52 protein-coding genes are annotated in these 51365 nt (G+C 61.8%); 37 read left to right on the top strand and 15 right to left on the bottom strand.

Annotated elements, in window-relative coordinates; genetic code table 11:
- The 4 genes from V7116_RS10750 to V7116_RS10735 form a co-directional block, all read right to left on the bottom strand.
- A partial coding sequence (locus tag V7116_RS10750) for an alanine racemase (RefSeq protein WP_324391924.1) occupies nucleotides 1-228 on the bottom strand: 228 nt, incomplete at its 3' end.
- A 303-nt stretch (nucleotides 229-531) separates the two neighbouring features.
- Nucleotides 532-2091, bottom strand: coding sequence for a WD40 repeat domain-containing protein (locus tag V7116_RS10745; protein ID WP_324391923.1), 1560 nt, complete (start codon nucleotides 2089-2091; stop codon nucleotides 532-534).
- 84 nt (nucleotides 2092-2175) lie between these two features.
- The gene (locus V7116_RS10740) at nucleotides 2176-2952 is read right to left on the bottom strand and encodes an SH3 domain-containing protein (protein WP_324391922.1); all 777 of its coding nucleotides are present in this window, start codon (nucleotides 2950-2952) and stop codon (nucleotides 2176-2178) included.
- Nucleotides 2953-3134: 182 nt separating this feature from the next.
- Nucleotides 3135-4094 (bottom strand): tyrosine-type recombinase/integrase, encoded by a 960-nt coding sequence (locus V7116_RS10735; protein WP_324391921.1) that lies wholly within the window; start codon nucleotides 4092-4094, stop codon nucleotides 3135-3137.
- Between the two features lie 287 nt (nucleotides 4095-4381).
- On the opposite strand from V7116_RS10735, the gene V7116_RS10730 reads away from it, so the two are divergent.
- From V7116_RS10730 to V7116_RS25770, 15 genes are all read left to right on the top strand, one after another.
- On the top strand, nucleotides 4382-4960 hold the full coding sequence (locus tag V7116_RS10730; RefSeq protein WP_324391920.1) for a GIY-YIG nuclease family protein: 579 nt from the start codon (nucleotides 4382-4384) through the stop codon (nucleotides 4958-4960).
- Complete coding sequence (locus V7116_RS10725) at nucleotides 4957-6288, top strand: DnaA N-terminal domain-containing protein (RefSeq protein WP_324391919.1); 1332 nt, start codon at nucleotides 4957-4959, stop codon at nucleotides 6286-6288. Before V7116_RS10730 ends, V7116_RS10725 begins: the two co-directional genes overlap by 4 nt.
- Nucleotides 6285-6518 (top strand): LexA family protein, encoded by a 234-nt coding sequence (locus tag V7116_RS10720; protein ID WP_324391918.1) that lies wholly within the window; start codon nucleotides 6285-6287, stop codon nucleotides 6516-6518. Before V7116_RS10725 ends, V7116_RS10720 begins: the two co-directional genes overlap by 4 nt.
- Nucleotides 6515-6940 carry a hypothetical protein gene (locus V7116_RS10715; protein WP_324391917.1) on the top strand — a complete coding sequence of 142 codons (426 nt, stop codon included), beginning with the start codon at nucleotides 6515-6517 and terminating at the stop codon, nucleotides 6938-6940. Before V7116_RS10720 ends, V7116_RS10715 begins: the two co-directional genes overlap by 4 nt.
- Entirely contained in the window at nucleotides 6933-7745 is an 813-nt protein-coding gene (locus V7116_RS10710; RefSeq protein WP_324391916.1) for a ParA family protein, read from the top strand. The genes V7116_RS10715 and V7116_RS10710 overlap by 8 nt, the downstream gene beginning before the upstream one ends.
- Complete coding sequence (locus V7116_RS10705; protein WP_324391915.1) at nucleotides 7742-9958, top strand: hypothetical protein; 2217 nt, start codon at nucleotides 7742-7744, stop codon at nucleotides 9956-9958. Before V7116_RS10710 ends, V7116_RS10705 begins: the two co-directional genes overlap by 4 nt.
- Before the next feature lie 55 nt (nucleotides 9959-10013).
- Nucleotides 10014-10466: a hypothetical protein gene (locus tag V7116_RS10700; RefSeq protein ID WP_324391914.1), complete on the top strand. Its 453-nt coding sequence runs from the start codon at nucleotides 10014-10016 to the stop codon at nucleotides 10464-10466.
- 61 nt (nucleotides 10467-10527) lie between these two features.
- On the top strand, nucleotides 10528-11340 hold the full coding sequence (locus V7116_RS10695) for a hypothetical protein (RefSeq protein ID WP_324391913.1): 813 nt from the start codon (nucleotides 10528-10530) through the stop codon (nucleotides 11338-11340).
- Nucleotides 11327-11545 (top strand): hypothetical protein, encoded by a 219-nt coding sequence (locus V7116_RS10690; RefSeq protein WP_324391912.1) that lies wholly within the window; start codon nucleotides 11327-11329, stop codon nucleotides 11543-11545. Before V7116_RS10695 ends, V7116_RS10690 begins: the two co-directional genes overlap by 14 nt.
- 8 nt (nucleotides 11546-11553) lie before the next feature.
- Nucleotides 11554-11985, top strand: a complete 432-nt coding sequence (locus tag V7116_RS10685) for a hypothetical protein (protein ID WP_324391911.1) — start codon at nucleotides 11554-11556, stop codon at nucleotides 11983-11985.
- Nucleotides 11982-12419, top strand: coding sequence for a hypothetical protein (locus V7116_RS10680; protein WP_324391910.1), 438 nt, complete (start codon nucleotides 11982-11984; stop codon nucleotides 12417-12419). The genes V7116_RS10685 and V7116_RS10680 overlap by 4 nt, the downstream gene beginning before the upstream one ends.
- Nucleotides 12420-12531: 112 nt before the next feature.
- Nucleotides 12532-12792: a hypothetical protein gene (locus V7116_RS10675; RefSeq protein WP_324391909.1), complete on the top strand. Its 261-nt coding sequence runs from the start codon at nucleotides 12532-12534 to the stop codon at nucleotides 12790-12792.
- Between the two features lie 183 nt (nucleotides 12793-12975).
- Nucleotides 12976-13440, top strand: coding sequence for a hypothetical protein (locus V7116_RS10670; protein WP_324391908.1), 465 nt, complete (start codon nucleotides 12976-12978; stop codon nucleotides 13438-13440).
- A 171-nt stretch (nucleotides 13441-13611) separates the two neighbouring features.
- Nucleotides 13612-14079 carry a hypothetical protein gene (locus tag V7116_RS10665; RefSeq protein ID WP_324391907.1) on the top strand — a complete coding sequence of 156 codons (468 nt, stop codon included), beginning with the start codon at nucleotides 13612-13614 and terminating at the stop codon, nucleotides 14077-14079.
- Nucleotides 14001-14477 (top strand): LexA family protein, encoded by a 477-nt coding sequence (locus V7116_RS25770; protein ID WP_442891823.1) that lies wholly within the window; start codon nucleotides 14001-14003, stop codon nucleotides 14475-14477. Before V7116_RS10665 ends, V7116_RS25770 begins: the two co-directional genes overlap by 79 nt.
- 247 nt (nucleotides 14478-14724) lie before the next feature.
- Here V7116_RS25770 and V7116_RS10660 read toward each other — a convergent pair whose 3' ends face one another.
- On the bottom strand, nucleotides 14725-14850 hold the full coding sequence (locus V7116_RS10660; RefSeq protein WP_324391906.1) for a hypothetical protein: 126 nt from the start codon (nucleotides 14848-14850) through the stop codon (nucleotides 14725-14727).
- A gap of 99 nt (nucleotides 14851-14949) precedes the next feature.
- On the opposite strand from V7116_RS10660, the gene V7116_RS10655 reads away from it, so the two are divergent.
- The 22 genes from V7116_RS10655 (at nucleotide 14950) to V7116_RS10550 (ending at nucleotide 41598) form a co-directional block, all read left to right on the top strand.
- Nucleotides 14950-16317, top strand: a complete 1368-nt coding sequence (locus V7116_RS10655; RefSeq protein WP_324391905.1) for a DNA modification methylase — start codon at nucleotides 14950-14952, stop codon at nucleotides 16315-16317.
- A 5-nt stretch (nucleotides 16318-16322) separates the two neighbouring features.
- Entirely contained in the window at nucleotides 16323-17033 is a 711-nt protein-coding gene (locus V7116_RS10650; protein ID WP_324391904.1) for a hypothetical protein, read from the top strand.
- Complete coding sequence (locus tag V7116_RS10645) at nucleotides 16966-18348, top strand: phage terminase large subunit (RefSeq protein ID WP_324391903.1); 1383 nt, start codon at nucleotides 16966-16968, stop codon at nucleotides 18346-18348. The genes V7116_RS10650 and V7116_RS10645 overlap by 68 nt, the downstream gene beginning before the upstream one ends.
- Before the next feature lie 9 nt (nucleotides 18349-18357).
- A complete protein-coding gene (locus V7116_RS10640; protein WP_324391902.1) occupies nucleotides 18358-21618 on the top strand; it encodes a phage portal protein in 3261 nt (1086 codons plus the stop codon).
- The gene (locus tag V7116_RS10635) at nucleotides 21611-22180 is read left to right on the top strand and encodes a hypothetical protein (RefSeq protein WP_324391901.1); all 570 of its coding nucleotides are present in this window, start codon (nucleotides 21611-21613) and stop codon (nucleotides 22178-22180) included. The genes V7116_RS10640 and V7116_RS10635 overlap by 8 nt, the downstream gene beginning before the upstream one ends.
- 147 nt (nucleotides 22181-22327) lie before the next feature.
- Nucleotides 22328-24556 carry a phage major capsid protein gene (locus tag V7116_RS10630; protein WP_324391900.1) on the top strand — a complete coding sequence of 743 codons (2229 nt, stop codon included), beginning with the start codon at nucleotides 22328-22330 and terminating at the stop codon, nucleotides 24554-24556.
- A 70-nt stretch (nucleotides 24557-24626) separates the two neighbouring features.
- A complete protein-coding gene (locus V7116_RS10625) occupies nucleotides 24627-25055 on the top strand; it encodes a hypothetical protein (RefSeq protein WP_324391899.1) in 429 nt (142 codons plus the stop codon).
- Between the two features lie 47 nt (nucleotides 25056-25102).
- Nucleotides 25103-25519, top strand: coding sequence for a hypothetical protein (locus tag V7116_RS10620; protein WP_324391898.1), 417 nt, complete (start codon nucleotides 25103-25105; stop codon nucleotides 25517-25519).
- 89 nt (nucleotides 25520-25608) lie between these two features.
- Nucleotides 25609-26061 (top strand): hypothetical protein, encoded by a 453-nt coding sequence (locus V7116_RS10615; protein ID WP_324391897.1) that lies wholly within the window; start codon nucleotides 25609-25611, stop codon nucleotides 26059-26061.
- 2 nt (nucleotides 26062-26063) lie between these two features.
- Nucleotides 26064-26951: a hypothetical protein gene (locus tag V7116_RS10610; protein ID WP_324391896.1), complete on the top strand. Its 888-nt coding sequence runs from the start codon at nucleotides 26064-26066 to the stop codon at nucleotides 26949-26951.
- Between the two features lie 8 nt (nucleotides 26952-26959).
- On the top strand, nucleotides 26960-27436 hold the full coding sequence (locus V7116_RS10605; protein WP_324391895.1) for a hypothetical protein: 477 nt from the start codon (nucleotides 26960-26962) through the stop codon (nucleotides 27434-27436).
- 2 nt (nucleotides 27437-27438) lie between these two features.
- Complete coding sequence (locus tag V7116_RS10600; RefSeq protein WP_324391894.1) at nucleotides 27439-28302, top strand: hypothetical protein; 864 nt, start codon at nucleotides 27439-27441, stop codon at nucleotides 28300-28302.
- Complete coding sequence (locus V7116_RS10595) at nucleotides 28302-28730, top strand: hypothetical protein (protein WP_324391893.1); 429 nt, start codon at nucleotides 28302-28304, stop codon at nucleotides 28728-28730. The genes V7116_RS10600 and V7116_RS10595 overlap by 1 nt, the downstream gene beginning before the upstream one ends.
- Before the next feature lie 5 nt (nucleotides 28731-28735).
- Complete coding sequence (locus V7116_RS10590; protein ID WP_324391892.1) at nucleotides 28736-29035, top strand: hypothetical protein; 300 nt, start codon at nucleotides 28736-28738, stop codon at nucleotides 29033-29035.
- Nucleotides 29028-31832, top strand: a complete 2805-nt coding sequence (locus tag V7116_RS10585; RefSeq protein WP_324391891.1) for a hypothetical protein — start codon at nucleotides 29028-29030, stop codon at nucleotides 31830-31832. Before V7116_RS10590 ends, V7116_RS10585 begins: the two co-directional genes overlap by 8 nt.
- Nucleotides 31825-32247 carry a hypothetical protein gene (locus tag V7116_RS10580; RefSeq protein ID WP_324391890.1) on the top strand — a complete coding sequence of 141 codons (423 nt, stop codon included), beginning with the start codon at nucleotides 31825-31827 and terminating at the stop codon, nucleotides 32245-32247. Before V7116_RS10585 ends, V7116_RS10580 begins: the two co-directional genes overlap by 8 nt.
- Nucleotides 32247-35663 carry a hypothetical protein gene (locus V7116_RS10575; RefSeq protein ID WP_324391889.1) on the top strand — a complete coding sequence of 1139 codons (3417 nt, stop codon included), beginning with the start codon at nucleotides 32247-32249 and terminating at the stop codon, nucleotides 35661-35663. The genes V7116_RS10580 and V7116_RS10575 overlap by 1 nt, the downstream gene beginning before the upstream one ends.
- On the top strand, nucleotides 35656-37491 hold the full coding sequence (locus tag V7116_RS10570) for a hypothetical protein (protein WP_324391888.1): 1836 nt from the start codon (nucleotides 35656-35658) through the stop codon (nucleotides 37489-37491). Before V7116_RS10575 ends, V7116_RS10570 begins: the two co-directional genes overlap by 8 nt.
- 15 nt (nucleotides 37492-37506) lie before the next feature.
- The gene (locus V7116_RS10565; protein ID WP_324391887.1) at nucleotides 37507-38469 is read left to right on the top strand and encodes a hypothetical protein; all 963 of its coding nucleotides are present in this window, start codon (nucleotides 37507-37509) and stop codon (nucleotides 38467-38469) included.
- Nucleotides 38470-38509: 40 nt separating this feature from the next.
- Nucleotides 38510-39202, top strand: coding sequence for a hypothetical protein (locus V7116_RS10560; RefSeq protein WP_324391886.1), 693 nt, complete (start codon nucleotides 38510-38512; stop codon nucleotides 39200-39202).
- On the top strand, nucleotides 39195-39647 hold the full coding sequence (locus tag V7116_RS10555) for a hypothetical protein (RefSeq protein WP_324391885.1): 453 nt from the start codon (nucleotides 39195-39197) through the stop codon (nucleotides 39645-39647). The genes V7116_RS10560 and V7116_RS10555 overlap by 8 nt, the downstream gene beginning before the upstream one ends.
- 1 nt (nucleotide 39648) lies before the next feature.
- Nucleotides 39649-41598: a hypothetical protein gene (locus V7116_RS10550; RefSeq protein ID WP_324391884.1), complete on the top strand. Its 1950-nt coding sequence runs from the start codon at nucleotides 39649-39651 to the stop codon at nucleotides 41596-41598.
- A 39-nt stretch (nucleotides 41599-41637) separates the two neighbouring features.
- Here the strand turns inward: V7116_RS10550 and V7116_RS10545 are convergent, their stop codons facing one another.
- The 10 genes from V7116_RS10545 to V7116_RS10500 form a co-directional block, all read right to left on the bottom strand.
- Nucleotides 41638-43308 carry an HsdM family class I SAM-dependent methyltransferase gene (locus V7116_RS10545; protein WP_324391883.1) on the bottom strand — a complete coding sequence of 557 codons (1671 nt, stop codon included), beginning with the start codon at nucleotides 43306-43308 and terminating at the stop codon, nucleotides 41638-41640.
- A gap of 3 nt (nucleotides 43309-43311) precedes the next feature.
- Nucleotides 43312-44070, bottom strand: coding sequence for a hypothetical protein (locus tag V7116_RS10540; RefSeq protein ID WP_324391882.1), 759 nt, complete (start codon nucleotides 44068-44070; stop codon nucleotides 43312-43314).
- Entirely contained in the window at nucleotides 44067-45194 is a 1128-nt protein-coding gene (locus V7116_RS10535; protein ID WP_324391881.1) for a hypothetical protein, read from the bottom strand. The genes V7116_RS10540 and V7116_RS10535 overlap by 4 nt, the downstream gene beginning before the upstream one ends.
- A 5-nt stretch (nucleotides 45195-45199) precedes the next feature.
- Nucleotides 45200-47401, bottom strand: coding sequence for an ATP-binding protein (locus V7116_RS10530; protein WP_324391880.1), 2202 nt, complete (start codon nucleotides 47399-47401; stop codon nucleotides 45200-45202).
- A gap of 449 nt (nucleotides 47402-47850) precedes the next feature.
- Nucleotides 47851-48531 (bottom strand): hypothetical protein, encoded by a 681-nt coding sequence (locus V7116_RS10525; protein ID WP_324391879.1) that lies wholly within the window; start codon nucleotides 48529-48531, stop codon nucleotides 47851-47853.
- A gap of 62 nt (nucleotides 48532-48593) precedes the next feature.
- Nucleotides 48594-49427, bottom strand: coding sequence for a hypothetical protein (locus V7116_RS10520; protein ID WP_324391878.1), 834 nt, complete (start codon nucleotides 49425-49427; stop codon nucleotides 48594-48596).
- A 275-nt stretch (nucleotides 49428-49702) separates the two neighbouring features.
- Nucleotides 49703-50056, bottom strand: a complete 354-nt coding sequence (locus V7116_RS10515) for a hypothetical protein (protein WP_324391877.1) — start codon at nucleotides 50054-50056, stop codon at nucleotides 49703-49705.
- Nucleotides 50056-50460: a hypothetical protein gene (locus V7116_RS10510; protein WP_324391876.1), complete on the bottom strand. Its 405-nt coding sequence runs from the start codon at nucleotides 50458-50460 to the stop codon at nucleotides 50056-50058. Before V7116_RS10510 ends, V7116_RS10515 begins: the two co-directional genes overlap by 1 nt.
- Nucleotides 50461-50523: 63 nt before the next feature.
- Nucleotides 50524-51120: a hypothetical protein gene (locus tag V7116_RS10505; protein WP_324391875.1), complete on the bottom strand. Its 597-nt coding sequence runs from the start codon at nucleotides 51118-51120 to the stop codon at nucleotides 50524-50526.
- A partial coding sequence (locus V7116_RS10500; protein ID WP_324391874.1) for a hypothetical protein occupies nucleotides 51107-51365 on the bottom strand: 259 nt, incomplete at its 5' end. The genes V7116_RS10505 and V7116_RS10500, both read right to left, overlap by 14 nt.

Here is a 51365-nt window from a genome sequence, read left to right as displayed (position 1 = left end):
ACGCCGCAGCTCGACGCCTTCCGCGACGCGGGCCACCGCGAGACGGCTCGCGCCCGCGTCCAGCGCCGCCCGGCCCACCGGGACCGCGCCGTGCCCGTAGGCGTTGGCCTTCACCACCGCGACGAACTCGGTTGACGGAGCCAGCCGCGTTTTGATAGCCCGCACGTTGTGCGCGATGGCGTCCAGATCAATTTCGGCAAAGGTGGGAAAAACAGGGGATGCAGACATGAGATTCAGGCGCTCCCGCCGCGTGACAGCCTGTGCTGCGTGACACTGCGCGGTGATTGTAGAAACGTGGCGAGGCATCCGCAACCGCGTTTATTGGCGAGAGCGCACAATTGATCGATCGAACGGTGTAGGGGCGTATTGCGATACGCCCCAGATCGTGATCTTGTAGGGGCAATTGCCACCCCACCACACCATGTTTGGCGGGGACCCCGGTTCACGAATTGCCCCTACGCATCACCGTTTTCTCCCCTCTCCAACTTGATTGGAGAGGGGCCGGGGGTGAGGTCGCCTTAAAAACGCCCGCTACCCCACCGCGCCGTCGGCGGTGGTGACTTCGCCGCTCTCGGCGGTCACGGCCAGATCTGGCTGCTCGGTCGTAGCGGCGTCCGGCGCAGCGCTGGCAGTCGGCACGGGCACGTTCGATTCCATCGTGCCTTCACCGACCGGCACGCCCCACAGGCGCAGCGCGCCGTCGTTGCCCGCCGTCAGCAGGAACAGCCCGTCCGGCGAAAACGCGACGCTGTTCACCGCCGCGTCACTGTCCAGCGTCGCGGCAACAGATCCCGACTCCGGCGCGACCGCGTTCCACAGTTGGACCGTGCCCCCGGCGTCATCGCCGCCCGACGAAGCGAGCAGGCTGCCGTCCGCGTTGAACGCCACGCCCGTCACCACGGCCTGATCGGACTGCAGCGTCCCGGCGGCCTTGCCCATCGCGTCCCCGGTCCAGCCGGTGTACCACAGGCGGACCGTGCCGTCCTCGCTGGCCGACGCCAGCAGCGTGCCGTCCGCGCGGAACGCCAGATCCCGGACGGCGGCGGTGTGCCCGGTGGCCGTCAGCAGGTGATCCCAGGCCGCGTCGACGCGCTTCTCGGTGGCGGTCACCTGGATCGCGTACAGGTCGATCGAGCCGCTCTCGTAGCCGATCGCCAGCAGCCAGCGGCCTTGCTCGTCACCGACCGGGCCAAACGCGAGGCTGGTGATCGGCACGTTGTTGTCGATCGTCGTCAGCAGCGTGCCCGTGCGCCCGCTCCACAGGTTGACCGTGCCCGCGCTCTCCGCCGATTCCGGCATGGTCGCGGCGGAAGCCACGATCAGCAGGTCGGGGCTGACGGCCACCGCGTTCACCGGCTGCTCGTCCTGAATCGCCATCACCAGCGCGTCGCCCCCGGCGGGCATCGCCTGGAAGAAGCGCACATCACCCAGGTCGCCGCCCACGGCCAGGACCGTCAGGCCACCGCTGGACGCAAAGTCGAGCGCCGTCACCGGCTCGTCACTGGTCGAAAGCCACTGCGGTTCGGCGCCCGGTGTGCCGGGCGCGACGAGCAGCACGCCGCCCGCATCGCCCGCCGAGCCAACCGCGATCGCGTCACCGCCCGGCGACCAGATCGCGGGCCCGACTGCGCCGCCGTCGCCCGTGTTGATCTGGGCCAGCTCCGCCACCTGCTGCGCCGTTTCGACGCTGATCGGGCTGCTGGCCGCCACGACATCACCGGACGGCGTATCGGGGCCCGCCTCGGTCGGGTAGCTGCTGCACAGCACCACCTGTGAGCCGTCCGACGCGACGCGGTAATCGTAGGTCACGCCGTCATAGCTCAGCACGACCACGTACCCCGGCGTCACCACCTGGCTGTACATCTGGCCTTCTTGCGGGCAGCCGAGACTGGTATCGCCAAAGTCCGTCGCGGTCCAACTGTACGAATCCAGCGCGTCCAGCGCGACGCTTTCCCCAAGCTGCTCGTTCAAATCAGACAGCGCCTGCTCGACGGCCTGTTGTTCGTCACCCTGGGCCAACACCTGCGCCACGGGCAGCGACACGACGAGCGCCAGCAGCAGCGCGATGCGCGCCAATAGACCTTTTATCATTCCGTACTCCTCTCGAATTCAACCGGCAAAACATCTGAAAACCAATACATGTGGGGGAGGCTGCCAGCACAGACCCGCACACCATTACCCAACCGGCTGGACGGTGGAAAACCGCTGCAAGACGGGCCGCAGCGTCACCTCATCCAGCTCGATCGCGGCGCGGCTGTTTCCGGTCACGCGCACCTGCACCAGATGCGTCCCGAACGGGACGATAATGAACGGGGCGCTGTCGTAGCCGACGATGGTGTTATAGCCCGGCGCGGTCCCCATCCGCACGATCGCGCGGCTGACCACCGTGCCGTCGATGCTCACTTCGACCGTCTGCGTGCCGTAGCCGCGATTGAGGAAATAGACCTCGACGCGATAGATGCCGCCCGCGTAGAGTCTCTTGCTGCGGCTCTGGCCCGTCACCATGCGCACGGTGAGATCGTCGATGGCCTGCCGCCGCAGTCGCAGAGTGCCATCCCCGCCCATGTTTTCCGCCTGCATGCGGATCGCGTACGGCGGCGTGACCAGCCGGAACATCACCGGCAGATCGTCCGGCGCGCCCAGCACCGTCACCCGCCACGCCGGAACCCATACCTCCTGATGGTTCCGCCACGTGCGCACCCAGGCATCGCTGCCGCGCGACGAGCGCCCGTCAATGGCGATCAGGCTGCCCGCCGTCAGGTACCCCACGACAGGGTAAAAGTTCGACGGTCCCGTGCGCACAAAAACCCCGCCCTGCCCTTCGATCACCGCCATCAGGCCGGGCAGCGGGCCGCTCTGCGCAGACGCCGCGCGGCGTTCGCCAAACAGGCCCACACCCAGCACGATGACAAGCAGAGCTGCCAGAATCGGGTTGAGTTTACGTACGTGCACGGCGATCTCTCCTCGTCGGCGGCTGCCGTTCTCGACCTCCCACATAGTTAAAGTTTAGCAACATCGCGCGATTTGATTTCGATGATCGCTCTACGCGTGCTGCATGACCGCCGGAAGCGACTTAGGAGCTATACGCGCGTTTGCTCAGGTTTGCTATACTCCTAAGATACCGCACAGGTGTTCTACACTATACTCTTACGCCTGAAGGGGATGATCTTCGGTTTCTGCGGTTCCTCCGGCGCGGGTGGCAGATGCTGCTCCAGCGCACGCGTAACACGATCCAGGTCCTGATTGACATAAAACCGCATCGTCGTTTCGACGTCACTGTGGCCCAATATGTGCTGGATCACGGCTGGCGCAATGCCATCATCCGCAAGTGACCGGCCACGCCAGTGGCGGATCGAGTGCGGGCGATACTCCACACCGCAAACCTCTTTGCTGAGCCGTACCACAAGCATCTGTATCGCAGCGGTTGTTAACGGTGGGTACCGCTCATCGCCGCGGCGCTGGGTCGAAACGAACAACCGGTCGTGGGTGGGTGCGGGCGTCAGACTGGCGCGCATGTCCCACCAGACGCGTAGCACGCGGTCAACTTCCGGCAGCAATGGCAATTCCACATCTTTACCTCCTTTCACGCGAAACACCAGTATGTGCCGGTCCCATCGAACACGATCGAGCGTCAGCCTAGTCACATCGCCAACACGCGCGCCATAGGTGGCGAGCAGCGCCAAGATCGCCGTGTTCCGCACGGCGAGAAACTGATAGGGGTGCCGCCTGGCGGCCAGAAGAATATCCGCCAGAACCTCCTCCGGCATGGCCCGATTGGTGAGCCCCTGGTGAGGCTCGTGAATTTCGACGAAGCGCGCCGGTGATCGTTCGATCCACTCACGTTTTACACACCAGTTGAAAAACGACTTCACGTGACGTCTCCGCGTGGCGAGCGTCGAGGCTGCGTATTCGCAAGCCACGAGCCGATCGTTCCAGCGATCCAGGTCATCGGTCGTAATTTCGTCGAGCGGGGTAGATGCGCCCAGTTCGTCCAGCACAGATCGCATGATGTAGGCGACGTGCGTGCGCGTCGCTGGGTTGGAGAAGTGATTCAGGTGACGATGAATTGCGGCTTCCAGCGTGGGTGCTGACATGAAACCTCCCGTTTTGATGTGAGTCAGCGCCGCACTAGGCCGAGAGAGTATGGAGAAGTATGCAGCGTTTCGGCACTACGTGCGAATCCGCTGGCTAGTGTAGCACCGGTGACCTAGCCGTTAGAGGCTAATTTTTAACAGTGACTGTTAGGAGTTAGCTGCTAGCGAGTAGGCCAGATGATTTCTGAACCGCAATCCGCCCCGTCATACGCAGTGTTGAGCACAGCGAACTGAAGACGCTGGACGGCACGAAGTAGAGATAGCGCGAGACAACAATGGAAAAAAACGTGAAACAACGAGTGGAAGAAAAGTTGGCGCTTAGCTGGGCTCCGATCAACGTCTTTTCTCACGATGGTGAGATTGTTCTGCGATTCGGCCACGAGATACTCGTCCACGACGAGGCGCTATATCTCATCGCCCAAATCGCAGAATTCTACAGCACGATCAGCCCCGAGAAAGTCAGGCAAATCAACGAAGAGACGGCTTTCAACGTCGCTCAGTTGAGTGCCCTCTGCCTCCACAAGCCAACTCCAGGCACGCTTTATCTTCTCCAAGCGGGCGAACTTTTCAAAATCGGCATCACTACCAGGACCGTCGAGGAACGTGCCAAAGAGATCGCTAGCCCAAACGGCCACAGCATCACCATTGTGTACTCCGCTTGGTTCAGCGACGCACGACGAATGGAGATGGTGTTTCACCAGTTCTTCAGTAAGAAGTTGGTGGTCGGCGAATGGTTCAGGTTGGAGGAAGAAGACATCGAGTTCTTTATTGCACATGCTAGAGATGATCTGGATATGCCAACTGAAAACACGGCGGCGTCGGGCGAATCGCTACCAAACTGTGACCCTGTGGATGGTGCAGCATGATCATCGGCTTCCACTGGGAGATGCGCGAGTACCTGCACGAGCTGCGCGCAGACGGGCCAGAGTCTTCGACTCGACATGACGCGCGCCTGCCCGTATTGATGACCCTAGCGCTTCACGCCAATCACCGGCTGCGGTGCTGGCCCACGACGCGGTTGCTATGCCAGGAGACCGGCTTCGCGAGCGCCGCCGTGGTCGAGGCTCGCAACTGGTTGATCGCACACAAGGCGATCCTGATCGTCCCTAACGAAAAGCGAGAGGGACTCGAAACCGCACTGCCCGGGCGCACCTTCGTCTATCAGCTCACCGGGATGATCGAGACCAGCCAGGGCTTACGGCCCTATCTAACCATGAGCGATGAAACCCGCGAACAGGTCACGCAGGAGCTGGCGCGCCTCATTATCAATGTTTCGGAAATCGAAACTTTGAGCGATAGCGATGTTTCCGAAACCAAAACATTAGACGACGTGAATGTTTTGGATAGTGAAACATTGAATCCTGCCAATGTTTCGCAAAGCGAAACTTTCAAAGTTTCGGAAACCGAAAGTTTCGGAAACCGAAACCAAAGTTCTTTAAAAGAAGAACTTGAAGTTTGTACCAGATCTCAAGGTAGCAAATCAGAAGCAGATCCTACCGATCAGATCGCTAGATCGGACAGCGCGCGCAACCCCTCCGCTGCTGCTGCCATTCAGGATGAGACCTCGATAGAAATCGCTATCGCCGAATCGGACGACGGCCCGGCCCCCAACATCCTGGCTCAGATCACCCGCGAGTACGAGAGCAACATTGCCGCAGTCACCGCGGCTAGCGCAGCCTGGCTGAAGGATGCCGCCGAGACGTACCCGGTCGAGTGGATCGTCGATGCCATCCGTCAGGCGGTGGTCTACAACAAGCGCAGCCTGGCTTACGTGCGCTCAATCCTGGAGCGCAAGCGTCGTGAACAGGACGAGATAACCGTTCGACGCGACGAATACAACCAGCTCATCGATGACGCCTCGCACATCGCGGCCACGCGGCCCACCCCACCGTCCAAGCAGGCACAGCCGATCGGACTCGACCAAGTCATTGGCTCGCGCAACATGCGCGTTGGCGACGCCTGGCAGGCGTTGCTTGGGCAGCTCGAACTGCAGCTCAATCGGGCCACGTACGATACCTGGCTGAAAGGCAGTACACCGGCGCGATACGAAGACGGGGTCCTGTGGGTTCGAGCCAAGCATCCCTACGCCCGCGAGTGGCTTGAGAAACACCTGCAGCAGTTGATGGACACAAGCATGGCAAATCTGGTCGGCGCGCCGATGCAGATTCGGTTCCTGAGTGAGGAGGCCGCATGACAACGGCAACACGCGGTAAGTTGACTGACCGCCAAGCGCGGGTGCTCACGTTCATCCGGCGCTACATCGAGCGCAACGGATGGGCACCGACCATTCGGGAGATTTGCGACGAGTGCGAGATCAGCAGCACGTCGGTCGCTGGCTACAACCTGGCGGCCCTGGAGGCCGCTGGGTTCATCCGCCGCGGCGATGGCGCGCGAATGATCGCGCTGGTGGAGGACGCGGAATGAGAGCGTATCGCGTGTGGGTCAAGTGGCTTGGGCTGCTGCTGGCGCTCCGTGCGCTGATCGTCGGCCTGGCCGCGCTCGTCGAGAAGCACGGCGGCATCGGCCCGGCGCTGACCGGGTTCGTCGCCGACTGGTTTGCCCTGTTGACCGGCTGGGATATCGCCGACCGGCTGGCAGGTTCAGACGCCGTGATCGAAGGATTGGTCTGGTTGGCGCTGGCTGGGCTGTTTGTGGCCACGCTGGTCGGGGAAGTATGGCTCCTGCGCGCTGCCGGTGGCTGGATGGCTGCCGGGCTGATGTGGCTGGAGATGCGTGGGCTGGACGTGCGGCGCTCGCGGCTGACCGCGCCGTCGTATCCGGATGGAGACAGCCGCGAGAACTATCGACCGTTTGAAGCATTGGAGAACCGGGGGAAACGTGACTGACATTCTGAACCGCATCATTGCCGTGGTATCGGGCAAGGGCGGCGTGGGCAAGACGTCGCTGGCGACCAACATCGCCGCGGAGCTGGCCAGCGCCGGGCACCGCGTGCTGGAGATGGACCTGGACCCGCAGGGCACGGCAGCACTCGTATGGCGGCTGCCCGCAATGCCCGCCATGTACAACGTTCTCAACGACGACGCGCAGATCCAGGACCTAGTGGCCGAGGTCGAGCCGGCGCGATGGACGATTCCCGGCGGCAAAGAAGGTGGCTCGCTGCACCTGCTGCCGGGTGACAACACCACCGCCGCGGCGTCGATCGGGCTGTACATGAAGCGCCGCCCGATCGGGCTGCTGCGCGAGCTGCTGGAGCCGCTGCTGGAACAGGGCGTGTACGACTTCATCGTGCTGGACACGCCGCCTTCCGTGCACCCGCTCGCGCCATACGTCTACGCCGCGGCAGGCATGGCCATCGTTCCGACCGACTGCGGCATCGAAGGCCTGGACGGGTTCCTACGCACGAAGGAGACCGTCGAGGCATCGAGCGATTCGCAGATGGAGATCGTCGCCGTGGTCCCCGATCGCATCCCGCACAGCACGGCGCTGCACGACCGGGTGATCAGTGACCTGCACGAGCGCTTCGGGGACATGGTCGTGCCGCCGCTCATGGAGCGCGACGTCTGGGCCAAGTCGGCCTACATGGGCAAAGCGCTGGGCGTGACGTCGCGCCGGTCGGTGGCCTACCGGGAATTCAAGATCGTGTACCGGCATATCGTCCGCGAACTACGGAAGCGAGGTATTGAGGCATGACCAGTAAGTTACAGAAGCAGCTGCGGGACGATGATCCGCTCTCGGCGCTGGCTGCGATGAGCGGAGTGAAGGCGCGGCGTCAGGCCGAAGCCGCCGAAGCCGCTGAAACCGCCGAGGCGCGAGTGGTCACCCTCGCCGAACTGGAGATCCTGGACGAGGTGCAGCCGCGCGCTAACGGTCTCGATCAGACGCGCGTCGAGTATCTCAAGCAGGTGATCCTCAACGGCGGCAAGTACAAGGACCCGCTCGACGTGTTTCGTATCCCGGGGCGAAGCAAGCTGATCGTCGCCGGTGGCTTTCACCGGCACGCGGGCTATGCCGGAGCGATGACTGAGGCGCAGTCCGAATCCGAACATTACTCGCTGCCTCTGCAGCCCTTGGAAGCGATCGTGCACGATGGAACCCTGGCAGATGCGATCGAGTTTGCTGAGGAAGACAACCTGCACCACGGCCAGCCGCTGACCGACGCCGATCGGCGGAGCATCTACGAACGCCGCGTCGCGCGTGGGCACGCCTGGACAAGCATGTCCAATCGCGCCGTGGCCGCGGAGTTGGGGGTGAGCCACGTCACCGTTGGGAAGTGGCGCAGGGAATTCGAAAACGAATCAGGTGTTAATAAGTTAACACCTGATCAAACGCGGATCGGTGCCGACGGCAAGGTGTACGACACGACGAACATCCGCAAAGGCAGCGCCCTGCGCGCCGCGCGACAGGCGTTGGAAAAGCTCGACTTGCCCGCCCTGGCAGAAATCGACGCGGATGCGCACGAGGAACTCCGGCGTTTGATGCTCTCAAGTGTCGAGTACATCAAGGGTCTGGCTGTCTTCGGCAACAGCGATGACGTGCGTGGGACGCTCCGGGACTACTTGCCCTATGGTCTCGCCATCGAACTAGACGAACCGCCCTTCGATGAGTCACGGCTTTCGTTGGTCGAATGGTTCCGCACGCAGTTACCAAAGTGGGACGATGAGCGCCGCATCGCTCGAATGCGCGAGGACGAGATCCAGCGCGCGATGGACCGGATGCTGGCCATGCTGGCGATCAACGCACGGCGCGACCTTTTCCGCGCCATGCCCGGTTTTGCGACGGGCGTGCTTGACGAGGCCTATGGTCGGCTTCAGACTGCTGGCCTGATCGTGGCCGACGGTGAGTACACCCGGCTGGCCGCGTCGCCCGACACCGCCGGTAATCCGGCACCCGACCTAGCCGGTGGTGATCAGGACGAGCGCGACGCGGTGCAGGTGGTCCGCGAAGCAATCCTGACAGCGCTTTGTGAGCGCCCGCTCGGGGTTGCGGAACTGAAGCGCGAACTCGGTGCGCAAGTCTCGCACATGATCTACGAAGTCGCCCGCGACTCGCTGCTCCAGGAGGGACTGATCGTCCAGGTGAGGGACGTCCAGTCCGGACGTGCAAGCTACCGCGTGGCCGACGAGGGCTGCATTCCCACCGATACGGACGCAGCATCGGTGCCCGAGGACCCCGAGCTGGTCACCCTGATCCTCTCCGCTCTTTCTGATGGCCCCATGTCCAGCCTCGAACTCAACCAGCGTATGCCGGTCGAGTTTAGCGGCCTATGGCGTGCGCAGCTCCAGGCGATGATCGACGCGGGCGAGGTGCTCACGTCTGACTCAGCCTTGCCGGAGCTGGATGCGCCAAATACGCCGAGCGCGGTGCTCTACTGGCTGTCGTCACTGTCGTTCGACGAGGCACACGAGGCGATCGAGGAGCGCATCGACGGCTTCGCGGGCGTGATCCGAGACTGCCTGAAATACGGCGAGATGCTGACGGCGCGGGAGCTGTATCGCGCGGTCCGGGCGCAGCGGTCTGCTCGCATGGACGATGGTCTGTTCCAGGTCGCCCTGCGGCGGTTGGTTAGCGCGAAGACCCTCCGGACGACCGCCCAGGGCCGGTACGTGCTGATCACCAACCCCGAGCCTGCACCGCAGGCCGCGCTGGAGCCCGTACACGAGGCTGACGTGCTGACACAGTTCGAGGCTACGCTGCAGAGGTTCGCGGATGTAGCGGTAGAGCTGAGCCTTGAGGCTGAGACCGTGCGTAACGGCATCCGGCAGGGCGAGATTAGCAACGCCGATCTCAATCAGGGCCTGATCCTCGACGCGCTCGACTTCTGCACGGGATACGAGCAGCAGGATGGCCAACACATCGCCGGTGTGCTCGACGTCCTACGCGAGCTAACCCCGGAGGAGAACTGATGGAGCAGCCCGAACGGTGGGTTATCTTGCGTTTCAAGGCGGGGAGGTCCTGATCGTGTGCGAACTCTGTGAGGAAAACGGCGGCAACTATGTGAGCTGCCCCGATTGCGGATGCCTGATCTGCATGGACGTGACCGGCGGAGTCGGTGACGACGTGCTGCGCCCAGCGTACGTCACCTACGCGGGTGATCTGGCCTGCAGCATCTGCGGCCAGCGCGCGGATCGTGACTTTGAAGAGGAGGCCGACGAGATGGACTTTGGCTTCTTCGAGGACGTGATGGGCGATTTCGCTGACGCTCAGGACGGAGACGAGGATGAAGACTTCGACACGCGACGAGAGGAGTACGTCGCGCGTCGCATCCGCGAGCATGAAGAGGCGGGCAACACGACCTACGTCGTCGGCGACTTCTACGAGGAGTACGACACGGGCGACCTGCGTGCGCCTCGCATCACCGCGCCTGGCGTGATTGACGATCGTCCCGCGCTGGACGACGACCTGCCGTTCTGATCCCACCCCGAACGACCGGGAGAGCCGCGAGTACGGCTCTCCCTCAGCGCAGGAGGTCCTCATGGCAAAGACTCGTTACCCGTGGCTGCAGATGGCGGCACTCGCCGGCGAGCTGGTGCGAGAACTCGAACCGGTGTGCTCGCGCCTTTCGGTGGCCGGGTCGCTGCGCCGCGGCCAGGATCGGATCGGTGACATCGAGCTGGTCGCCATTGCCGACGGCACGTTGCTCGACGAGCAGTGCAACGAGTGGTTGGCGCACGGGATCATAGAGCAGCGCCGGAAGTCCACCGGCTCCCTCCTCGCCTGGGGATCACGGTATAAAGCATTCGTTTACGATGGCATTCCCGTTGATTTGTTTATCACATCTGCACCTCAGTGGGGACTCATTTACCAGATCCGGACCGGACCGGGCAGCAGCGATCAGCCGCGCTGGCCCGGCGGGGCGAATCAGATGCTGATGACGCCCCACAGCCGCGGCGGTCTGCTGCCGGATCACGATCACGATACGCTGCGTGTCGAAGGGGGCTGGATGTGGCGGGGCGATCGTCGTCTCGACACACCAGAGGAGTTGGACGTCTACCGGCTCCTGGGCATCCCGCTCATCGCGCCCTTTTTTCGGGATATCCCGAACTACACCCGCGTCCGTAAGGAAGGCAGCGCGCTCGTCGAGCACCTGCGTGAGCAGCAATTCCACGTCGGCATGGCGCGGGATACGTTCTGGCCGGTGATCGGCTGGTGTACGCCCGGCATGATCTACTTCCCCAGCGGGGACTACTACTTGCCATACAACAATACAGCGCTCATCCGCCTGGCGGACCGGTTGCGGCGCGACGAACAGATCGAGGTGGGGGTTTCCGAAAATGTCCTTGTTTGAACAATGGATTTGCAACGAGGTCACCGCGAGCTGGCGGCGAACGCGCCAGCCGGTCCGGACGCGCGTGCTGGCGGATCTCACGGGCAAGCATGATCGGACGGTGCGCTACGTGCTGGTGCGTCTGGAGTCGCGCGGGGTGATCGAGCGGCGCGGGCAGCGGGGCGGATGGATGCCGGTGCGATCAGTATTTGGCCAGGGTGGATAGGGTATCAGATGAACCAGGATGAGATTCGTAACCTAAGTGATGACGCGCTCAATCGAGCCATCGCTGAACGATCGGGCTGCCGCGTTGAAGTCAGCGACGCAGGGCGCTTCCGCGTGCTCGATCTACAGGGGGAGCCAGTCAGCCCGACGTGGCACCGAGATGAGGATACAGCGTGGCGCTATGCACTGCTACCGGATCGTCTCCCCGATTGGACGCATGATATCGACCAGTGCTTGCGTGATCTGGACCCGCTGATAGGTGCGCTGGGGAGTAGCGAGCTCGTGATCTACCCTACCATGGGCAGAGCAACTGTCTGGGTCGAAATTCGGTGCGACTGGTCCTATGGCGATTTCACGCACTACGCCGAGGTTGAGGCCCCGTCTCGCAAGCGTGCCTTGGCTGAGCTGCTGCTGATCGCTCTGACTGTGGAGCAGAAATGAGACGTCGTAAGCGGAAGCGTACCAGCGATGGATTGTGGCATCGCTTCGGTGCCTGGCTGGATAAGCGATGGGAGAAGAGCCACGCTCTGGATCTTGCTCGCCGTGTCCACTACGTGGCTCGCACCCTGGGAGAGCCACGCCCTCGAACCTCGTCCAGTCGTCGCGATTGGGGTTGGTCGGTCCATGCTTACGAGGACGCGACACTGCTGTTAGAGTCGAATGAAACAGGCCTGGCTCGTATCGATGGTCCGGATCCGATCAGCGTGCGCGTGCATTGGCTGGGCGAACTGGTATTCGAATGCAACTGCGATGAGATAATACAGTTCAATTATGGAGCGGCTTGGATTGGAGCGGTGGACCAGATCTACCGCGATCTGATATCCAAGAAGCGACGCGCGGCTGCTGCGCGATTCCAAGATATGGAAGACATCTGAGGTTACATTCCGCTCAGGGATGACCGGCTGCTCAGCCTCCGGTCAGGGTGCCCTTTAATCGTATCATGCAGTCACTGGATTGGATTGCACACGATACGAGAGGAGCACCACCATGAACGACGTAGATTTTGCTGACCGCACGAGCAACCACGATGACGAGCGCCTCGAGCGACTGGACATGCTGGATGAAGCACGCGGGTACATCGACGAGGCCGTCCGCCTCATCCGCGAGGCGACGCGGGGCACGACCGAAGAGGCGGGCGCTAGAGCCTACGTGATCCCCACGCTCAAGATGTGCGCGGGTAACGATCACGAGTACCTGGCCAACCAGCCGTACAACATCGAGGAGCTGCGCGCGGCGCTTCAGGAGTAAGACAAAGCTCGACGGGATCGTATGGGGCGCACCAGCGCCCCTTTTTTTTTGCTGCCAGACTCGCCGGATCAGGTTACATTCCGCTCAGGGATGACCGGCTGCTCAGCCTCCGGTCAGGGCGCTCTTTAATCGTATCATGCAGTCACTGGATTGGATTGCACACGATACGAAAGGAGCACCACCATGAGCACTACCCTACGCGATTACGCTGAAGTTTTTCACCTGGCCCCGACCGCGACGTCGAGCGAAGAACGCCTGACCATCGACCGCCCGGATCGCCGGAACGGCCACAACAACACGTACGATCTGACGAAAGTATCGCCCGCATCACGCGCGCGCATCCAGCGCTTGCTGGCCGAGGTGCCCTGGTATTACCAGGGGATGACGCCAAACGGCTGGCGGGGTTACGCTTACACTGCACCGGAACCGGAGATGAGGCGCAGCGAAAGACTGAACATGCTGGACGAAGCCCGCGCGCACATCGAGGCGGCCATCCAGCTGATCCGTTTGAGCACGCTGGAGACGGGCCAGGAGCCGCTCGCGGAGCTTTCACTGATCCCGCGACTGACGAGCTGCATCCGCAATCACCACAGCAGGGCGAGCAAGAATCCAGCCAACATCGAGTGCATTCGCGCCGTACTCAAGTAGCACGCTAAGCAGACCGGGGGCGCAGAAGCGCCCCTTTTTTTTGCCACCAGCCCCGCCGGATCAGGTTACATTCCGCTCAGGGATGACCGGCTGCTCAGCCTCCGGTCGGGGTGCGCATCCATCGTATCATGCAGTCATTGGATTGGATCGCAGACACGGAGGAGCACCACGATGAGCATTTTCTTACGCGATTACGCTGAAGTCTTCGAGATCGACGCGACCGCCCCGACGAATCAGAACAAGCTGGTGATCGACCGCCCGGATCGCCCGCGCGAGCATCATCATACCTACGACCTGGCGACGATCACGCAGGCGTCACGCGCTCGCCTGGAACGGCTGCTGGACCGGATGCCAACATCCTACGAAGGCCTAGCCTTCACCGGCTGGAAGGGCTACGCAACGCAGGCCAGCAGCGTAGAGCCAGGACGCGGCGAGCGGCTGGACATGCTGGAGGAGGCGCGCACGCACATCCAGGAGGCCATTCGACTGGTACGAACGGCCACCGCCGGAACGCGCGAAGAAGCGCGCGCTGACGCCTACCTGATCAGTACGCTCCAGATGTGCACCGGCAACCCCCACGGCTACCTGGGCCGCCAACGCGCCAACATCGACGAGCTGCTCGAATCGCTGGAAAGCTAACGAAAGCAAGGCCAGCAGGGGCGCGCGCAGCGCCCCTTTTTTGTCTCAATGAATTTCCGAAAGCAACACGCCGTGACTATATCATCGGGATATGGCTTACTGGTGTATACGAGAGGGTCAACTCGCCTTTGTACCAACGGAAGAGATCTCGATGGAATGGGGAGACGCAGCGCGATGCGATCTTGCGCTATATCTGCTGGTTGTCCCGGGAACAGAACGGCATCCCGCCGACCATCCAGGAGATCGCTGACGAATTCGATCTTCACCCATCTAGCGTGCAAACCCATCTGCGCAAGCTCGAGAATGAGGGGCGTATTTCGTGGGTCGGGAATCGCAGTCACAAACGGATTATGGTCGAGCAGTCAGAGTGGACGCAGCCCAAAGACGTAGAGCTATGAACCATCCGTCATATAAACGATCCGCCATATAAACGATCTTACATGCGCGGAACGCATGTGCTACACTGAATCTCGAACCCCCCGTGACCCAATCCACGCCCTCGCTGCTCCCTGTGGCTGGTTCGATTACCGCGGCGAGGGCGGGTGGTGGGGACCTTAAAACGAAAATCGCGGGCGTGATGCCCGATGCGATTTCTTTGGGGGCAGTGGCTCCCACTGGCGGGCGTCAGGGTCCATCCTACGCCCGTCACATCACCACCGGCTGATCACCGGTGGGATTGTAATCCGGCGAGGTCGCTGTACCTCGCAGTGTCCATTCAGGCGACAGCGCGCCATGCGTGCTGTCGCTTTCGTTTTTTCCAGGAGCATCCATGCACATTTTTCCGGATCTCATGCTGATCTGGCTCGCGGCCCAAGTCCCGCTCGGGATGCTGTTCGGGTGGCTGCTGGAGCGTGCCGGCAAGGCGGCTGAATGAGCGACCTGGCAGGGCAGTTACTCAGCTTGCGCTACGTGACGCTCGACCAGGCGCTGACGTGGCGCTGGGGCGAGAATCCGAAGCGACACGATCTGGATCAGCTGGCAGCGTCCATCCGGCGCTACGGCTTCCGCGATCCGTCGCTCTACGACGCAACGCTGGCCGGGATTCCGGCAGGCAACGGGCGGCTGGAGGCGCTGGATCTCATCCGCAGGGCGGGTGAAGAGCCGCCCCCTGGCGTCGGGTTGGATGTAGACGGCAACTGGTGCGTGCCGCTGGTGTTCGGCGCAGACGCGGCCTCCCGCGCGGCGGCGGAAGCCTTCGGCGTGGCGCACAACAACCTGACCGTCGTCGGGTTCAGCGCAGCGGAAGTAGCGCGACTGTGGCAGGAGGCGGACTACCTGGCGCTGCTGAAACGCCTGGCCGCCGCGGACGAGCTGCCGATCACCGTCGACGAAGACGACCTCGTCGGATTGATCAACCTCCTTGAGGAAGAGCCTGAGTTCGAAGCGGCGGAGGATCCGGGCGCGGACCTGGATCACGCCGAGGAGCTGCAGCAGAAGTGGGCGACGGCGCGCGGCCAGTTGTGGGAGATTCCCTCCCTGACCGTGCCCGGTCGGGCGCACCGTCTGCTGTGCGGTGACGCCACTGACCCCGCCGACGTCACCCGCCTAATGGGCGACGAGCGGGCGATTCTGTTCGCCACCGATCCACCCTACCTGGTGGACTACGACGGCACGAACCATCCCCACAAGTGGGGCGAGCCGGACGCCAACAAGGACTGGAGCGCGACCTACCACGACTGGGACGACGCGACGCAGGGTGATGGCCTGTACGACGGCTTCGTGAGCTGTGCGATCGAACACGCCATCCAGCCCAACGCGGCATGGTACTGCTGGCACGCCAGCCGCAAGCAGGCGCTGCTGGAGGCGGTCTGGGAGCGGCACGGGGCGTTCGTGCACCAGCAGATCATCTGGGCCAAGGACCGGCCCATCCTGACGCGCAGCTGGTACATGTGGCAGCACGAGCCGTGTTTCTTCGGCTGGGTGAAGGGCCAGAAGCCGCCGCGCGTGGCCGACGATTACCCCTCGACCGTCTGGGACCAGCCGACAGTTCCCGCAGGCGAATCGACCGATCACCCGACGTCGAAGCCGGTCGAGTTGTTTGCAATCCCGATGCGCCAGCACACGCGCTTTGGCGAGCTGTGCTACGAGCCGTTTTCAGGCAGCGGCAGCCAGCACGTGGCGGGCGAGCAGACGGGGCGGGTGGTGTACGGGCTGGAGCTGCAGCCGGTGTACGTAGCGGTCATCCTGGAGCGGTTGGCAGGCATGGGGCTAGAGCCACGCCTGGCCGAGGGCGGGTGATGTGAGTGACCGACCCTCATCCCTCCCTCGATCCCGTCGAGGCGACCACGCCCGCAGAGTGCGAGCAGCTCGCCAGCGAGACCAACAAGGCCTATGCCGCCTTCATGGACTACTGCCGACTGGGACCGGGGCGCAGTCTAGCCAAGCTGCTGGACCGCTACCAGACCGAGACCAAACCGGGACCAGATTTGCCGCCGATCGTCCCGCCAACGAAACGACTGGCGACGCTGAAGGACTGGTCCGGGCGCTTCGACTGGCAGAAACGGGTCGAGGCCTGGGACAAAGCGCAGGACGAAGCGGAGCAGGCATTGTGGGAAGCGCGCCGTCGGCGCATCCGCGAGGCGGATTGGACGGCAGGCGAATCGCTCCGCAAGCTGGCGGCGCAGCTCCTGGAGCAGACGCCGCAGTTCTTCAAAACGACACGACGTCTGGTGAAGGGACAAAACGGCGCGGCGGACCGCGAAGTCATCACCCTGGCACTGGATCAGGCGACGCTGTTCAAGGCGATCGAGCTGGCCAGCAAGCTCCAACGGCAGGCGGCGGAACTCTACGACGTCCACCGCATGGAGCACAGCGGTATCGATGGGGGTGAAATCCCGATAAAGCTCTACGGGAGCGGGTTCTCGCCGGACGATTGGGACGATGACGATGGCAGCGACACGGACGCAGACTCGCCCGACGACGCGAGCGCGGCGGACGCCGCCACAGACGACTAAGCACCTTTACAACCCATATCCCTGGCAGATTCCGTTCCTGCGCGACAAGTCGAAGGTGGTGCTGCTGACCGGCAGCGCGGGCGGGGGCAAGAGCCGCGCCGCGCTGGAGAAGGTCAATGCGTACATGCTCAAGTACCACGGCGCGACCGGCCTGATGCTGCGCAAGGCGCGCGAGTATGCGAGCAAATCGCTCGTGCCAATGCTGCGCCGCACCGTCACCGGCAACGACCCGCGCATCCGGATGCTGAAGTCGGACACGCTGTTCGACTACCCCAACGAGAGTGTCCTCTATTGGGGCGGCATGAAAAATGCCGAACAGCGTGAGGCGCTGCGGTCGATCGGCGGCGACGGCTCGGTCGACATCATCCTCATCGAGGAGGCGACGGCCTTCACGGAGGATGACTACAACGAGCTGCTGGCCCGTCTGCGTGGCAAGGCGGCCCCGTGGCGGCAGCTGATCCTCTGCACGAACCCGGATGCGCCGAGCCACTGGATCTACCAACGCCTGATCCTGGGCGGCGAGGCCTCGGTCTACTACAGCAGCGCAGCGGATAACCCGGCCAACCCGCCGGATTATCTGGAAACGCTGGCCGGCCTGACCGGGGTGCTGGGCCTGCGATTGCGCGACGGCAAGTGGGTCCAGGCGGAGGGGGCAGTGTATGCCGACTTCGACGCGGACGTCCACGTGATCGAGCACTTCAACCCGCCCTCGACGTGGCGGCGGATTCGCGCGATCGACTTCGGGTTCGTCAACCCGTTCGTCTGCCAGTGGTGGGCCATCGACAGCGACGGGCGCATGTATCTGTACCGTGAGCTGTACGTGACGCACACCCTCGTCGAGGACTGCGCCCACCAGATCAACGCCCTCACCGTCGGGATCGACGTCGACGAGTGGAAGGGACTCTCGGAGCGAGAGCAGTACCAGCTCCGGGCGAAGGGCGAGCGCATCGAAGCGACGCTGGCGGACCACGATGCGGAGGACCGGGCGACGCTGGCGAAATATGGCATCCCGACCACGCCAGCTCGCAAGGACATATCGCTAGGGATTCAGGCGGTGCAGCAGCGACTGCGCCGTCAGGCGGATGGCAAGCCCCGGCTCTTCGTCATGCGCGGGGCACCGGTCGAGGAAGACGACCGGCTGGGCGCGAAGCCGAAGAGCACATTGGCTGAATTTCCGGCCTACATCTGGAAGAAGGCCCGCGAAGGGGAGCAGGGCCGGGAGGAACCGGTAGATGCAAACAACCACGGACTGGACGCGACGCGATACGCGGTCATGTATGTGGATCAACCATCCGATTGGGGCGCTGATGCCTAAGGGGATCTCGTGAGCGTATTCCTGGTGTCTCGCGCCGATCATGAGCGCGCGTTCCGCGCGGACCTGGACACGTTCGTCTCGAACGCGCTGAATGCGCCGGAGGCGACCGTGCGCGATCTGGCGCGCCTGTACGCCACCTCCACCACCGCGTACCGGGCCGCCAACATTCGCGCCACCGTGCTTTCGCAGGTCCCGTTCCGCGTCGTGGATCGAGACGGCAAGCCGCTCGACGATCACCCGCTCAACCAGCTCATGCGTCACAACGCGGACATGCCGGATATCCTGATGCGCGCCGAGCTGAGCTTGTGCTTCTTCGGTGACACCCTGATCTTCAAGCGGCGCATGGTCTCCGGGCGCGTCACAGGCCTGCAGTGGGTTAACCCCAATGTCTACGAGCCGATGGTCGATACCCATGGGCTGCGCGGGTTCCGGATCATCCACTACGGTGGCACGTACGACCAGGTTGCCGCTGATTTCATCGCCCCTAACGATGGCATCTACCTGCACGGCGTCGACTTCGACGACGATTACGGCGGCGTGTCGCCCGCCGAGAATGCATTCGAGCAGGCGGGCGTGGAGGCCGAAGCCGCGCTGACGGCGCTCTCATTCATGCGCAACCGGGCCATCCCGCTCAGCGTGCTGCAGCCCGCGGACAAAGACACCACCGCTCCGAGCAAAGAGACGCGCAACAAAATGATCGACCTGCTGCGCCGCGTCACCCAGGGAGCCCGCAACGCAGGGCGGACGCTGGTCTCGTCCGGGCGTTGGGAATGGGTGCAGCTCCAGCAGAAGTTCGACGAAGTCGGCATGGAGAAGTTTTACGAGGAGGCGCGCATCGCCGTCTCGATGGCCTTCGACGTGCCGCTCGACCTGCTGCTGCCATCGGAGAGCAGCTACGCTGCGCACTACCAGTCCAACAAAGGCTGGGTGGACTACTGGCTGCGTCCCCGCGCGAACTGGTATGCGCGCAGCATGACGAAGCAACTGGCGGGCGAGCTAGACAACGAGGTGCGCCTGGAGCCGGACTTGAGTGCCGTGCTGCAGCAGGACAAACAGGCGCAGACCAGTGTCGTGAACGCGCAGTTGCAGGCCGGCTACCTGACGCTCTACCAGGCGCAGGTCGACGCGGGCGTGAAAGAGCCGGACGAGTCGCTGAAGGACTATTACATGTTCGGCGGTGTGCCGGTCCATAAGGACCGTATCCCGCTGCTGAGCGACCGGCTGCTGCTCGGCACGTCACACGTGCCCATGCCATCGCCGATCACGCTCACCAGCGGTGCAGGCGACAGCCTGGACGACGAGCCGGCGCAGCTGGCCCCGCGGCCTCCCGCACCAGAGGCGCCGCTGTCAGGGACCACACCTGCACAGGCGCTGCCTGCAGGATCTGCGGTGGCCCCCAGCGCTCCAGCGCCCACCGGATCCCCTGCTAATGCGGGCGAGCAGCGTACAGTCGATGAAATCACCCGGCTGTTGGAGAAGGGCGTCATCACCTTCAACGAGGCACGCCTTCAACTGGGACAGGATGCGATCACCGGTGGCGATTACTTCTGGATGCCCAGAGACAAAGTTCCCGTCACCGTGTCGCAGATGGACAAGGTGCCGGAGCTGACAGCCAGCGTGCCGGTCGGTCGCGGCGAAACCGCAACCGCCGGAGCAGAGCTGGAGCAGGTGATCGGCAGCGAGTCCGATCCCACCGCTCAGCCGCCCGCGCCAGCCAAGAGCGCGGCTCGTATGTCGAGTGATGGCACGCCGTCGGCAACCGTCCTGCTGCGTCTCGAAAATACGCGCACGGTCGAGGCCATCCAGGCCCACCTTCGCCTGCTGCTGCCGGACGACGAGGCCATCCGCTGGACGCGTCCTGAGGACCTGCACGTCACCCTGGTGAGCATCCCCGTGCTGAGCGATGCGTTGGCGATGGAGATGCAGGCGGCGTTCGGCCCGACGATCGGGCGCGCCGTGATCGGTGTTGGCCCGGTGGCGACCTTCAAGCAGGACGACCAGGTCGTCGTGATCCTCGACGTGCAGCCCGACGACTCGCTCCGGGAGCTGCAAGAGCAAATGGTGACGTGGTGCGCGCAGCATCAGATCCCCGTCTCGCCATACAGCATGCCGGGCGACTGGCATCCGCACATCACGCTGGCCTACAGCGCACTCATGGACGTCCAGATCCCGACCTGGGAAGAGACCGTCTCGGTGCACACGGACCGGATCGAGCTGAGCCGGACGGCATATCAGACCAACTGGGTGATCCCTCCGATTCGCGCCGGTGGCCGCACGATTCGCCTGCTGCCGCCAGCACAGTTCGACGAGCTGATCACCGCCAGCCGGGTGCTGGCTCGCCGGGGTGGTGACTATGCCTTCACGCCGGACGCATTGCCGTCAGATGCGGTTGCGCTGCTGCGTGTCCTGGCAACCACAGGGGAGGCGCAGGACGCCATGTACGACCAGGTGAGGCGTCTGCTGCTGGCCGGACCGTCGGCAGCGCGCGCCAATACGGACTACGCCACGCTGGAGACCACCTATCGCGCGGCGCTGTACGAGCTAATCCGCAGCGCATTTGCACACGAGGTCGACCGCCGCGTCTTCGGTGACCGTGGCCGGCGAGAGATCAGCCGCGCCTTCGAAGGCGCGTATCTGGCCGGGCTGTCGGAAGCGGGCATGAAGGACGGCGAGTCTCTCACCGAAGATGAAACAGTCACCCTCAAGTCGCTGCAGAAGGAAGAGCGATCGTACTGGACCGCGCTGGCAAACGAGCTGTATCGCACCGCGCTGCCGTTATGGGACGAGAGCCAGGACCTGCTCGCGCAGCTCGACGGTGAGAGCGATCCGAACGAGCGCGACCGGCTGCGCAGCGAGAGTCTGCAGACGCTGGTGAAGTTCTATCGCGTCCGGGATCAGTTCCTGGCGCGCGTGGACATGTGGACGAAGACGCTGCGCGGTGTCTATCACCAGGCGCTGCTTTCCGGAAAGAAAAACCCGATGGTCATCTGGACGTTGGGGCAGACCGAGGAGCACTGCAAATCGTGCCTGGCCGCAGCGGGCCAAGTGCACCGGCGCTCGACCTGGGACAAGGCTGGCGTGCGGCCACAGTCCCGCACGCTCGAATGCACCGGGCGGAAATGTGACTGCAGCCTCGAGGTCACCGACCAGAAGGCGCAGGGCAACATTCGCAAGATTCCGCTCTTCTCGGCGGACCGTGCTGCACCCGGCGAGCACCCGCACGATCACGAGCATGAGCACGATCAGGATGCAGAGGTGGCGCATGTTTGAGGCAGCGCTCGCCTATGACAAGGACGCGATCGCGGCGATGGCGTGGGCCCTCGAGGCCGCGCCGATCACCACCCTGGAGCAGGCTGAGGACCAGATCGTGCCGTGGTTCGAGGACCAGCTCGACAGCACGCTGCGCCTCGCGCCAGAAAACGTCTTCCATCCGATCGACTGGACGCTGTCGAAACACCCGGAGGATGCAGCCAAGCCGTGGAATACACCGCGCGGTTACTCCCGCCAGAAGGCGGCCTATTTTGCGACGCGCGGTTTCGGTCGCGGCATCCCGACACAGCGCACCAACACCATGATCCGCGCCTGGAAAGTCTACGTGCGCATCCGGCGCTACGAGATGGAGATCGGCGCGCGCAACGAGACGCCGTACACCCGTTACGTGCAGGGCCGCGACCGGCAGGACTTCCATCGCAACACTGGCTGGGCATTCGCACCGGACGTGCTCCAGGAGCTGTCGCCGCAGGCCACCGACCTGCTGCTGCTCGTTTTCCACCAGACGGTACGTGAGGTCGCGCACGGCCAGGTTCATGGCCGCCGGGCGCGCCGGAAGTAGGCGAGACACATGACCATCAACGAGCTACCCGACGACGTGCGCCAGACCCTCGCTGCTGACGAGCAAGCCCAATGGCTCGACGTCTACAACCGTGTGCTGGCGCAGACGGACGACCAGGAGAAGGCGACGATCGCCGCCTGGGGATCCGTGCGTCGCACGCGGGCCGGTTATCGCCGCGCGCCGCTGGCGGTGCGCCAGGATGGTGACCTGATCGTCGTCCGCGGCTGGGGCATGCTGTTCACCAACCCGGAGCACCTGGACGCCTACGACACGTTTTTTGCCACGACGTCACACCTGCTGACCGAGTTCTACCAGGACGCGCCGCTGTGGTACGAGCACGGCATGGATATCGACTATGCCTGGCGTCCGATCGGCAAGCGTCACCGGCTGGAGCTGTATAGCTACGGCATCTGGGTCGAGCACCTGCTGTTTCGCAGCCACCCGCTGCTGAAGCGCACGCTGGAGGAGATCGCCGCCGGGCTGCTGTCCTACAGCTCGGACAGTCTCGCGCACTACGTCGAGACCGGCTTCAACTGGGCCAGCGGGGAGAACCGCGTGTGGCCGCTGGCAGGGTGGTCGTTGACCAAGAACCCTGCCGAGCCCGGGCTGGGCCCGGTCACGCTGGCCGGGTTCGACGCCACGATCCGCGAGCTGGAGCAGGCGTCAGCACGTCGCGTGCCGTATGCGGGCACGACCATCACCATCTCGTCGGCCCCTTCGATTGTTGTGTCCCCGGTGTCTCCGGATGCCGGTTTCCCAAGCCCTACGACGCGGGAGGCGTCCGGGGCCGGGCCAGATCGTCCGATGACTCAGACAGTACCAGGTCCGGCGCGGGAGGCGTCGCTCGCTGGCCTTCGTTCGCTTTTGAACACGAAAGGTAGTAATCCGATGGACCCTGAGACCCTGGCCGCCCTGGCCGATTTCCTGGGCGTCGAGGCGACCCCGGAAGCCGTCGCCGAAGCGCTCCAGATGCTGCTGTCCCAGATCTCCGATTCGGAGGGAGAGGGTGGCACGCAGGCTGCCATGAGCACCGATGCGCCGGCGGTGGACCTCGCCGCCATGCGCGCCGCCCTCGACCTGGCCGACGACGCGTCGGTCGACGATATGCGCGGCGCTCTGGAAAACATGCTCGCTCTGATCGACGTGCCCGATGGCACGCGGGCGTACAACTACAACGCCCTGCGCACGGCGCGCCAGCGCGCGGCGGCGCTGGCCGATCGCACCCCGGCCCCTGCGCCGGTCATCCCGCCGGTGACCACCGGCGCACGCAGCCAGCGCCCGCTTCGCAGCGGCACGCAGGCACCGTATTTCAACCGCGGCGCTGAGCGCCCCGGCATCGTCGACGCAGTCCTGGCGGCCTCGGGCCGTCGTTCGCCCCGGTTCCCCCGCATGAGCACGCGTGACCTGATGCGTTCCGTGGAACATGCCACCCGCACCAGTCGTAACGAGGGCTTCGCCCTGCGCGACGCGGGCGTGAGCTACTCGGACGGGCCGCGCGGCGCGTTCGTGCTCAACGAGGAGATCGCGGCTGAGATCCTCGATCCGCTCATCGCCAACGAGGTCGTGATGGCTGCCGGTGCGGACACGTATCCGATGAACGGCATCCAGTCGCTGACCATCAACAAAATGAACTCGCTGCCCGAGTCCTACTGGGTCGGTGAGAAGCAGGGGGTGCCCGACGGCGCGCCGGGGTGGGGGGTGGTCAACCTCAACCTCAAGACGCTGGCCTGCATGGTGCGCCTGCCGAACCGCTGGCTCCGCACTGCGGGCGGCAATGCCGAGCAGAAGCTCCGCGACGCCATCGTCGATTCGATGCGTCTCAAGATGGACCTGTCCTTCTTGATCGGCACGGGGGGCAAGCCCGCGGATGGCTCGACCGGCAGTGAGCCGCTGGGCCTGCTTCATACGCCTGGCGTCAACGTGCGCAGCAGCTACGGCGGCGCGCCGGACCTGCCGATGCTCAAGGGCATGACCAAGCAGCTCAAGCTGTCCAACGTCGAATCGTCCCCCACGTGGGGGTGGATCGGCAATCCCAGCCTGTTCACCGAATACGACTACATGGTCGATACCAACGGCCAGCCGATCCTGCGCGAAAACTGGTCCGAGGACCGTCGCAGCGCGCGCCTGGTGGGTTACCCCACGCACGAGACGACGCAAATCCCGCAGAACGAGGGTGACGGGAACAACGAGACGACCCTGTTTTTCGGCGAGTGGAAGTATGCAGTCGTCGGCTACGGGACCGACATCGAGCTGCTCGTTTCCGAGCACCGGTTTATCGACAGCCTGGAGACGGTCATCCTGGCCTTCATCGACGTCGACTTCGGCGTGCTGTACCCGCCGGCGTTCAGCGTCCAGCCGGGCATCCAGATCTCGTAGGTCCGCTCACTCGTTAGTCGGACCGTTGTCCAAACCAGTCATGGCCGAGAGGGGGCGTCAGCCCCCTCCAGTGAAAGGGCAAAACCTCATGTTCGATACGGCTTCTCAGCTCGCCGTCAAGCGCCTGCTGCCGGCAGCCACCATCGCCGCCACCGCCAACGGTGACGCGGTGGATATCTCGGAACTGGAGCGCAACCTCCTGCTCGTGCTGGACAGCGCGGCGGGGTCGGGCACGAACCCGACCTTGACCATCACGCTCCAGGAGCGCGCGTCAGCGTCCGACACCTGGGGCGCGGTCCCAGCGGACGCGCTGTACGACCCGGCCACCGGTGAGGCGGCCACCTTCGACGTCGTCGAGGACGCGGCCAGCGTGCAGACCCTGGCGCTGCGTCGTGATCGTCTGAAGGCGCAGATCCGCGCCGTCGCCACCCTGGGCGGCACGGACACGCCGAGCTTCGTCGCCACGCTGTACGCCGTCGGCCTGAGCAAGTACGTCTAAGACGTACGCGCCCAGCATCGACCGAATCTGATCCAGGAGAGACTCGTATGAGCCTGGCACAAGTCACCAACACCGGCGTCCACACGCGTGACGGTTTCGGCCCGGTCCAACTGGGCGGGGCGGTCAACGCGCGGTTTGGCACGCTGGACTACACCGACACGACAGCCAAGCGCCTGTTCCGCCTGCCGAAGGGGGCGGAGATCGTCGGCTGGATGGTCAACATCCCGACCGCGTTCGACGCCAGCACTGGCAACGTGCTGGACCTCGGCGATGGTACGACCGCAAACCGGTTCGCAAACGACCTGGCGCTCGGCACTGCCGGGCAGGTCGTGACCGGTTTCGATCCGGCTGAGATGGCGACCCCGCTGGCCGCGGACACGGACGTCTACGCGACCTACGTGCCCACCGGCGACGCCGCGACCGAAGGCGCAGCGCAGGTGATCTGCCTGTTCGTGATGCGGTAAACGGCTCGCGCCGGGACGGGTCTCTGGCCCGGCGCGACGATCATTTTCTGCCGGAAATGTGACGGCGGCTGCCGTCTTGAGGAGATGCGATGAACATCAGCAAGATCCCGAAGCGAAACACGCACGGATTCACTCTGCGCGCGGGCCAGATGGTGCTCAGCGACTCGGCCCTCTCAGCGCACAGCGGGAAGCAGCTCAGCGCCGGCGGCGTGCGGCAGTTCGTGCCCGGCCTCCAGCGCGGCCAGTACACGCTGACCTATGTCGTCGGTGCAGACGAATTCCGGAACATGTCGAAGCGCCAGCACGAGCGCATCCACGACAAGGCACGCAAGTGGCTGGAGGAGGTCCTGGCGGCGGCGAACCAGCCGGTCGAGGAATCTGCTCCGGAGGGTGACGGCGAGCTGGTCGTCACTGCCGATGCCGCCGCGACGGACCCCGGCCCGGATGCACCGGTGATCGTGGATGAGGTCACGCCCGACGCGCCTGCAGTCGACGAGACTCCAGCGCCGACGGATGAACCCTCGACCAAGAAAGGCAAGTAGCCGTGAGCTGCTACGCCTCGCTCGCCCAGGCTCGTGCGGAGATCCGCGTCGAAGCGGACGACACGTCCGGCGACGGCTACATGCGTCGCGCCCTGGAACACGTCTCGGCCCGCATCGACCAGATCGTCGGCTTCTCGTTCGAGCCGCAACTGGAGACGCGTACCTACGACGCGCTGGGGCCACACATCGAGGACCTGCGCAACCTGATGCATCTCGATGGCCCGCTCCTGGCTCTGACGAGCCTGACGGTGGACGGTGAGGTCATCCCGGACGGCGAGGTGATGCGGCTTCCGCTGCGGCCTGAGTACGGCCCATCACCGTACGGCAGCCTGGGGTACACGCAAGCCAGCGGGCGATCCTTCGCTCGCGCTGTGACCGGCGACTGGCGGGGCGCGATCCAGGTCGACGGCCTCTGGGGTTACCGGCATCCGCGGTACACCGACGCCTGGGAAGACAGCCTGGACGCGCTGGCCGACGATCTGACGGCGAGCGACCGGTCTCTGTCGGTGGACGATGCCGACGGCGAAACCCTCGACGGCGAGACGGGGCGCTTCAGTCCGGGCCAGCTCTTGCGGCTCGACGACGAGCTGCTGCGCGTGCTGGCCGTGGACAGTGAGACCGACACGGTGCGCGTGCGCCGTGGGGTCAACGGGACCGAAGCCGCCGCGCATACCAGCGGGACGGCGATCGACGTCTGGATCCCCGACCCGGTCGTGAACCGGGCGGCGATCCGCTGGGCAGCGCTGCTCTACGCGCGACGTGGCGCGTTCGAGGAGATCCAGATCGACGGCGTGGTGCGCGTGATGTTTCCGAAGGACGCCCCGCCGGAGACGACCAATGCGCTTGAACCGTACACCGGTCTCTTCGATGAGCCGCTGCTGGCGGTCTAGGAGTAGCCATGAGTCTGCCACTGGCCCTTGATGGGGTGCTCGATCGGCTGGTGCTGCTGGAGCGGAAGGCACTGCCGGACGCTAAAAACGCCGTGCGGTACGAGGTCTACGTACAGCACAACGTCCCGTATTGGACGAATCGTGTGGGCAACTGGCAGAAAGCGAGTGGGTCTGGGAGCACGGCGTTGTGGATCGTCACGATCCACCCGCGCCTGGTCATGGGCCACCTCACGGAGGGCTACGAAGGCACGAACCAGAGTCAAGGCCCGCTGCTGATCGCCCAGGCCGTGGAGTACTTCGACGTCCATAACCACCTGATCGATCTGGACGACGAGGCCACCAGCGATCCCGTGCGCTGGCTGGCTCCGGAGCCGATCCGCATAGGCGGAGGCCGCACGGGCTATTCAGCGATCGCAAAGACAACGCAGCACGTGGCCGAACTGGACCTGACGGTCACGCTGGCTGTGTCCTATGGAGGAATCTAGCTATGCCTGTAAACGTACGAGAACTCATCGCGGCAGGGTTCGACTATGCCCTGCTCGCGCTGCTCGACGGTGACGGCTACCCGATGGGGTTGGCCGGGTCGCTGTCGAACGGGGCTGGTGTGGGGCTGCAGATCATGAAGGGCGTCCAGACGGCCAACCTGAACGTGCCCAACGCCGAGCGCATCACCATCACCGGCCAGAACCGGCCTCAGGGCACGTTTATCTTCCCGCCGAACGAGTATCCGTCGTTCGACATCGAGACCTCGATCCTGAACATGGACCAGGCTGCGGCGTTCGAGGACCAGATGGTGCGCGACGTCGGCAGCATGTCCATCCACCCGATCTCCGGCGACACGGTGTATTACCGCGACGCCATGATCTGGCTGCTCAGCCAGGCGACGAGCAAAGAGGACGGCTCGGATGGCCTGAGCTGCGTCTACGGGTTGCTCGGCCCGCGCGCAAAGGTCGCGTATCTCGGCCCGGGCAGCTTCCAGGAGCGGACCGGGCGTGCATTCCGCATGGCCGTGTCGCTCAACCCCACCAGCAAGTACCCCTGGGGCGAGGCGCTCGCGGTCGAGACCGACGGCGTCAACAACGCGCCGCTGTTCGAGACCACGACCGAGTACTGGCCCGGGCTGTACACGTTCCAGGGTGACGGCACGGCGGACGAGATCACGCTCGACTACGTGCCCGACGGCGACCACACGAGCAGCAAGATCAAGGTGTGGACGGAAGGCGAAATCCTGGCGGCCACCACGGACTACACGGCCACGCCCGCGTCGAAGCTGGTCGCGCTCCAGGTGGGTGCTGTGCCCGCCGCGGCGGAACGCAGCGTCGTGTGGTATGAGCACCGCCGGTGGGCCTGATGACCGACAAAACGAAGCTGGCAGTTGAGGAACGCGCGCAGACGGTCGAGGTGGACGGGGTGCAGATCTCGTTCCGCCCGCCGCTCGTGCGCGACATGATCGCCGCCGACCGGATCGTGATCCGGCTCGCACCGCCGACATCTGGCGATGACGAGGACGCAGCCGCCACAGACGGCGTGCAGCGCTACTACGAGCGCCAGTTCGCACGTGTGGTCACGCAGATCGACGACGCCGGGCGCAAGGCGTTGGACCTGCCCGCGGTGGACGCGCCCGCCCACACTCTGCGCAAGGCCTTCGAGGCCTTCCAGGGATGGCCGAAGCCGCGCTACCAGCAGATCTACATGGCGCTGGAAGAGGCCGATGCGCCGCCCGGACCGAAGGACACTCAACCTCCGTCGCAGCTCACGGAGGAAGAGCGAAAAAACTAGCAGACGTGCGAAAGCGGTTCCGGCGGGAGGAGCGCCGGTGGTATGCCACTTTCGTACAGAAAGAACCTGGGCGCATCAAGGAGCCGGACGACTGGGGCTACAACTACCCGAAGTGGTACGTCCGGCTCTCATTCCAACTGTTCCTGATGTCCGGTTTCACCAAGATGGACCGCGCGGGCGGCATCGAGGACCAGGACCTGTTGTGGATCGATGACATGATGCTCGCCTTACTCCTCCGGGCGTACCAGGAACAACCGTACTCCGACACGCTGGCCGGGTACTTCAACAGGAAAAATAATGGCTGACCAGGTCGAAACCGCCATCCTCGCCGTCGAGCCCGACGAGGCATCATTCCGCAAGTCACGCGCGCAGCTGGAGCTGCTCGATGCGCGTGTCAAGCTGGCCGCGTCGCGGCTGGATGACATCCGGCGAGCCGGGCAAAATGCAAAAGACGGCTTCCAGGTCACCGAGAGCGGCGCGACGCGGGCCTACAAGGCGCTCTACGACGTGCGCAAAGCCGAGCTGGACTATGCCGCCGCGGTCGAGCGCAGCGCGCAGTCGCAGGGCAAAGCCATCCAGGCCGAGTCCAAGCGGCGGCGCGAGGTCGAGCAGACGGCGGATGCTACTCGACAGGCGCGCGAGGAAGACGAGCGGCGGTACGATGCCCAGGTTCGCGCCGCGGCACAGAACGTCGAGACCTACGGCGACCTGGCCTCGCGCGGCACGGCCCTGGCCGGGCTGGCCAGTGGCGTCGGGGCGGGCGGTGTCAGCCAGGGACTATATCTTGGTGCAGACGTGCTCGACTCGGTTGAGGCCATTGGCCGTGCGCCCGCAGAACTCTCGAAGGTGGCCGCGGAGATCGGGGTGTCCACCGCGGCGCTGGGCGCATTCGGGGCGGGCACGGTCGCGTTGAGTGCCGGGATCTACGCCGTCATCCAGTCGCACAAGGACTACGAGGCGGAACTGGAGGCGTTCCAGGCGCGTTTGAAGTTGCAGCTCGACGCAGAGGACGAGCGAGCGCGGATCATCTCGCAGTCGACGAGCGAGCAGCTCCAGGGTGCAATCGACCAGGCGCAGGCCGAGAAGTCGCTGGCCGATGAGCGCAGCGCCTACTACAGGGCCCTGAAGGGCGACCAGCAGACGATGCGGGATGCGGCGGACGAGCTGTCCGGTATCTGGGACCTGCTCTCGCCGGGCGAGCAAAAGCAAAAGCTCGAGGAGTTCAACCAGACGTACGGCGAGCAGCTGCAAGCCCTGAGTGATATCGCTGCCGAAAACGACCAGATCTTCGATGCACAGGTGCAGAACTATGACAATTTGACCGAATCCTGGACCCTCGCAGGCAAAGCCATTGAAACGTATAGCGAGCAGCAGACGAAGTGGATCGAATCAGCTCGGGACGCGGCTGCAACTGCTCGTGATTTTACCGAGGCGCTAGACAGCAATACGGTAGCTCAAAACGACCGTATCGCCACGATGAAAGCCGATGCCGAAGGTGCAAGGCGAGCGGCTGAAGAGATCGCTCAGGCTCGGTTGGAGCAGTTTACTCGTGAGGAAACCTGGACCAGCGAACAGGTGCGGTCGCGTCTGGAAGCTATCGATCGCGAGCGTCGCGCGCTGGAGGCTCAGAAAGAATCACTAGAAACCTCCGCCGAGTACATGATCGACACTTCGGACGCGATGGAAGCACTCGGTGATGAATTCGAAGCTTTGCGACTGGAAGAGTATCGGCTTACCGCTCAAATCTTGCCCGCCGCCGAAGCCCGCGAGCGCGAAACGAAGGCCGCTGAGGACTTCAAGAATCGCCTCGAAGACATTCAAAAGGCGATGGAGACGGCGACGGATCGGGCCGCCACCTATCTCCAATCGATGCACGACCTGACCGCCAGCTACGAGAAGGACACGGCGCGCACGACGGCGCAACGGGATCTGGCAGATCAGCGCGACCAAGCAGACGCGGTCCGGGCAGCGCTCAAAGCCCAGCGTGATTTCGTCGCGGCGGAAATCAAAGCCGAGCGCAGCGGCCTGGCCGAACGGCAGAAGATCATCGACGGCCTGGCGGCGGACCTGGCAGCCGAAGAGGCCGAAGGCGCAGAGGACCGGCGGAAGGCGCTCGCTGACTTCCGGGATGAAGACACCAAGGCGACGAAGGAACATAACAAGCGCCTGCTGGAGATCAGCCGCGAGGCCAACAAGAGCCTGCGCGACGCGCTCCGGAGCCGCGACGTCGATGCAGCCTGGGCAGCACTCGAACGCGGCCAGGAACAGATCACCGCCGAAAACGAGACCAACGCCGAGCAGCGCCAGCAGCGCCAGGAAGAGCTGGATAAGCAGCTCGCGGATCTGACCGCCTCCCTCGACAAAGAAGCCGACAAGAAGCGTGCCGCGGCGCAGGAAGCGTTGACCGCCCTGACCGCCCAGCTCGCGGAAGAAAAGGCCACGCGCCTGCAGGCGTACCAGGATCAGCGCACCGCGGACGAGGAATCCCGCCGACTGCGCCTCGACCGGCTGGCGGAGGACCGCGCCATCGAAGACGCGGCGCGTGAGCAGGCCTATCAGGATCAGCAGCAGCAGCTCTGGAACAACCTGACGGGCCAGGACAACATCTACAAGACCGGCTTCGACCGCATCAAGACGACCGTCGAGAGCAAGTTCAAAGAGGCCATCGAGAACCCGATCATCAAAGGGTTGGCCTCGATCCTCACTGGCTCCGCGACGTCGTCGACTTCCATCTCCAATACGGCGAAGGCAACCACCGGCAGCTACACGGCCAACTACGGCGTCCGCCAGGGCTGGAATCGCTTCAACTTCAACATCGGCTCGTTCGCCGACGGCGGCGACGTGCTGCCCTACTCCGATATCCTGGTCGGGGAGCGGGGCCCAGAGTGGCTGCGACTGTTCAATCCGGCCACCGTCTACTCCCACGGCCAGACACCGCCCATGGGCGGCGACACCTACCTGACGCTGAACGCCCCGATCACCGGCGTCGAATCGCCGCAGGACGTCGTGGAAGCATTCGAGAACCAGGTGCTGCCGCGCCTCACGTCCGCGCTGCAGCAGTTCAGCAGCGGCCAACACGCACGAGGGTATCGCTATGGCTAACCAGCACGAGATCGCACCCGGTCACAACCAGGAGGCTTCCCTGCTGCCGTTCCACCAATTGGAGCCGCCGTTGTTCCGCGAGTACTGGGATCCGACCAACCTGGAGGTGGAGTGGATCGACGCGCAGGACTGGGACGCCGACGGCAACCAGCAGCCGGTTCCCATCGGATACCCCAGCGAGATCATCCGGTTCACCGTGCTGTCGATCGACGAGCTGGCATATATCAAAAGCCTCTGCACCGATCCCCGCGGCTTCAGCGGCCCGGTCACACGCCGGACCTACAACGCCACGACGAAGACCTGGATCGTGGCCAACGGCACGCTGATCTACCCACGCGGCGATCGGCGCACCTCACGGCAGGGCTACTGGACGAACGTGCGGGTGGAAATCATCGATCTGGTGGAGATTCCCTGATGCCCGCCTATTCCACCGGTGACCTCAACCTGGTGCGCAGCCACCCACAGCGTGTGAAGCGGTACGTGAGTGTTGCGCCGCGCGCGGTGCTGTTCCAGACGCAGGTCGAGAGCGTGACGACGGATGCCGACACGGGCGGCGTGGTCGCGCTGACCTGGACGGGCACGCTGGCAGGGTCGTGGGAGGCAGTCACGCCGGACCTGACGCTCGACGTGGGCACGACGGCTGGCGCGCACGACGTCGGGCAGCTGCGAGTACGCAAGGCCGCGACGGCCACGACGCTGTATGTCGCAGAAGAATCACCCGGTCACATGGCCGTCGCGGCGGGGCACTATCTGACCGTGCGCGACGAGTACCGGATCTGGACCCGGCTGAACCTGCTGCGTGAGATCAGCACCGGTGGGCTGCTTCAGGCCTTTACTGAGTATAAGGACTACGACGTCGCCTACAGCTCCGGTTACGCGGCCCTGCCCCCGCTCGCCAATATCGACCTCAAACCGGCGGGCTTCGTCGATGCAGGGCAGACGTATCGCACGGTGCAGCTCAGCGCCAGCCGGTCGGCGGCGGTATACCCAAACGCGACGCTGGTCGGTTATCTCTGGGATATCGCCGACGGCACGCTCGTCGCGGGCACGCTGGGCGATGCGACGATCACGGTGCGCTTCCCGGCCACCACGACCTTCCGGCACATCTCGCTCCAGGTCACCGACTCCAACGGCGCGAGCAGCGTCGCGTATCGCGGCGTCTGGGTCCACGATGCGGATCACCCGCCCCAGACGGTGCTGCGGGTGGACCGTGACAGCCGTGTGCTGGGCCGCGAGATGCAGTTCACGTTCTTCGGGCGCACCACGGACGCCTCCGAGACAGTGATTCCGGAGGGCGCGACGATCTGCTATTGGGAGCTGGCCGTGTTTGGCCCGGCGGCCAGCGCGCCGCCCAGCGGCTACATCGACCAGTTCGTCGGCTGGATCATGCACGATATCGTGCTGCACGCCCCGCGCTCGACGTACACCATTTCCGTCTCCGGCCCTCATTACTGGTTGGACCAGATCACCGGCCCACAGTACCGGCTCAACCGGAACGTCACCCCGACGGTCTGGACGGATCTGCCGCTGCTCAGCCCGGACATGATCGTCTACACCCTGCTGCGCTGGCACACGACCGCCCTCAATGTCTGCTCGCTCTTCCTCAGCGGGGTAACGAACGAATGGCTCATGCCGTCGATCGCCAAGGCGTCGATCTGGCAGCAAATGACCAACGAGCTGAACGGCTACATGGGCCGGGCACGCTGCGACAGCCTGGGCGCGATCTGGCTGCGCCAGCGCGCGAATTTCCTGACGACCGACGAGCGGACCGCCCGGGGGGTGACGTGCACGCTCGGCGCGGAGAGCTGGCGCGCCGAGGAAGGCGTGAGCATCGCCACCGACTACAACGAGCCGGTCGGCCTGGTCGTGGCAAACGGCTTCGCCTACGAGGTCGGCATGAAGAGCTACGCGCCGGGCGATACGCCCGGACCCGGCTCTACGGTCGAGATGCCGGCTCAGGCGCTGGCCCTGTGGTATCCGCAGGCGTATCTCAACCGCATCGCCGGGGACTACCTGGCCGATGCGAACAACCCGCGCCCGGACGAAACGATCCGGCTGCTGGGCAATCTCGATATTGTCGAGCCTGCCTGGGACGAGTTCGTGCAGTTCGATCTGCCGGCAGAGGGCAACCTGCGCGGCCAGGACCTGTCGAGTCACCGGTGGACCGTCGACCGGGTCGAGGTCAGCCACGTCGGTGATCAGAAGCAGATCCGCTGGTCGCTCGTTCAGGAGACGCAGGGCATCCCCGGCAAGACGGTGCCCATCGACGAAAACGCCGTGACGCCCCTCGTGCCTGACGATTTCAACCCGGCGCAAAGCGGCACGTCCGAGCAGCCGGAGCTGGCCCCCGAGCTGCTGCCGGATGGGGAGCAGTTCTCTCTGGTCACAAGCGGCGGGCTGCTGGTGACCTGCACCGGCTGGCGCAGCGAACCGACGTGGGGACTGGGTCTCGACCTGGCCGCGGCGGGGGCCGACGGCGACGTGCTTAGCGCATGCGCTGATGCGTTCAGCCCGGGCTGGAACCCTGACGTGGGCGGGGCAATCAACGCCAAAATTGCTACGGTGGGCGGGATCGCCGACGTCGATGACCTCTACGGCAGCCCGGCACTAACGACCCGCCACACATTCGCCGCTGACACGGATCGCCGGATCATCCACACCGAGCGTGGCGTGGATGGCTTCTGGGCCGTCGTATCGGTACACGACGATGGCGTGCGTCTGGCGGCGGCCACCGACGGCACGACGTGGGCCGAGCATCTCGTCAGCAGCGTCATGATTGCCGGCACAGCCGGTGTGGGCGCGCTGATCGAAACGCTGAACGTCGATTCGCGCTCCGCGTCGGGCGCGACGAGCACAACCTCGCTCACCGCCGGGACGACCTACCTGATCCGGATCACCGGCAGCTGGATCTACAGCTCGACCATTACGCTCACCCGTCGGCGCGATGCCATCTACGACCGGACGGATCTGTCGATGGCGAACTGGGTGCGCGCGAACAACGTGGCGATCGACGGATCACCACGGACGCCGATCGACGATACGCCGAACACGGAGCACGTGTACGAATTCCTGTACACTGCGCCGGGCGGCACGGTCAACGTCAAGCACATTGACTCGGTGTACTCCGATAATTCCGGCACGTTCGTGGCGGAAATCTACGAATACACCGTTGGCCTGCCGTCTGGCAGCCTGCCCACTCCTACCCTGGCCGTGTCGGGCAAACGAGCTGGTCGGCTCATCCTGGGTGCGTATATCTCGTCTGGCGGGCTGCCGGTCGGGGAGCTGTTCGAGAGCACCGACTATGGCGCATCGACCAGCCAGGTCGACACCCCGGCGACCGACTTCGGTTTAGCACTAGGCGGCCATCTCCACGTCCCGTGGGACGGCGACGACCTGCTGTCCTACTGGTGTAAGGTGCTGGTTGACGCAAACGCCGCGCGCCGCACGGAACTGGGCGGCCTGGCGATCAGTGACCTGGGCGCAGGCGGCGGCCCGGTCGGTGACAAAGCCTTCGACTCGAATCCCAATAACCGGCAGCACGTCGCCATGAGCAACGTGCGAGCAGACGGTTACCGACGGATCGAGGTCTCCCGGTATGGCGGCGCGTCGGGGACGTGGCAGCCATTGACTGACTGGCTCGCGCCCGAGGTGTGTTATTCAGGCGTGGCAATCTCCGGCAGTGACACGTTGTATATGTTTGGCCCTGCTGGGATCGCCGTCGCGCCCAACCTCGGTCCGGACGTCATCGACAAGACAAGCAATCTCTTCACGGATTTCCCCGGGGCGGGGGCCGTTATCGCGCTGATCGGAGGGCCGGTATTCAGTGGCTGAGTCACCGTACTCGACGTTCATCCGGCTCTTGTTCCAGGCCGTGGAAGCGGCCAATGCCGTCCAGCAGCAGGGCATCCCGGCCAAGTTGGGTTTTGCCCCGCCCGGACAGCAGTACCAGGTGCAGGACGCCGACGATCCGAACTACGTCTACGTGCGCTTCCAGGCCGGGCAGGGTCCGGCACGGGGCTGGGAGCGGGCACTGAGCATGGGTCGGGTCAACCCGATCGATAACCTGCCGGTGCGCGTGCAGCTCGTCGGCAAGGAATATCAGGTATTGGGACCAGACGGCATCGAGGCAGCGATCTTCGATGGCGGCGTCGGCGTCGGCGTCGGCGTCGGGCCACACTATCACGATTTCGGGCCGCTGTTCGAATTCGTATCTGAGCACCGGCTCAAGCCCGGGCTGCTCACACCCTACGCGCCAGATGGCAAGACCTACACGACTAAGTGTTTCGTCGAGGCCTTTGTCTATGTCTTGGATGGCGTGCGGCATTATGTGGACCGCCAGCCGACGGCAGACCTCACCAGCCACTGGCCATCGTTAACCGGCAAACGCCTGGTGGCCGTGGGCTATGACACCGGTGCGCAGCAGCTCGTGTATGCGGATGGCAGCGTGGTCGGCAATACCATCACGCTCGGCCCGGCGGATCTGGCCGCCCTCACGCTGACCGGCACAGGGGTGGTGATCCCGCTGGACGGGGTGGTGCTGAAATACGGCACGACGCAGATCGACAAGAGCACGGCCTTCGTCCGGCATGGGCGTCCGCTTCTAGCCGGTCTGATCTACGACCCGGCTACCGCGCAGTTTAATGCCAGCCAGCTCCAGGGCCGCGACGTGGCGGAGACTGCACCGACCGATGGGCAAGCGCTGACCTGGAACGGCGACGACGGAATCTGGGAGCCGGGCGACGTCGCTGGTGGCAGCGGCGGCCACGAGATCCAGGACAACGGGACGCCGCTCATGCAGCGCACGGGGCTCGATTTTGTGCCCGGCGCGGGCATCGCCTGGTTGCTGGCCGACGACAGCGTCAACGATGCAACGGAAGTGAGCGCCGAGCTGGACATCGCCGGGTTAACCGAGGACGCCGCGCCGGTGGGCGCGACCAGCTACGTGCCGGTGCTGACTGCGGGTGGCCTGAAAAAAACCGCACTGACCGATCTGCCGGCAGGGTCTACGACCGACGCGGCGGCGCTGCACACGAATGTGGCAGGGGAGATGGCGGGGCTCACCGAGAAGGAAACACCGGTGGCCGCGGACCTGCTGATCATCGAAGACAGCGAGGACAGCAATACCAAGAAGCTGATCCAGGTCGGGAGCCTGGGCGGCGGGGGCACGACGACCAACCTGCTGCGCATCAATCTCGCCGGTACGACGACGACCGAGGGGTGCAGCCGGACGGGTGATTCGAGCAGCAGTTACAGCCAGGCATTTACTGAGATATCTATAGCCAAGCCGATCCTGCTGCATCAGGTCATCGCCGACATCGCTGCGGGGGGAACGTATGGAATCACTATTTGTGTGGGGCCGCGCGGCTCTACCATCAACGCCACGCCTGACGGCATTCAACTGATTCACTTTGGATCGGTGACTGTTGCCGGGCTGACTCCGGGACAGGTATTCACTCCGCCTTCGGACTTCTTGATTTTGCCGGGCGTTTACTGCATTGGATTGGTGCGCGAATCCGGCACGTCGCCAATGGCCGTCTCATCGGGAGAGGCCTCATACAGCTACTCGTTTCACAACAACCGGGGTATCGCTACCAGCGCCTCGCGCATTCCGTTCCGGCTGGTGGCCTACCCGGGTGCATTCGAATTGGTGACGGGATAAGGCGAGGTAGTGAAGATGCCAGCGGTTATATATCAATGTATTTTGAACAATTCAAATAGTAAGGTATCTGATTTTAAACATAGATACCAGAAGCATAATGGAATCTATTACGGCATAATCAGCGATTATTTAATCGCACCTGAGGATGCCGATATGAAAGCGGGATATTTTTCGAAGTTACCTGTCGTTGTGTGGGGATTTGCACTGCTCGTTTTTGTTCTGTCGATCGTGTCCTTGCCAACCGGCGGACGCGATTGGCGCGAGGATATCATGCCTGCTTCAGCTCGCTTCTGGGATGCGCCGTGGCTCGAGGGCTGCCCGATTCCTCCGTATGCACTGCCAGGGCTGTGGCCCATCGCCAAGATGCCCGCAGCAGTAGGCACGGCAGCCAATAATGCCATCGCGGTGATTGTTTTTGCGCTGGCAGCACGACGGCTCGGGGGGTCGTCGTGGGCCGTCCTTCCAGCGCTCGCCGGTCCGTTCGGCTGGACGATGTTTCGCCAGGGGCAGTTGGACTGGCTGCCGCTACTGGCGCTCCTGCTGGCAAACGGATGGGAGCTGCCGCTGTTGGTCACCAAGCCGCAGGTAGGGCTGTGGGTGGCCCTGCCCCGGTGGCGTGCGTCGGGCTATTCGCTGCGCTGGCTGCTTCCAGGCCTCGGGGTACTTGCTCTGTCGCTGATCGTATGGGGTTTTTGGCCGTGGGCGATTCTTCACGATTACACGCGACTGTTCACTGCCCATCACAACATCAGCACATGGCCGTACATGATCCCCGTCGGGCTGATGCTGGTCTGGTTCTCATGGCGAAAGCAATCTGATGCACTCGCGCTCCTGGCCGCGCCATTGCTGTTCCCATACTACAACATCAACAGCATGTCTGTGATTGCGCTGGTGTCTGCCGCGAAATGGCCCCTGATCGCCGTGCCGGTCCTGATCGGGCTGGACGTGCAGCTCGTGTGGGCCGCTTTGTTCGGGTGAGCGTCGGCATGGAGGATGTCGGCGTAGAGAGGATTCGGTTTTGGACGATCTGAAAATGATCCTGGATAGTGGCGCGTCGTTCGCCGTGGCCCTGGTTGCCATCGTGTTTATGCTGCGTCACGTGATTGCCGATCTCGTCCGCGGCTGGCTGGAGGATCGCGCCGCGCGGCGCAAGCTGGAGGCTGAACGGAACGACAACGAGCGCGCGCAAACCCAGACGATGCGCCAGCTCGGTGATCAGCTCCAGCTCTCACTCACTACGCAGCGGCAGATCGCGGAACTGATCTCCGGTCTGTCTGTGATGCCGGGTCAGCTCAAGGGCGCGGTGGATACGATGATCGAGCGCGCCGGCCAGCGGGATAAGGTGCTCGCCCAGCATGGCGGGGTGTTAAAGGAGATCCGGGCGGACGTGGGCGATGGTGAAGGGCAGGCCTGGGCCGAAGGCGGCCCGCGCTTGGCGGCCATCCAGGCCCTGTTGACCGGCGCGCTCACATCCATCGAGGAGCGTATCGTGCGTCGGCTGGACCCCACGCGTCCGGACGCACGCGCGATCGTGCGCGAGGAGCTGCAGACGGTCATCGACCAGCTCAACCTCGCACGTCGGCTGGAGCAGCTCGGTGTAGAGCTGCAGCAGCTCAAACAGGGTGTAACGCCCCCGACAAAGGGGGGCGATAACCAATCACGGTTAGACAAGGCGTCCGAAGGGGCGCAGGAGAAAGAGACACATGACTGACGAACTCACTATCCTGATTAGCGCGCTGGTCGCTGTGGCTATCACCGGCGCGGGCGTGGCGTGGTTTAGGAAACTCACGCCGGAGAAGATCCGCAAGGCCCTCGCGGATGCCATTCCGGGCGATACCTACCCGGAACGTGTAGCCATTGACATCGCCGTCATCGCGCACCGTGCGGTCGAACAGCGCGCGTCAGCGTGGGGCGAGATGTCCAACCAGCAGCGCATCAACCTGTTTAAGGACTACTTCAAGGCGCTGCTGGAGGTGCAGCAAACGGGAACCTGGTCCGAGCTGGCCATCGAAGCCTATGGCGAGTTCAACGTGTGGGTCCAGAAAAATGCACCCGCCATCGCGGATCTGCTGTTGGGCGCGCTGGCCCCCGATCCGCCAGTGACCACCTCATTGGTGCCGGTGCGAGAAATCACCACCGGCGAGGCGGTCCGATAGTATGCGCTGCCGGGCCATCACCCTGCTGCTGGCCTTCGTCGCGCTGGTCGCGGTGGCTGTGTTGCGGACGCAGCCACCCGCGGCGGCGCAGGGGCCGGAGACGCCCACACAGCCGGCTATCGATTCGGGGCGCTACGTCATTTCGGGAGTGGTAGTCTATGACAAAGAGACCGGAACCGAACATGTGCTGCGATTCGGCTGGGGCGTCGTGGCGACGACTCCAGCGCCCACAGATGCGCCGACCGCAACACCTACCGCGCCGGATACCAGTGTGCCGGCTGCGACGTCAACGCCATCGCCAACAGCGAGCGCAGAGGCAACAATCACGCCCAGCGCAACCCTGACACCCACAGCCACACCAGCGGCCACAATGACAACGACGTGGACGTTGACACCTGCACCGACCGCAATGCCCAGCAGCACGTCCACAGCGACGGTACAATCTACTTCTAGCACACCCGTTCCAATCTGTAACGTGACCGTCGTTACCTCACCTTCACTGCGGCTGCGCAGCGACCACAGCACCGCGGCCACGGTGCTGGCCGTCGCGCCGACTGGCTCGACCTGGCGCATCTACGAGGCCTGGCCGATGGACCCCGATGCGACCGCCGACGAGTGGGTCCGGGTGCAGCTCGCAGATGGCCGGGCAGCCTGGATGGCCGCGACGTACAGCGGCGAGGTCTATGCCGAGTTTGAAGATACGGACGATTGCCGCGTGCTGCGCTGGGGACCGGGTAAAGACGAGCCGACTTCAACCCCGCGCCCGACGTCAGCATCCGCGGCCACCGATGCGCCCGGCGCGACGGCGATGCCGAATGTCACACCCACGCCGGAGAGCGAGATCACCCCGGCTCCGACGAGCGCCGCCACCAAAAGCTGCACCGTGACGCTGCTCGAAAACTCGATGATCCGCAGCGGGCCGAGCGAAGCGTACGCCGCTGTAGGCAGCGTCTATGCGAGCGATCCGTTGACGATCGTCGCCGTCGCCACCGGCGGGAATTACGTGTGGGGCCAGCATGCACGCGGATGGACAGCGCTCTACACGCGCTCCGAATCCGCCTGGCGGATCGGTGTGTGGGGCAGCGAGGGTGAGGCGTGCCTCGATGTGCCAGGGTGGACCGCGGCGGGCCTGGGCGTGCCGCCTTATGCGACGGTGTGGGGCGTGCTGACGACAGTCGGCGCGGACAAGGCCACGGTGCAGAAGATGATAGACATTGTAGCCGGAGCCGGGCGAACCCCGGCCCTCACGGTGGTTATGGACGCGAGTATGGCGGCGGCCTTTGATGCGCAGGCCTACGTCATCTGGCGCGCCTGGCCGGACTGCCCGGCGATGCTCGACGACGTCGCGGCCAGCGTTCGGGCGCGGCTGGACTACATCGACCAGGTCACGCGGCACAGCAGCTTCGACGCACTCCAGCTCACCAACGAATGCGCATGGCCGTCACCGAGCTACCTTAACGCCTGGACGCTCGAAGCGCTTAGCCAGGCGCGGGCGCGATGGCCCGACAAGACGATCATTCCGTGGGTGTGGGCACCAGGTACGTTCGATCTGGAGTGGCTACCGGTGATCCGGCCCGCGCTGGCGGAAATGGCTGCGCACGGTGACCTGTTCGGCCTGAATTTGTACCCTGCCCGGGCAGGGGTGCCGCTCTCAACACGTGACTTGTGGACGGTCTGGACCACCTGGCGCTATGAGATGATCCGGGTGCTGATGGAACCGGGCGCCGATCCGTGCTTCGCGGTGACCGAGGCCGGGGCGGGCGACGGCAACATGGCGCTGACGCCGGGAGACGCAGGGGCGTTTGTGGCGGGCATCGATGGCGACGTGTGCGTGGTCACGCTGTGGCATCTCAGTCCGGCAGATTCGCCAGGGCCGTGGTCAAAGGCGAATTTGTCGGGAGAACTGAAGAGGTTAACCGAGAGCATAATGCTCACTTTAGCTTCACAATAGATAAGAGGAGATGACAAACTCATTTTCTTTGATCATAAGCTATGTTGACTCCCACTCATCGCCAAGTATTTTGAAAATATCGTTGCGATGATGACGTCTCCGTAGAAATAAAATATTCCTAGCTCTACGGAATGCTTGAACCATATCGGGCGATAGTATTCCAGCATCAATTAGTACTGTATCAACAGCTTCCGTGGCCTCACGTAATCTATCCTCCCAGAGTAATGTATTTATTTTTACTTTGAGATCTTTGATTAAATCACTTGGCAACACAGGAATAACAAGTTGAGAAAACTCTCTTGGTTCGAGCTTAAGCACACCACCTCCATAGCTACGCCCTACAAGTTCGGAACTTAATTGGCTCACAGAAGATAGTGTACCGACGGCTAAGGTATACCAGTCAATATCTAAAGGTGCTTTTCGCCACTCCAATCGTAGGATATTGTTCGTACAGGTGTATCCAGATCGGTTCACTACTATCCGTGGCCATGAGGCAACCATGATAGGCAGAAATGCTGAGGGGGCAAAAGTATAAGGAACTACATACCAAATCCTCCGATCTTTGCATTTCCGCGCATCTGAGATCCCTGTCTGTTCACCAATCTGCAGGTACTCAAGAACAGATTCGGGTAACTCATCTCCAGCCTTAATAGATAGTAGAAGGTGCTTGGTGTTACTAGCGAAATTCTTTAACAGCCTTTTTTTTGTGACAGATAGTCCCTTAAGATAAGTGGCCCGAGGAACTATAGGGATGAGGTAGTTATCTGGAATGCTTAACCGCTTCTGATCGTCGGGGGAAAGAATAAAAAAGTTGTTATTTCCCGTAACTACACCGATTCGTGGCGAAACGTACTCACCGAGTCTCACTAGCTTGCGTTGTTGAATTAGGTCCTCATAGTCATCTAGAATGCCCTTATCCACCAAGGCTCGGAGCCACTGACCATCACCAACTAAATCATCGCTGGGGCGGGGTGTGTGGCTGTCGATAGATTCCACAATCACACGTAATACTTCCAGGTTTTTCGCAGACACTACTTGAACTGACTCGTGCTTTTCTCGGGCACCACTGGCAAGAACTAATACGCTTTCTTCATCTGTTCCATCGAATACTCGTTCGTTTAATAGGACTATCGTGGTTGTTCTAAAGAAACGAACGAGGAGCGACCGTACATGTTCCGAATAATCTGTATGCAGTAGTGCTCCAGGTAGAATCATGGCCAAGCGCCCGCCTTCTCGCAGAAACTGCATAGAGTACAGCAAGAAGAACGCCCAGTAACTTGCACGCCCAGATATCTCCAAACCAACTTCCGCTAGTCGGGATATGGCTCGATGTTGCAAGTCCTTAGGAATATCATGATATCGGATATATGGTGGGTTTCCTACTACAACTGCAAAAGGAGTATCGATGAGGTTTTTCGGGGTGATGGAAAAGAAATCACCTTTGATAAATTGAGACATCGATGCACCCGATGCAATGAGTGGTTCAAGATAGTTGCTGGAATCTTCAGCGATATCAACCCCATATATCTGTTTACCTGGATTGTGGGCCCCGACTTTTTGTAGAGAGTTCAGGGCCGAATATAAGAAGGAGCATCCCCCAAAACTCGGATCAAGCACTGTATCTGTGGCATTGGTAATAGCCCAATTTGTAAGTATTTGGGCGAGTTCAAGCGGCGTATAATACGCTGCTAAATGTTCTTTGCTTGGCATAAACTATACGTTCCAGAGGTGACCGACTAAGCTATCACCCCGCTCTATAGCTTGGTGACATTGATAATAATATGATCCGAGGAGGTGCTGTTGACTTAGTTTCAGTACGCTCTTCCACTGTTTATCTTTCTTAAGCTTCTTATTGTATTCGTCCTGGAAGAAGCTTGCCGCTACAAATTCACAGACTAGCACCAAGTCCATTGGAGGGTATATGAAGCGAGGCAAGTTAATTAGCTCGGGAAACCAACATAACTCGTCTTCTCGGGGATTACCTCCAAACTGAAGATGATACCGGGGACCGAGCTGATCTATATTCGCAAGATCAAAGTGACACCTCAGCATAACGCGATTACGGTTTGTGCGTCCATCATCGCAAAGAGTTTCAAGTATACGGTCATGATCCCAAGTATCCCGGTAGGCAGCGCTTTGATTCCAGACTCGTAAACAAATATCTTGCTCTACTGGGAGTTCATTATCGTTTTCCCAGCGGACTGAACAGAACAGATCTACTTGCGCATCAAACCCTTTGGTGGGCTCAGTCGGTTTAAACCGTAAGGGTCTCTCAGGGAAAATAGTATATCCCCAAGGAGCTATCGCGAGAGCTGGATTATCTGTACGACGTTTTCGCTCATCATAAATTTTACGCGAAGCTATGGCTTGGCTTTTTGCTACGTCAACTACTGAACTAGCGCTATCATCCAATATAGAACCAAAGGTTCGAATCATCTGATCCAAGCCTTTTGTCACACTTGTAAGATTCATGACTTACGAGGATCCTCAGATTGTTGAATTTCTCTAGCGATTTCGATACCAACAGAATCGAGCAATTGTTCTTGAAAATTACTACTTTCCCAGATAGCACGGAAGGAGACGCGAGCTTCATCCATTATAGATGGGCGACTATCGGGATAGTATCGTAATGTATGTTCAAACTTCACAGGCTCATTACGAACAGAGCAGACCCAGTCTGCTGTCGGTTTTCCATCCCAACAGCAAATTGCCCGTTGTACAGGTTTCTCAATTAGTTTTTCGACTACTTCAGGAAACACAGTGTTGATGGGACCATTTACATCTAGTTGCTGCATAAGTTCTTGGGCAATGATGAATACACGCCCCTTCCACCAACGGTTCCTATTGGTGGTGTCACTGAAGATCCCTGTGTACAGAGCTGGGCGAAACATTTCCTGCAGCGCACTTTCGTGAAAAACTTCTTCACTTATACCAAGCTTTGTTGCAACGTGGAGACTATCATAGAGGATGCCTGGATATCCCAGCAGGACTTCTCTCACCCACTTTCCAATTTCTGCGATTGTCCACTCTCCATTCTGGAGTGGTGGGGCGGATTCTCGAAGTTGCTCAGATTCGTCATCATCAACATCAAGTAGCGGGAGAAGGTTTTGCCAGTTTCTATTTGAGATCTGAGCAAGGGCTTTGAAACCGAAGACAAGCGACACCAGAATCTGACGTGTAGAATCCAGATTTTCGTTTAACGACGACTTAAGAATTAGATCGTCAAAGGACTGCATGTGCCGAAGTAGCAACCTCTTTGTTTGGCTATCAAGATTGTCTAGAACGGATTGGCGAGTAATGAGAACGATAGGGATATGTGGATATCGAGCTCTGATTTCATTGGCCAGCGTACTTCCGCGGTATGCGGCTTTCGTGCCATCTTCCTGCACTCGACTTAAATCATAATCGATCAAGAAGAGGTCGGGTAGTGACTGGAGGAGCTCACCATCCAAAGCCGACCATTGGGGGGGGAACATAGGAATACAATCGAAATTTCCGGCACGTGACAGTCGTTCGGCATAACGTATCGCCGTGTCAGTCGCCGCGGTTACGACATCCTGTTCATCGTCAATATAGTATGCAGTAACTTTTTGCATAGAGGCTATTCCGGCAAGAATATTTCCAGGCATGTCGTCCAAGGTTCAGGTGCATCAATGAATCGAACTGTACCATTATAGTTTGCTAGAATGTCGCGCACAATTTTTAAACCCAAACCTGTGCCCGTGCCGAGGATAGGATCGGGTGTTCCAATTCTTGGGTGAAATGGTCTAAAGACAATTTCTCGGTCTTCATCAGGTATTCCGGCACCAGTGTCTAGTACCCTTACATATACACCATTAGGGGTTCGCTCACCTTGCATTGCAATCTTACTAACTGATTGCTCTCGGACAGCCTTGAGCGAATTAGTGAAAACATGAAGCATGACAGCATATAGTTCGGCGGGATATATCAAAGGCGAATGTAGGTTTACTGGTATTTCATTGATGAACTCGATCCCGAAATCACTCATATACCTTGTAAGCGAATTGGCTATTCCAGTAACGACAACGTGTAGCAAGGCGCGCTCGCGCTCTCTTCGATTCTTTTCACCTAGTAGGAAACCGAGGGAAGCAACTTGCTCCTGTACGCTATATTTCCAGTTTTCAAGTCGATTTACTATAGTTGCATAGTTTTCGATCATACTATTGTCGACGTACGAGCTGAATTCCCCTAAGTCGGTAATGATTCCCTCGACAACATTGATCATTTCGCGAAGCTGGTGATCAACCATACTTACGGTTGTTCCTGTGGAACTTAGGACTCTTAATAGCGAGATCTCATCAATATGCCTGTCCTCCTGGTTGGTAGCCTCTTGCTCGGCCATCTCGAGCGCATTCGTGACTCTACTTCGTACATCCAGCGGTATAGTGGTTGTGTTTTCTACAACCCTCTTGATGTCAGCAATCAATTCAGACACGTTTTTCTTTTCGTCTGGCTTGCGCGCTGCGCGTCGCTGCTCTCGTTCCATCTGAGTTGCACGAGCATAGTTCAGAGTCATCCACCATAATCCGAGCTGTACGAAACGGCGCAGTTGGCTAAGCGCCTCGTTTTCTGCGAAACCTTCGCGATTTGTCGTAACTACAAGTTTTGGATGCTGCTGCTGTGAAACATTGACTACGCCAAACAGCTGATTGTTCCCTGGCGTTAGGAGTTCAGGTCGTCCGGCAATACTTTTTTCCAGGCCAATCAGGTCTTTACCGACATCGAAACCCGTTGTGCGACGTGCCCGAATCTCGTCAAGGCGGAGCCAATCGTTCCCTGGCTCACCGTATGGAAATACACGAAATCGATCTTGATAGACTCTGATTCCACCCTGTTTGGTTCCAACGCGTTGTATGTCACGCACAGCAAAATCGACATCAGAAAGAAATTCGCGTTTGTAAACAAAGAAATATATACGCGTATCGATCCCTGAAATATCCGGAAATATTTCTGTAGTTGGTTCGAATATTTGTTCTTCGTCCGACTGGCGTATCTTAAGCTGGTAATGAGCATGTCCGTCTTCATCAACGAAGCCGGACAGCTCGCACCATGATGCTCCAAGAAACTGTTGCTGCAGTGCCCCCTCGTAATCTTTGTACTCCGGTACTTCTATCGTGATTGTGATACCAGGATCTTCTGCCTTAAACGTATGCGACTCTTGTGATGGATCGAAAAATGGATTAGTGAGGGATACTAGATCTTTCCAGACGTCTGCGATGTCACTTTCGCTCCAACCATCTCGTGCGTCCTCGAGATAGAGCGTAACTCCAGTTGTCGCACTATCGACAGCCTCTGTTTTATAACCGATAGGTATATTGCTGAGAACTTGACCGCCCAAAAATGTCTTTTCCCAATCAAATTCCATTGTGGTCTTATACTTTATACCGTCGCTTTCCTCAGCAACAGAGACTAACGTAAGGACTTTTGCCAGACGATGAACTGCAAACCGACCAATCCCTTTCTGGCCCGTTCGTACCCGGTTATACACCGTAGAATATGAGGACGTTTTCTTGTTGTTAGTCGCAATGCGCATCCAGTACTGTCGGATTGAATCTAGAGTCATACCAACGCCATCGTCATGAACAACAATCATGCCACCAGGTTTTGTTATATTCTCCAAAATGACGTGTACATGAGTAGCATCAGCATCGTATGCATTCTTTATTAGTTCAGCAAGGGCGATAGATCGTCTTGTAACTAGTTGTTCCCCTAGTTGAACGAGAATACTGGCATCCACAGCGAACGACATCAGTTGTTCATTGTCGCGATCATGGGTTTCCATCGCTTTTTCCTTAGAAGATACTTCTGGAACCATTGTTATAGCGTTCAGTTCTTGATTATCTCCAACCTCTGTCCGTAAGGCAATACGATACTATAAATGCAATTCTCAATATCTATGTTTCTGAATGAGCGGAAACTGGAGATGAACTAGATCAAGGGGTTAAAGCAAAGAGATACGCTCAGTATCTTCTTTTATATAGCGATAGCGCAACAGGCTATGTCAGTATCTGCACAATCTCGCGCTGCAACGTCTCCACAGACTTGTGCGTGCCCCGGCCAGATATTGATTTATTCTGGCTGTCCTCGAAGAATGGGACGGTCTGCGTCTGGACTGCGATAGGATCGGGAATAAAGGACATGTGAACCTCCTTGAAAAAACGCTTCTGTGCGTGGTACAGTTCTCTCGGCTGCAATGGTGGGGGCGTGTTCCAGCACACCCCCTTGTCGAACCTAGCAGCCGTCGTCTGAGGTCTGCGGATCGGTTCGGAACCAGCGCCAGGCAACGTCCTCGCCGGTCTCCGAATCGGTCCGCGCTCCGGCGAACGTCCACCCCGCCTCGATGAACTCCTCGTCTCCAATCTCGCCTTCGGCCCATTCGAGAGTCCCATGCCGCAAATCGTGAACATCCATCAGGGCCTGCGCCAGGCCATCACACCGCTTCTGCAAGCCGTCGGCGCGCGCGACCTCCCGGTCGAGTTCGGTTGTCAGCGTGTGTTCCATCAGGTTTAGCGACGTCTGCAACTGCGCAACCTGCTGCTGGAGCCTCTGGATCTGCTGCTGCTGATCGCAGACCAGATCGTGCTTCGTGCTCAGAGTGACGCGCAGCGCTGCGATGATCTCCAGCAGCGTATCGCCGCTGTTGATGGCCAGATCCTGCGTCGCCTCTGGATCGAGGATGGCGAGCGCCTTGCCGGAAACGACGGCCTCACTGAACGAGCTGCCGAAGTCGACGACATACAACTGGCTGCCCTGGACGCGGTTGGTGATGACGCCGATCATTGACACCGGGATGGGCGGCAGCGGGTCGTGGCGGTCACCCGCGGCGACGTGCGGGATAACCTGGCGGGTGGCGACAATCGCGCCAATCATGGTGCTCTTGCCGGACGGGGTACGTGCGAGTTTTGTGATCATGGGTTCTCCTGTGTACTGGTTAAGGTAAACTGCGATCGAAGAATGTTGCTGCTGAGTTCCGGCTAGGCCGGTTTTGGTTCCTCGTAGTGTTCCGCTTCCCACGCCTCGTAGGCGTCACGATAATCCAGCCAATTCTGCAACGCGGTCCGGAGCAGATGGTGTTTCTCGTACTCGAAATTGAGGTAGACTGAGCGCCCAAACTGGGCCCATTCGTCGAAGAAGATCCGCACCCATTCGCGCGCGCAGATGGCGAAAAGATTTGTCTCTAACGTTGCTCTGCCGCCGTGCTGGAGCGCGGCCAGGAACTTGCGCGCGGCATCCGGCTCCATTAAGACCAGCAATGTTTTGTCTTCGTCCATGCCCCAGATGTGCAGCTTGAGGGCGTCTTCTGACGGGTCGACGAGTACGCCACGTCCATAGGCCGCGCCGATCAGCGTATAGCCAGGCACACCCGGTCGACGCGCCTGCCAATTCGCGCGCCATGCGGTTTCGTCGGCGCTCAGTGCAGGGTGTTTGCTCTCAATGTAGTCGAGCGTGCGTCCTAGCTGGAGCGCGTTTTCGATATTGATCCAGTCTCCAGGCTCGCCGGATTCGCTGATGGGCGTCCCGGTGAGGTTGTCTCTGTTGTGACTGATTGCCAGGTAAGGCGTCAGGAGCCAATACCAATGGTGGTTGATATCGACCAGGCTCTCGGGATCGATGTTGATTTTCGCCCCCCACGTTGCCAGGATTTCGCTTATGCGTGCAGCGTCGGTGATTCTGCGCTCAGCGAATAAGGCATCGTTCGCAGCAGTCTCGGCAGCCGCGTTCAGCTCGGACTCGCGGCAACTCTCGGTCCACCTCGCGCGCGCTTGGTTGATCAGTTCCGCTGCTGTGGTGCTGTGTTTTGTAGCCATCATGTCCTCCGGGTATGAGAGTGAAGCAATCCAGTGATTGCATGATACGATTACTGGCTGCCCGGACCGGAGGCTGAGCAGCCGGTCCTGCCTGAGCTGGATGTAACAACTCCAGGCGAGACAGCCGGCTAACTCAGCCCACCACTCACAACCAGCCGGCGACTGTCCACGCAAGTACGACATAGGCCATGCCGCCGATAGCGAGCAGGCCACAGAGCAGCCAGCAGCCCCACCGATCGGTGCGGCGCTCCAAATTGAAATGGACGCCTCGGCGCTTAGCCATGATGTTCATCCAGGTCTGGTTGTGCCTGCGCTTCGAGGTCTGCCTGATCCTCTGGTAGTATGTCGACGATGCTACGCAACAGTTGATCCACGATGGCGAGCAACTGCTTGAGGACTGCGAGCTTTTTGCGATAGGTGACGGCATGGCGCAGCGTGCGCTCGCGAGCCGCCAGCAGTCGATTGGCTTCGTCACCGATGCCCTGCACGGCCAGTACAAGCACTTCGATGCGTTCGCCCTGTTCGACGCACTGGTTGACCAGTGCTTCGATAATCTCCTCCGGACTGAGTACGTCCAGCAGGCAGTCCAGCCGGAGCTGCAGATTGGGTGGCGGTGCGATGGGAGGCATCAGCCGGTGGCCTCGTCGTTCACTACGGGGCCGTTACCGTTGCGACGCTTCTCGTAGTCCTCGCCACGGCGAACATACACCGTGCGCCCCTTGCCGGTCTTGCGCGAGATAACCTCGACGCAGTCCGGGCCGAGCTGCATCTCGCCGTACTTACGCAGTGCTGTGCTGGCGTTCTCGCCGACCTTGGGATCGTCAAACGGGATCGCGAGGGCGAAGTTGCGACCGGTCTGTTCGAGGCGGAGCCTGACATCTTCCCACAGCTCGGCCCATCGCCCGGCGGCACTGCCGGGCGCGACGATGTCTTTGGCCAGGATTTCGGTAATGGTGCCCCAGGGCCGCGCGCCGTTTGTGGCCGCGACGGGACGATCGGACGAATCGACAGCGTTCTTACGTGGACGGGGCATGATCAATCCTTTCACCTACGACGGGCAACGAGTGTCAGTCGGCATCTCTGAGAGCGGACGGGGTTAGTAATCAGACTCGGGCTGCTGAATGCCCTCCTCCAGCAGCAGATTGCAGCGCGAGATCCACGACCGCAGCTCCTGCCAGATGGGGTGATCCTCTTCGATGAGACCGCCGGTGATCAGGTCGGTCAGTTCGATCGCTTCGGAGTAGCTCAAACTGGTGCTTTCCGTGATGTTGTTCACCACGATTTCCCACATGATTTCGAGGATGTAGGTCTCTGCATCTTCCTGGGCCAACTCAGAGAGTTCGTCATACAGACTGGCGATTTCCGGCACGCTCATGTCGGCGTCCTCGATCGCCGCCTTCAGATTGCCCAGCGCCTGGCGTGTAGCGTCGCGCTGCTGCTGGATCGTGCGCGCGATCTCGGCCACGCTCTTGAGCGCCTGGTCGAGCTGCTGGTTGGCTTCGAGGAGCTGCGACGCGTTGTCGCTGACGACCTGAATGGCGCTCGTGTCCGCGCCGGTCTCGTACAGGTAGTCCAGCGCACCGGCCATCTGCTCAACGACCTGATCGGTATTGGCTAGCGCATTGACCTGCATCTCGACGGTGGCGAGCTGAGCGGAATAATCAGGCGAGTCGTGATCGTTACTGTTCTGCATTGGAGGTTCTCCGGGTATTGAGGCGGGCAAGTGCATCGGACAGGGCGGAGTCGGGAGCGTGCTCGAAGGCGCGCTGCGCGGCGGTATGGACCTCGCGGTCGGCAATCTCGTCCAGCTCGGCCTCGCTGAACGTGCCTCGCGGGGCGCGGATGGCCTCAGCGTAGGTGATGGCGTCATCGTGTAGATTGAGGATGAGCGGCTCGGACGCGCCGGTGACATAGGTCCGCGCATCGTCACGCGCAGCG

The organism is Aggregatilinea sp., assembly GCF_036822615.1.
In the GTDB taxonomy this organism is placed as follows: domain Bacteria; phylum Chloroflexota; class Anaerolineae; order Aggregatilineales; family Aggregatilineaceae; genus Aggregatilinea.
Note: the sequence above shows the minus strand (reverse complement) of the source record. Positions and strands in the feature narration are given on the sequence as shown.

Excerpts from the sequence above, each read along its gene's own strand:
- V7116_RS10745 (WP_324391923.1), bottom strand. The coding sequence starts at position 2,091 with ATGATAAAAGGTCTATTGGCGCGCATCGCGCTGCTGCTGGCGCTCGTC.
- V7116_RS10735 (WP_324391921.1), bottom strand. The coding sequence starts at position 4,094 with ATGTCAGCACCCACGCTGGAAGCCGCAATTCATCGTCACCTGAATCAC.
- V7116_RS10725 (WP_324391919.1), top strand. The coding sequence starts at position 4,957 with ATGATCATCGGCTTCCACTGGGAGATGCGCGAGTACCTGCACGAGCTG.
- V7116_RS10720 (WP_324391918.1), top strand. The coding sequence starts at position 6,285 with ATGACAACGGCAACACGCGGTAAGTTGACTGACCGCCAAGCGCGGGTG.
- V7116_RS10715 (WP_324391917.1), top strand. The coding sequence starts at position 6,515 with ATGAGAGCGTATCGCGTGTGGGTCAAGTGGCTTGGGCTGCTGCTGGCG.
- V7116_RS10705 (WP_324391915.1), top strand. The coding sequence starts at position 7,742 with ATGACCAGTAAGTTACAGAAGCAGCTGCGGGACGATGATCCGCTCTCG.
- V7116_RS10695 (WP_324391913.1), top strand. The coding sequence starts at position 10,528 with ATGGCAAAGACTCGTTACCCGTGGCTGCAGATGGCGGCACTCGCCGGC.
- V7116_RS10690 (WP_324391912.1), top strand. The coding sequence starts at position 11,327 with ATGTCCTTGTTTGAACAATGGATTTGCAACGAGGTCACCGCGAGCTGG.
- V7116_RS10685 (WP_324391911.1), top strand. The coding sequence starts at position 11,554 with ATGAACCAGGATGAGATTCGTAACCTAAGTGATGACGCGCTCAATCGA.
- V7116_RS10680 (WP_324391910.1), top strand. The coding sequence starts at position 11,982 with ATGAGACGTCGTAAGCGGAAGCGTACCAGCGATGGATTGTGGCATCGC.
- V7116_RS10675 (WP_324391909.1), top strand. The coding sequence starts at position 12,532 with ATGAACGACGTAGATTTTGCTGACCGCACGAGCAACCACGATGACGAG.
- V7116_RS10670 (WP_324391908.1), top strand. The coding sequence starts at position 12,976 with ATGAGCACTACCCTACGCGATTACGCTGAAGTTTTTCACCTGGCCCCG.
- V7116_RS10665 (WP_324391907.1), top strand. The coding sequence starts at position 13,612 with ATGAGCATTTTCTTACGCGATTACGCTGAAGTCTTCGAGATCGACGCG.
- V7116_RS10660 (WP_324391906.1), bottom strand. The coding sequence starts at position 14,850 with ATGGATGCTCCTGGAAAAAACGAAAGCGACAGCACGCATGGCGCGCTG.
- V7116_RS10655 (WP_324391905.1), top strand. The coding sequence starts at position 14,950 with ATGAGCGACCTGGCAGGGCAGTTACTCAGCTTGCGCTACGTGACGCTC.
- V7116_RS10645 (WP_324391903.1), top strand. The coding sequence starts at position 16,966 with ATGGCAGCGACACGGACGCAGACTCGCCCGACGACGCGAGCGCGGCGG.
- V7116_RS10635 (WP_324391901.1), top strand. The coding sequence starts at position 21,611 with ATGTTTGAGGCAGCGCTCGCCTATGACAAGGACGCGATCGCGGCGATG.
- V7116_RS10620 (WP_324391898.1), top strand. The coding sequence starts at position 25,103 with ATGAGCCTGGCACAAGTCACCAACACCGGCGTCCACACGCGTGACGGT.
- V7116_RS10615 (WP_324391897.1), top strand. The coding sequence starts at position 25,609 with ATGAACATCAGCAAGATCCCGAAGCGAAACACGCACGGATTCACTCTG.
- V7116_RS10605 (WP_324391895.1), top strand. The coding sequence starts at position 26,960 with ATGAGTCTGCCACTGGCCCTTGATGGGGTGCTCGATCGGCTGGTGCTG.
- V7116_RS10600 (WP_324391894.1), top strand. The coding sequence starts at position 27,439 with ATGCCTGTAAACGTACGAGAACTCATCGCGGCAGGGTTCGACTATGCC.
- V7116_RS10595 (WP_324391893.1), top strand. The coding sequence starts at position 28,302 with ATGACCGACAAAACGAAGCTGGCAGTTGAGGAACGCGCGCAGACGGTC.
- V7116_RS10585 (WP_324391891.1), top strand. The coding sequence starts at position 29,028 with ATGGCTGACCAGGTCGAAACCGCCATCCTCGCCGTCGAGCCCGACGAG.
- V7116_RS10580 (WP_324391890.1), top strand. The coding sequence starts at position 31,825 with ATGGCTAACCAGCACGAGATCGCACCCGGTCACAACCAGGAGGCTTCC.
- V7116_RS10575 (WP_324391889.1), top strand. The coding sequence starts at position 32,247 with ATGCCCGCCTATTCCACCGGTGACCTCAACCTGGTGCGCAGCCACCCA.
- V7116_RS10565 (WP_324391887.1), top strand. The coding sequence starts at position 37,507 with ATGCCAGCGGTTATATATCAATGTATTTTGAACAATTCAAATAGTAAG.
- V7116_RS10555 (WP_324391885.1), top strand. The coding sequence starts at position 39,195 with ATGACTGACGAACTCACTATCCTGATTAGCGCGCTGGTCGCTGTGGCT.
- V7116_RS10550 (WP_324391884.1), top strand. The coding sequence starts at position 39,649 with ATGCGCTGCCGGGCCATCACCCTGCTGCTGGCCTTCGTCGCGCTGGTC.
- V7116_RS10545 (WP_324391883.1), bottom strand. The coding sequence starts at position 43,308 with ATGCCAAGCAAAGAACATTTAGCAGCGTATTATACGCCGCTTGAACTC.
- V7116_RS10540 (WP_324391882.1), bottom strand. The coding sequence starts at position 44,070 with ATGAATCTTACAAGTGTGACAAAAGGCTTGGATCAGATGATTCGAACC.
- V7116_RS10535 (WP_324391881.1), bottom strand. The coding sequence starts at position 45,194 with ATGCAAAAAGTTACTGCATACTATATTGACGATGAACAGGATGTCGTA.
- V7116_RS10530 (WP_324391880.1), bottom strand. The coding sequence starts at position 47,401 with ATGGAAACCCATGATCGCGACAATGAACAACTGATGTCGTTCGCTGTG.
- V7116_RS10525 (WP_324391879.1), bottom strand. The coding sequence starts at position 48,531 with ATGATCACAAAACTCGCACGTACCCCGTCCGGCAAGAGCACCATGATT.
- V7116_RS10520 (WP_324391878.1), bottom strand. The coding sequence starts at position 49,427 with ATGGCTACAAAACACAGCACCACAGCAGCGGAACTGATCAACCAAGCG.
- V7116_RS10515 (WP_324391877.1), bottom strand. The coding sequence starts at position 50,056 with ATGCCTCCCATCGCACCGCCACCCAATCTGCAGCTCCGGCTGGACTGC.
- V7116_RS10510 (WP_324391876.1), bottom strand. The coding sequence starts at position 50,460 with ATGCCCCGTCCACGTAAGAACGCTGTCGATTCGTCCGATCGTCCCGTC.
- V7116_RS10505 (WP_324391875.1), bottom strand. The coding sequence starts at position 51,120 with ATGCAGAACAGTAACGATCACGACTCGCCTGATTATTCCGCTCAGCTC.